The 55602-nt window shown below is 72.2% G+C and carries 53 protein-coding genes (2 of these 53 cut by a window edge); 19 read left to right on the top strand and 34 right to left on the bottom strand.

Translation table 11 applies throughout. The annotated features are described in order from the left end of the window. From ACFY0F_RS09350 to ACFY0F_RS09335, 4 genes are all read right to left on the bottom strand, one after another. On the bottom strand, window positions 1–353 hold the start of the coding sequence (locus ACFY0F_RS09350; protein ID WP_388791129.1) for a hypothetical protein. 1054 nt of this gene lie to the left of the window's left edge; only the first 353 of its 1407 coding nucleotides appear in the window; the start codon lies at window positions 351–353; its stop codon lies beyond the left edge, outside the window. Between the two features lie 117 nt (window positions 354–470). Then, on the bottom strand, window positions 471–917 hold the full coding sequence (locus tag ACFY0F_RS09345; RefSeq protein WP_388791127.1) for a hypothetical protein: 447 nt from the start codon (window positions 915–917) through the stop codon (window positions 471–473). A gap of 34 nt (window positions 918–951) precedes the next feature. Beyond that, window positions 952–1410 (bottom strand): SHOCT domain-containing protein, encoded by a 459-nt coding sequence (locus tag ACFY0F_RS09340; protein ID WP_388791125.1) that lies wholly within the window; start codon window positions 1408–1410, stop codon window positions 952–954. 121 nt (window positions 1411–1531) lie between these two features. Next, window positions 1532–2188: an HdeD family acid-resistance protein gene (locus tag ACFY0F_RS09335; protein WP_388791123.1), complete on the bottom strand. Its 657-nt coding sequence runs from the start codon at window positions 2186–2188 to the stop codon at window positions 1532–1534. 352 nt (window positions 2189–2540) lie between these two features. On the opposite strand from ACFY0F_RS09335, the gene ACFY0F_RS09330 reads away from it, so the two are divergent. Continuing rightward, window positions 2541–3950 (top strand): DUF2252 domain-containing protein, encoded by a 1410-nt coding sequence (locus tag ACFY0F_RS09330; RefSeq protein ID WP_388791121.1) that lies wholly within the window; start codon window positions 2541–2543, stop codon window positions 3948–3950. A gap of 29 nt (window positions 3951–3979) precedes the next feature. On the opposite strand, the gene ACFY0F_RS09325 is transcribed toward ACFY0F_RS09330, so the two are convergent. The 3 genes from ACFY0F_RS09325 to ACFY0F_RS09315 all read right to left on the bottom strand — a co-directional run bounded on the left by ACFY0F_RS09325 (window position 3980) and on the right by ACFY0F_RS09315 (window position 6473). Then, a complete protein-coding gene (locus ACFY0F_RS09325) occupies window positions 3980–4177 on the bottom strand; it encodes a hypothetical protein (protein WP_388791119.1) in 198 nt (65 codons plus the stop codon). Window positions 4178–4307: 130 nt separating this feature from the next. Then, window positions 4308–4826, bottom strand: coding sequence for a hypothetical protein (locus ACFY0F_RS09320; RefSeq protein ID WP_388791117.1), 519 nt, complete (start codon window positions 4824–4826; stop codon window positions 4308–4310). Window positions 4827–4844: 18 nt separating this feature from the next. Further along, window positions 4845–6473: an MFS transporter gene (locus tag ACFY0F_RS09315; RefSeq protein WP_388791115.1), complete on the bottom strand. Its 1629-nt coding sequence runs from the start codon at window positions 6471–6473 to the stop codon at window positions 4845–4847. A 515-nt stretch (window positions 6474–6988) separates the two neighbouring features. On the opposite strand from ACFY0F_RS09315, the gene ACFY0F_RS09310 reads away from it, so the two are divergent. From ACFY0F_RS09310 to ACFY0F_RS09280, 7 genes are all read left to right on the top strand, one after another. Next, complete coding sequence (locus ACFY0F_RS09310; RefSeq protein ID WP_388791113.1) at window positions 6989–7525, top strand: EF-hand domain-containing protein; 537 nt, start codon at window positions 6989–6991, stop codon at window positions 7523–7525. A gap of 41 nt (window positions 7526–7566) precedes the next feature. Next, window positions 7567–8655 (top strand): isocitrate/isopropylmalate family dehydrogenase, encoded by a 1089-nt coding sequence (locus ACFY0F_RS09305; protein ID WP_388791111.1) that lies wholly within the window; start codon window positions 7567–7569, stop codon window positions 8653–8655. Continuing rightward, a complete protein-coding gene (locus ACFY0F_RS09300; RefSeq protein WP_388791109.1) occupies window positions 8652–9275 on the top strand; it encodes a cysteine hydrolase family protein in 624 nt (207 codons plus the stop codon). The genes ACFY0F_RS09305 and ACFY0F_RS09300 overlap by 4 nt, the downstream gene beginning before the upstream one ends. 29 nt (window positions 9276–9304) lie before the next feature. Then, entirely contained in the window at window positions 9305–10168 is an 864-nt protein-coding gene (locus ACFY0F_RS09295; RefSeq protein WP_388791343.1) for an SAM-dependent methyltransferase, read from the top strand. Window positions 10169–10413: 245 nt separating this feature from the next. Next, window positions 10414–11010, top strand: a complete 597-nt coding sequence (locus ACFY0F_RS09290) for a beta-galactosidase trimerization domain-containing protein (RefSeq protein ID WP_388791107.1) — start codon at window positions 10414–10416, stop codon at window positions 11008–11010. Continuing rightward, window positions 10968–11138: a hypothetical protein gene (locus tag ACFY0F_RS09285; RefSeq protein WP_388791105.1), complete on the top strand. Its 171-nt coding sequence runs from the start codon at window positions 10968–10970 to the stop codon at window positions 11136–11138. The genes ACFY0F_RS09290 and ACFY0F_RS09285 overlap by 43 nt, the downstream gene beginning before the upstream one ends. 36 nt (window positions 11139–11174) lie before the next feature. After that, a complete protein-coding gene (locus ACFY0F_RS09280) occupies window positions 11175–12395 on the top strand; it encodes a metallophosphoesterase (RefSeq protein WP_388791103.1) in 1221 nt (406 codons plus the stop codon). 15 nt (window positions 12396–12410) lie between these two features. Here the strand turns inward: ACFY0F_RS09280 and ACFY0F_RS09275 are convergent, their stop codons facing one another. Continuing rightward, window positions 12411–13244: a PIG-L family deacetylase gene (locus ACFY0F_RS09275; protein ID WP_388791101.1), complete on the bottom strand. Its 834-nt coding sequence runs from the start codon at window positions 13242–13244 to the stop codon at window positions 12411–12413. 679 nt (window positions 13245–13923) lie between these two features. Here ACFY0F_RS09275 and ACFY0F_RS09270 point away from each other — a divergent pair. Both ACFY0F_RS09270 and ACFY0F_RS09265 read left to right on the top strand, forming a co-directional pair. Further along, on the top strand, window positions 13924–15096 hold the full coding sequence (locus tag ACFY0F_RS09270; RefSeq protein WP_388791099.1) for a globin domain-containing protein: 1173 nt from the start codon (window positions 13924–13926) through the stop codon (window positions 15094–15096). A gap of 168 nt (window positions 15097–15264) precedes the next feature. After that, the gene (locus ACFY0F_RS09265) at window positions 15265–16416 is read left to right on the top strand and encodes a nitric oxide synthase oxygenase (protein ID WP_388791097.1); all 1152 of its coding nucleotides are present in this window, start codon (window positions 15265–15267) and stop codon (window positions 16414–16416) included. Between the two features lie 42 nt (window positions 16417–16458). Here the strand turns inward: ACFY0F_RS09265 and ACFY0F_RS09260 are convergent, their stop codons facing one another. Further along, window positions 16459–19131, bottom strand: a complete 2673-nt coding sequence (locus tag ACFY0F_RS09260; protein WP_388791095.1) for a LuxR C-terminal-related transcriptional regulator — start codon at window positions 19129–19131, stop codon at window positions 16459–16461. Between the two features lie 122 nt (window positions 19132–19253). Further along, window positions 19254–20243 carry an L-glyceraldehyde 3-phosphate reductase gene (mgrA, locus tag ACFY0F_RS09255; RefSeq protein WP_388791093.1) on the bottom strand — a complete coding sequence of 330 codons (990 nt, stop codon included), beginning with the start codon at window positions 20241–20243 and terminating at the stop codon, window positions 19254–19256. Window positions 20244–20355: 112 nt separating this feature from the next. On the opposite strand from mgrA, the gene ACFY0F_RS09250 reads away from it, so the two are divergent. Together ACFY0F_RS09250 and ACFY0F_RS09245 are read left to right on the top strand one after the other, a co-directional pair. After that, window positions 20356–21270 carry a LysR family transcriptional regulator gene (locus ACFY0F_RS09250; RefSeq protein WP_388791091.1) on the top strand — a complete coding sequence of 305 codons (915 nt, stop codon included), beginning with the start codon at window positions 20356–20358 and terminating at the stop codon, window positions 21268–21270. Window positions 21271–21333: 63 nt separating this feature from the next. Beyond that, window positions 21334–21849 carry a DinB family protein gene (locus ACFY0F_RS09245; RefSeq protein ID WP_388791089.1) on the top strand — a complete coding sequence of 172 codons (516 nt, stop codon included), beginning with the start codon at window positions 21334–21336 and terminating at the stop codon, window positions 21847–21849. Here ACFY0F_RS09245 and ACFY0F_RS09240 read toward each other — a convergent pair. The 6 genes from ACFY0F_RS09240 to ACFY0F_RS09215 form a co-directional block, all read right to left on the bottom strand. Further along, window positions 21831–22901 carry an adenosine deaminase gene (locus tag ACFY0F_RS09240; RefSeq protein WP_388791087.1) on the bottom strand — a complete coding sequence of 357 codons (1071 nt, stop codon included), beginning with the start codon at window positions 22899–22901 and terminating at the stop codon, window positions 21831–21833. The genes ACFY0F_RS09245 and ACFY0F_RS09240 overlap by 19 nt on opposite strands. A gap of 99 nt (window positions 22902–23000) precedes the next feature. Further along, the gene (locus ACFY0F_RS09235; protein WP_388791085.1) at window positions 23001–23393 is read right to left on the bottom strand and encodes a VOC family protein; all 393 of its coding nucleotides are present in this window, start codon (window positions 23391–23393) and stop codon (window positions 23001–23003) included. Between the two features lie 421 nt (window positions 23394–23814). After that, entirely contained in the window at window positions 23815–24735 is a 921-nt protein-coding gene (locus ACFY0F_RS09230) for a M48 family metalloprotease (RefSeq protein ID WP_388791083.1), read from the bottom strand. Further along, entirely contained in the window at window positions 24735–25106 is a 372-nt protein-coding gene (locus ACFY0F_RS09225) for a BlaI/MecI/CopY family transcriptional regulator (RefSeq protein WP_388791081.1), read from the bottom strand. The genes ACFY0F_RS09230 and ACFY0F_RS09225 overlap by 1 nt, the downstream gene beginning before the upstream one ends. A gap of 96 nt (window positions 25107–25202) precedes the next feature. Further along, entirely contained in the window at window positions 25203–26114 is a 912-nt protein-coding gene (locus ACFY0F_RS09220) for an aldo/keto reductase (protein WP_388791079.1), read from the bottom strand. A gap of 149 nt (window positions 26115–26263) precedes the next feature. Beyond that, entirely contained in the window at window positions 26264–26614 is a 351-nt protein-coding gene (locus ACFY0F_RS09215; protein WP_388791341.1) for a YciI family protein, read from the bottom strand. Between the two features lie 114 nt (window positions 26615–26728). Here ACFY0F_RS09215 and ACFY0F_RS09210 point away from each other — a divergent pair, with 114 nt between their 5' ends. Beyond that, window positions 26729–27790 carry an acyl-CoA dehydrogenase family protein gene (locus ACFY0F_RS09210; protein ID WP_388791077.1) on the top strand — a complete coding sequence of 354 codons (1062 nt, stop codon included), beginning with the start codon at window positions 26729–26731 and terminating at the stop codon, window positions 27788–27790. On the opposite strand, the gene ACFY0F_RS09205 is transcribed toward ACFY0F_RS09210, so the two are convergent. The 5 genes from ACFY0F_RS09205 to ACFY0F_RS09185 all read right to left on the bottom strand — a co-directional run bounded on the left by ACFY0F_RS09205 (window position 27769) and on the right by ACFY0F_RS09185 (window position 32045). Then, on the bottom strand, window positions 27769–28911 hold the full coding sequence (locus ACFY0F_RS09205; protein WP_388791075.1) for an LLM class flavin-dependent oxidoreductase: 1143 nt from the start codon (window positions 28909–28911) through the stop codon (window positions 27769–27771). The genes ACFY0F_RS09210 and ACFY0F_RS09205 overlap by 22 nt on opposite strands. Before the next feature lie 49 nt (window positions 28912–28960). After that, the gene (locus ACFY0F_RS09200; RefSeq protein ID WP_388791073.1) at window positions 28961–30145 is read right to left on the bottom strand and encodes an SfnB family sulfur acquisition oxidoreductase; all 1185 of its coding nucleotides are present in this window, start codon (window positions 30143–30145) and stop codon (window positions 28961–28963) included. A gap of 5 nt (window positions 30146–30150) precedes the next feature. Continuing rightward, window positions 30151–30705, bottom strand: coding sequence for an NADPH-dependent FMN reductase (ssuE, locus tag ACFY0F_RS09195; RefSeq protein ID WP_388791071.1), 555 nt, complete (start codon window positions 30703–30705; stop codon window positions 30151–30153). 29 nt (window positions 30706–30734) lie between these two features. Then, on the bottom strand, window positions 30735–31856 hold the full coding sequence (sfnG, locus tag ACFY0F_RS09190) for a dimethylsulfone monooxygenase SfnG (RefSeq protein ID WP_388791069.1): 1122 nt from the start codon (window positions 31854–31856) through the stop codon (window positions 30735–30737). 111 nt (window positions 31857–31967) lie between these two features. Then, window positions 31968–32045 carry a putative leader peptide gene (locus tag ACFY0F_RS09185; RefSeq protein ID WP_351405193.1) on the bottom strand — a complete coding sequence of 26 codons (78 nt, stop codon included), beginning with the start codon at window positions 32043–32045 and terminating at the stop codon, window positions 31968–31970. Between the two features lie 142 nt (window positions 32046–32187). Between ACFY0F_RS09185 and ACFY0F_RS09180 the strand changes: the two genes are divergently transcribed. Further along, window positions 32188–33096, top strand: coding sequence for a LysR family transcriptional regulator (locus ACFY0F_RS09180; RefSeq protein WP_388791067.1), 909 nt, complete (start codon window positions 32188–32190; stop codon window positions 33094–33096). Window positions 33097–33114: 18 nt separating this feature from the next. Here ACFY0F_RS09180 and ACFY0F_RS09175 read toward each other — a convergent pair whose 3' ends face one another. Beyond that, the gene (locus ACFY0F_RS09175) at window positions 33115–33291 is read right to left on the bottom strand and encodes a hypothetical protein (RefSeq protein ID WP_388791065.1); all 177 of its coding nucleotides are present in this window, start codon (window positions 33289–33291) and stop codon (window positions 33115–33117) included. A gap of 202 nt (window positions 33292–33493) precedes the next feature. Here ACFY0F_RS09175 and ACFY0F_RS09170 point away from each other — a divergent pair, with 202 nt between their 5' ends. Together ACFY0F_RS09170 and ACFY0F_RS09165 are read left to right on the top strand one after the other, a co-directional pair. Further along, window positions 33494–35023: an SDR family oxidoreductase gene (locus ACFY0F_RS09170; RefSeq protein WP_388791063.1), complete on the top strand. Its 1530-nt coding sequence runs from the start codon at window positions 33494–33496 to the stop codon at window positions 35021–35023. Between the two features lie 70 nt (window positions 35024–35093). Beyond that, the gene (locus ACFY0F_RS09165) at window positions 35094–36467 is read left to right on the top strand and encodes a cryptochrome/photolyase family protein (RefSeq protein ID WP_388791061.1); all 1374 of its coding nucleotides are present in this window, start codon (window positions 35094–35096) and stop codon (window positions 36465–36467) included. A 34-nt stretch (window positions 36468–36501) separates the two neighbouring features. Here the strand turns inward: ACFY0F_RS09165 and ACFY0F_RS09160 are convergent, their stop codons facing one another. After that, on the bottom strand, window positions 36502–37539 hold the full coding sequence (locus ACFY0F_RS09160; RefSeq protein WP_388791059.1) for a MerR family transcriptional regulator: 1038 nt from the start codon (window positions 37537–37539) through the stop codon (window positions 36502–36504). A 99-nt stretch (window positions 37540–37638) separates the two neighbouring features. Between ACFY0F_RS09160 and ACFY0F_RS09155 the strand changes: the two genes are divergently transcribed. From ACFY0F_RS09155 to ACFY0F_RS09145, 3 genes are all read left to right on the top strand, one after another. Next, entirely contained in the window at window positions 37639–38256 is a 618-nt protein-coding gene (locus tag ACFY0F_RS09155) for a sigma-70 family RNA polymerase sigma factor (RefSeq protein WP_388791057.1), read from the top strand. Window positions 38257–38530: 274 nt separating this feature from the next. Continuing rightward, complete coding sequence (locus ACFY0F_RS09150; RefSeq protein WP_388791055.1) at window positions 38531–38683, top strand: hypothetical protein; 153 nt, start codon at window positions 38531–38533, stop codon at window positions 38681–38683. Between the two features lie 82 nt (window positions 38684–38765). Next, window positions 38766–39707, top strand: a complete 942-nt coding sequence (locus ACFY0F_RS09145; RefSeq protein WP_388791053.1) for a TauD/TfdA family dioxygenase — start codon at window positions 38766–38768, stop codon at window positions 39705–39707. A gap of 103 nt (window positions 39708–39810) precedes the next feature. On the opposite strand, the gene ACFY0F_RS09140 is transcribed toward ACFY0F_RS09145, so the two are convergent. The 11 genes from ACFY0F_RS09140 to ACFY0F_RS09090 form a co-directional block, all read right to left on the bottom strand. Continuing rightward, window positions 39811–40728, bottom strand: coding sequence for a kinase (locus ACFY0F_RS09140; protein ID WP_388791052.1), 918 nt, complete (start codon window positions 40726–40728; stop codon window positions 39811–39813). After that, the gene (locus tag ACFY0F_RS09135; RefSeq protein ID WP_388791050.1) at window positions 40725–43976 is read right to left on the bottom strand and encodes an amino acid adenylation domain-containing protein; all 3252 of its coding nucleotides are present in this window, start codon (window positions 43974–43976) and stop codon (window positions 40725–40727) included. The genes ACFY0F_RS09140 and ACFY0F_RS09135 overlap by 4 nt, the downstream gene beginning before the upstream one ends. Continuing rightward, entirely contained in the window at window positions 43973–45241 is a 1269-nt protein-coding gene (locus tag ACFY0F_RS09130) for an ATP-grasp domain-containing protein (RefSeq protein WP_388791048.1), read from the bottom strand. The genes ACFY0F_RS09135 and ACFY0F_RS09130 overlap by 4 nt, the downstream gene beginning before the upstream one ends. Next, the gene (argH, locus tag ACFY0F_RS09125) at window positions 45238–46716 is read right to left on the bottom strand and encodes an argininosuccinate lyase (protein ID WP_388791046.1); all 1479 of its coding nucleotides are present in this window, start codon (window positions 46714–46716) and stop codon (window positions 45238–45240) included. Before argH ends, ACFY0F_RS09130 begins: the two co-directional genes overlap by 4 nt. After that, window positions 46713–47786 carry a cysteine synthase family protein gene (locus ACFY0F_RS09120; RefSeq protein WP_388791044.1) on the bottom strand — a complete coding sequence of 358 codons (1074 nt, stop codon included), beginning with the start codon at window positions 47784–47786 and terminating at the stop codon, window positions 46713–46715. Before ACFY0F_RS09120 ends, argH begins: the two co-directional genes overlap by 4 nt. A 274-nt stretch (window positions 47787–48060) precedes the next feature. Continuing rightward, the gene (locus ACFY0F_RS09115; RefSeq protein WP_388791042.1) at window positions 48061–48975 is read right to left on the bottom strand and encodes a class I SAM-dependent methyltransferase; all 915 of its coding nucleotides are present in this window, start codon (window positions 48973–48975) and stop codon (window positions 48061–48063) included. A gap of 223 nt (window positions 48976–49198) precedes the next feature. Then, window positions 49199–49969 carry an ABC transporter permease gene (locus tag ACFY0F_RS09110; RefSeq protein WP_388791040.1) on the bottom strand — a complete coding sequence of 257 codons (771 nt, stop codon included), beginning with the start codon at window positions 49967–49969 and terminating at the stop codon, window positions 49199–49201. Beyond that, the gene (locus tag ACFY0F_RS09105; protein WP_388791038.1) at window positions 49969–50976 is read right to left on the bottom strand and encodes an ABC transporter ATP-binding protein; all 1008 of its coding nucleotides are present in this window, start codon (window positions 50974–50976) and stop codon (window positions 49969–49971) included. The genes ACFY0F_RS09110 and ACFY0F_RS09105 overlap by 1 nt, the downstream gene beginning before the upstream one ends. Further along, the gene (locus ACFY0F_RS09100; protein ID WP_388791036.1) at window positions 50973–52016 is read right to left on the bottom strand and encodes a TauD/TfdA family dioxygenase; all 1044 of its coding nucleotides are present in this window, start codon (window positions 52014–52016) and stop codon (window positions 50973–50975) included. Before ACFY0F_RS09100 ends, ACFY0F_RS09105 begins: the two co-directional genes overlap by 4 nt. Window positions 52017–52056: 40 nt before the next feature. Continuing rightward, complete coding sequence (locus ACFY0F_RS09095) at window positions 52057–52275, bottom strand: MbtH family protein (protein ID WP_388791034.1); 219 nt, start codon at window positions 52273–52275, stop codon at window positions 52057–52059. Window positions 52276–52416: 141 nt separating this feature from the next. Further along, window positions 52417–55602: the 3' portion of an amino acid adenylation domain-containing protein gene (locus ACFY0F_RS09090; protein WP_388791032.1), read on the bottom strand. 4008 nt of this gene lie beyond the right edge of the window; the window shows 3186 of its 7194 coding nt (coding positions 4009–7194); its start codon lies off the right edge, out of view — the gene reads right to left on this strand; the stop codon is at window positions 52417–52419.

The raw sequence follows: 55602 nt of genomic DNA, 5'->3' as shown, positions 1-55602 counted from the left end.
GACAGCTGGTCGACCAGGGCCGGCACGTCGATCTGCTGCACCACGACGTCGGTCACTCGGCGGGAGATCCCCTGCTGTACGTCGGGGTCGTGCGCGAGCGGTCCCATGGTCGCGACGAACTGGTCGGTGTCGGTGATCTCGTCCCGTGCCCAGACGGCGGTCACGGCCAGGATCGACAGGATCGACGCCAGCACGATGAGCAGCACCGACCCCGTGCTGCGCAGTGGGTGCCGGCGGCGTTGCGGTGCCGGTCCGGTGGAGGACTCCAGCTGGGCGACCCGTCGGCGGAGTTCGTCCAGTTCGTTCTCGTCCGGTGTACCGGCCCCGCCGACGGCGTCGTCCTGTGGCGGCATGAAGCACTCCCGTCCTCTCGTCCCACCAGCACATCCGGTGGCGGGAACGGCGACCAGCGGAGCTGACCCGACCGGGTGACCCCCGGTCGGGGGGCCGGGTTCCGGACCCGGCCCCCCTCACGCGTCGCGCGGCGCTCCGCCGTACGTGCCGGCAGTGGTGTCCCGCTGCACCACGCACAGCGCCCAGATGATGAACCCGTAGAACGCGATCATCACCACCGACCACACCGGGTAGTACGGCAGGGAGAGGAAGTTGATGATGATGAGCAGCGAGGCGATGGCCACGCCGCCGATGCGCGCCCACAGCGCGGCCTGGAACAGTCCCAGGCTGACGATCACCGCGATCGCCCCCAGGATCAGATGGAACCAGCCCCAGCCGGTGAGGTTGAACTGGAAGACGTAGTTGCGCGTGGCGACGAAGACATCGTCCCGGGCGATCCCCATGATGCCGCGGAAGATGTCGAGCACCCCGGCGATCATCAGCATGACGGCCGCGAACATCGTCAGGCCGCCGGCCCACTGCTGCTTCGCCGTCTGCGTACGTCCGGTGGGTGTCGCGGTCATACCACTACCTCGTTTCGTTGCGGGTTCGGTGTGTTCAGCGATGGGTTGTGGCGGTGCCCGGCTGCTCGCCCGGACCGTGTCCGCTGAGCACCAGTTCCTTCGCCCGGCGGAACTCGTCCTCCGTGATGTCGCCACGGGCCCGGATCTCGGACAGCCTGGCGAGTTCGTCGGCACTGCTGGGACGGCTCCCGCTGCTCGCGGTCTCCCGGATGTAGGCGTCCATCGCCTGCTGCTGCGCCCGCGCCTGCGCCATCTCCCTGCGGCCCATGTCCTTGCCACGGGCGATGAGGTAGACGAACACGCCCAGGAAGGGCAGGCAGACGACGAACAGGCACCAGCCGGCCTTGCCCCAGCCGCTCATCTCGTCGTCACGGAAGATGTCGACGATGACCCGGAACAGCAGGACGAACCACAGCACCCACACGAAGAACCAGAGCATGGTCCAGAAGGCGCTCAGCAGCGGATAGTCGTACGCGAGGTACATCGCGCTCATGTCTTCTCCTCCGTCCCGGGCGTTCGCCCCGGCAGTCGTTCCATGCCGTTCTCAGCGTGCCCACGTCGAGATGGGCGGGGCCTCACCCGGCGCGGGTGAGCGTGCGGGCCTCTCACCGGGGCTACCGCGGCGGGGCGCTCGGGCCCGGCGCGCCCGCCCTGCGCAGCGCCGACCGCCAGGCGAAGGCGACCCCGAACTCGACCAGGGCGAGCAGTACCAGCCACAGGCCGAGGAGCCGGGTCAGCGCACGGGCCGACTCGGCCGGCAGGGCGAGCACCACGATCCCCGCGACGATGGCGAGGACGGCGCCTGCCAGGACGGCACCGCGGTGCGGCAGGTCCTTGGCGGCCAGGGCCGTGTACAGGGTGAGGATTCCGGAGACGAGCCAGACGATCCCGACGATCAGTGAGAGCGCGGTGATGGTCTGCAGCGGATTGCGCAGACACAGCACACCCGCCAGGACGTAGAGGACGGCCACCACCAGTCCCGGGAGCCGTTCGCCGTGTGCCTCCCGGCCGAACACCGCCACGAACCGGAACGCCCCGAGCACCAGCAGGTACAGGCCGATGAGAACCGCCAGGACGTGCAGGGTCTCGTCCGGCCAGACCAGCACCAGGATGCCCGGTACGAAGGTCGCCAGCGCCGAACCGAGGATCCAGGTCCAGGAACCGCCGAGCCTGCCCAGTGCGTCCGCGGGGTCGCCGGGCGCGGGCGGAGCCGCCCCGTCGGGTACGTTCTCCGGTCCGGTACGCGCCGCCGGATCAGGCGATACGGTCATGGCTCCTCCTCGCGCGACCGAGCGGGCGCTTCGGACCGCCGACGGGGCGGTGTGGGGGGACCTCACCGGGCCAGCGTGCCGCGGGCCCCGGGCCCGGCGGATCACCCACGGCGGGTGATCCGTCCCCGTCGGCCGGGGGCTGGAGTGGGATGCGGGGGTGCGCGCGGTGAACGGAACGAAGAAGCGTCGGATGAGCCGGCCGATGGCCGCCCGGTCGTCACCGCTTCCTACGTGCTGCCCTTGGACGGCCACCGCAGCGCCGGTGCACCGGCGCTGCTGGTGTGGCCTGCCGATGGTGCCGCCGGCCGGAAGCCGGTAGCGGCACCACGACCCTGGACCGGGAGGTCGGCACATGACCGCATCGAGCGTTTTCACCACCCGTCTGCCGGCCGTCGAGCGAGCGGCGTACGGCAGGCGGGCCCGTACCCGCGTGCCGCGTTCGGAGCAGGCCCGGTTCGAACCGGGGCCGAAACGGCCCGACCCCATCGAGGTGATCGAGCGGCAGTCGGCCACCCGGGTACCGGAACTGGTGCCGATCCGGTACGGCCGCATGCTCGAGTCGCCGTTCCGCTTCTACCGCGGCGCGGCGGCGATCATGGCGGCGGACCTGGGGGCCGCCCCGAGCACCGGGCTGCAGGTGCAGCTGTGCGGCGACGCCCATCTGCTGAACTTCCGGCTGCTCGCCTCACCGGAGCGGCATCTGGTCTTCGACATCAACGACTTCGACGAGACACTGCCGGGGCCGTTCGAATGGGACGTCAAACGGCTGGCGACCAGTTTCGTGACGGCGGGCCGGGCCAACGGCTTCTCCCGCAGGGAGCAGGACGACGCCGTCCGGGCATGTCTGCTGGCCTACCGGGAGCGGATGCGCGAGTTCGCCGGCATGCGCACCCTCGACATCTGGTACGCCCAGGACGACGCCGACCGTCTGCGCAAGCTGCTGGCCTCGGCGATGGACAGGACCGCCAGGCGCCGCACCGCCCTGGCCACGGCGCGGGCCCGCGCCCGCACCCAGATGCAGGCCTTCGAGAAACTCACCCGGACCACGGCCGAGGGCAGGCGTATCACCCCCGACCCGCCGCTGATCACTCCGCTCGGGGATCTGCGGCCGGATCCGGGCGACGACGCGCAGGAGAAGGAACTGCAGACCCTGCTGGAGGGGTACGCCCGGACCCTGTCGTCCGAGCGCCGGCACCTGCTTCGCCACTACCACCTGGTGGACATCGCGCGGAAGGTCGTGGGCGTCGGCAGTGTCGGCACACGGTGCTGGATCCTCCTGCTGCTCGGCAGGGACGACGACGATCCCCTTCTGCTGCAGGCCAAGGAGGCCCAGGAGTCGGTGCTGGCGGCCCACACCGGCGGCGAGCACTACGACAACCAGGGCCGCCGGGTGGTGACCGGGCAGCGTCTGATCCAGACGACCAGCGACATCTTCCTGGGGTGGACGCACGTCATGGGCCTCGACGGGCGCGGGCGGGACTTCTACGTGCGCCAGCTGCGGGACTGGAAGGGCATCGTGCAGCCCGAGACGATGGACCCGGCGCTGTTCGCCCTCTTCGGTCACTTGTGCGGGGCCTCACTGGCCAGGGCCCACGCCCGCTCCGGTGATCCCATCGCCATCGCCGCCTACCTGGGCCGCAGCGACCGCTTCGACCGTGCGCTGACGGCCTTCGCGCAGAGCTACGCCGACCACAACGAGCGGGACCACGAGGCGCTGCGGGCCGCCGTCCGCACCGGGCGGATCAGCGCCGAGCAGCTCTGAAGGGAACGCCCCTCCCCTTGCCCCCCGTGTCACTCCGGCAGCTGCCGCATCTCCAGCACGCGCAGCCCGAGGGACTGGCAGCGTGCCAGCAACCCGTACAGGTGGGCCTCGTCGAGGACGGGGCCGAACAGGACGGTCTGCCCGGACATGACCACGTGGTCCAGCTCCGGGAAGGCCTTGGCCAGCGTCTCCGACATGTGGCCGTCGACGCGGATCTCGTAGCGCATCGGCTGTTCTCCCACGGGCGACCCACTGACCGGCGGACTGCACCCTTCCCTGCGATCCTCCGCCCTGGCGTCCGGCCCGGCCTCACCCGGCACAGGTGATCCGGCGGTCGGCCGGTGGGAGCCGCTTCCGTCAGTGCGAAACGACGATCTTGAAGGCGACGATCAGCAGGCCGAGCAGCAGATTGACCGAGGCGGTGAGCGTCACGAGGCTCCAGGAGGCGCCGGACCTGCGTGCCGCGGCCGCGGACCAGCCCACCTGCCCGGCCACGGCGACCGACAGCGCCAGCCAGTAGACGCCCGCCACGTCCAGGCCGAGAAGCGGACTGACGGCCACGGCCAGGGCGGGCGGAACGGCGGCCTTGACGATCGGCCACTCGTCCCGGCACACGTGCAGTACGGCCCGGCGGTCCAGACGCCGCTGGGCCAGGCGGGCCCCGAACAGCTCGGCGTGCACGTGCCCGATCCAGAACACCAAGCCGGTGAGCAGCAACAGCAGCACCAGCTCCACGCGCGGGAACGAACCGGCGGCACCGGCACCGATGACCACGGAGGCCGCGAGCATCGATCCGTACACACCACCCGTGTAGTCGGTGTGCGCGCGGCGCTCGACTCTGCTCGCGCGGGTCTTGGTGGGGTCGGTACCGGTCATCGCGGCCTCCGCGGCGGCTCAGCTCGCCGACCCGATGGCCCCGGCCTGGGCACCGGGGTCCGGCTGCGGTGTCCGCTTCGTCCGGCCGGCCGGCAGCTGCGGTGTCACGAGGAAACTGGCCAGCGTGATGCCGCCGGTGGCGAGGATCGCCGCCTTCAGGCCGTCGAGCTGCGCCGAGGCGTACGACTCCGTGAGGGCGTCGACCTCCGACGCCGGCAGGCCGGCCTGCTCGGCCGCGGAGCGCACCTGTTCGGTGGGCACGAAGCTGATCCCGGCCTCCAGGGCGATCCCGGTCTGTCGGCGGGCCTCGGCGGACAGCCGGGGGTCGTCCGCGATCTGCGTGGTGAAGGCGTGTGCCAGCGAGCCGATGAGGATCGACCCGATGAGCGCGGTGCCCAGGGCCGAGCCGAGGTTCTGCGCGGTGAACTGCAGTCCCCCGACCTCACTGCGTTCCGTCTCGCCGGCGCTCGACTGGACGACGTTGCCCAGCTGGGACGCGAGCAGGCCGACGCCCACGCCCAGCACCGCCATGGCCCCGGCGAACTGCGCGTCGTCGATGACCGGGTCGATGGTGGCCAGCAGCCACACGATCGCCACCACCAGGGTCGTCAGCCCCAGCCGGACCACACGGCGCGGCCCCCACAGCCGTCCGAGCGAGGACGCGCCCAGGGAGGTCACGAGCATGGTGACGGACACCGGGAGCAGGCGCAGCCCCGTCTGGAACGCGTCGAAACCCTGGACGACCTGCAGGTACAGCGGGATGGCGAAGAACAGTCCGAGCAGGATGAGGTTCTGGCTCAGCAGTGTCATCAGGCCGGACCGCAGCGCGGGTCTGCCCAGCAGGGACCGGTGCACCAGGGGGTCGCTGCCCTGCTCGTCACGCCGCCGCTCCCAGCGCAGGAAGAGCCCGAGGACGGCCACACCGGCACCGATGACGAACAGGGTGGGGGCGAATCCCAGGACGGTGAAGGGAGGGTTGACCGGGCGCACCCAGCCCCAGCTGCTGCTCTGGAGCACCCCGAGCACCCCCAGCCCCAGTCCGGCCGCCGAGAGCGCGGCGCCCACGCCGTCGAGCCGCGGGTGCGGATCCATCCTGGGGGCCTCCGTGATCACCCGGCGGCAGGCCAGCACGGCCAGGACGACCACCACCTCGCCTGCGAAGACCAGCCGCCAGGTGAGGTACGTCGTCACCCAGCCGCCCAGCAGCGGGCCGACCGCGACGCCGGCGCCGGCGAGCCCGCCGATGACGCCGTAGGCGACGGCCCGGTCCCGCCCCCGGTACGACTCGGCGACGAGGGCGGCCATGGCCGGCAGGACCAGGGCGGCGCCGAGCCCTTCCACGACCGACCAGCCCAGCGCGAGCACCAAGAGGGTGGGCGCCGCGGCCGTCACGGCCGACCCGGTGCCGTACACGGCCATACCCAGGAAGAACACCCTGCGGCGTCCCAGGATGTCGCCGAGCCTGCCGCCGGTGATCATGAAGGCGGCCATGACCAGCGCGTACAGCGTGATGACGGCCTGGATGGCGGTGACCTCGGTGTCGAAGTCCTCGACCAGCTGGCTGATGGACACGTTCATCACCGAGGTGTCCAGCACCATCAGGAACTGGGCCATCCCCAGCACGATCAGAGCTCGCCAGTGCGCCACGGTGCCACCTCGCCGAGTCGGCCCGGAACGCCGTCTGAGCAGGCCGGGCGGGGGCGGGCGCGACCCAACCCCCGCCCCCATCGCACCCGAGGAACCCACCGGGCGCCTCACCCGCGACGGGCGAGATTCGACGCTCCGATCGGCCCTGGGGAGAATCTGGGGAGTTTCGAATCACACACGCCCACCGCCCTACCTCCCGAGCAGACCGTCGATGGCATGGCCCGCAGCGCGGCCCCGGCCTCGTCGTCCCGCACCGTGAACGCCCCGGCCGGCCACTGCTGCCGGGTGCGGAAGCAGACACCGTCCCGCCTGCAGAACGCCCGCGCCGCTCCTGGGCGGCGGCGTTCTCCAGGGTCGTGGGGTTCATGCGCAAAGCAGCGCATTCCCTTCCTTCGTGTACACGTGCCCGGCTTTCTCGGCCAACGCCCCTGTGGGCAGCCGATAGTGGGTTGCACCGCCGGGCCCGGGATCCGGCGGTGTCCGGCGGAACAGCGCTACTGCAGAGGTGACACACCATGCCCACTACCAAGGCGAACGACCGTGTCGAGCTCGTCTTCTCCCTCTTCGACGCCGACGGCAACGGCGTTTTGGAGTCGGAGGACTTCGAGCTGATGGGCGAGCGGGTCATCGCGGCGGTGCCCGAGGCCGGCGACAAGGAGAAGAGCAAGATGCTCGGCGCCTTCCGCCGCTACTGGGAGACACTCGTCCGCGAGCTGGACGCCAACGGCGACGGCCGGATCAGCCCGGAGGAGTTCATGGCGATCGTGCTCGACCCCCAGCGGTTCGACGCCACGGTCGACGAGTTCGCGGACGCCCTGGCCGCCATGGGCGATCCGGACGGCGACGGCTTCGTCGAGCGTTCCCACTTCACCGCCCTGATGACGGCCATCGGCTTCCAACGCCCCAACATCGACGCCCTGTTCGACGCCTTCGAGCCGGTCGAGGGCGACCGCGTCCCCGTGGTCACCTGGGCGGACGGCATCCGGGACTACTACCGCCCGGAGAAGGCCGGCATCCCCGGCGACCACCTCGTCGTGGGCACGGCCCGATGACCCTTACCCGAGTTCCCGGACCGGGAGCCCCCTCACGTGCCGTGAAGCCCGTCGTCGGTCTGGCGGTCGGGCGGGGTACCGGACCCGAGGTCGCGGACGTCTTCGAGCGTGTGCTCGGCGCGCTGACCGCAAGGCACCCGCACGGCGTATCGATCGAGCGCTCCCCCCGCCTCTACCACTCCTACGTCTCGCTCCGCGCCGAACGGGACGTCGCCAGGATCCGTGCGCTGACCGCCGAGGACGCGGACCACTACGAGCGGTTCTGCCGTACCCGGGCCGGGCAAGGCACCGAGGCGATCTTCCGCACGGCGATCAACGCCCAGTCCCTCTACCTCGTCCGGCAGCGGCTTCGCACCGTGAAGGTCGACCTTCTCACCGACGCCGGCCGCTCCCTGCTCCTGGTACGGGATCAGGCCCAGGGCTTCTACACCGGGGACAACCGGCACACGCCCGGCGAGGTCACCCGCACCATGACCTTCAGCCAGGAGATCACCGAGGCCGTGGTCACCTATGCCCTGCGGCGAGCCCGGCACGAGTGGCCGGACGGGCACCTCGACCGCATCGTCATGGCCTACAAGTTCCATCTGTTGGACGGCGCCCTCGACGCCTGGGTGTCCGAACTCGCGGACCGGCTCGGCATACGCATCGATCTGTTCCAGCCGGACACGGTCAACCGTAACCTGATCACCCACGGCCTGCCCGACCGCACGCTGATCGTCGCCGGGAACGAGTGGGCCGACATCATGCACGTCATGCTGCTCGACCGGTTCGGCTCCGACCGGCAGGAGAACCGCTGCACCGAGAACGTGTGCCTCGACCCCGGACTGGCCGGCCTGGTCGAGTACCAGACGGTGCACGGATCCGCCGACGACCTCGCCGGGCAGGACCGGGTCAATCCGGTGGCCACGATCCGCGCGGCCGCGCTCGTCGCGGAACGCCACGCCGGATGCCCCGGAGCAGTACGCGCCGCCGAGCAGGCATTGCGGACTCTGGACGCGCGGGGCGTGCACACCCCGGACATGGGCGGGCGGCACTCCACCACCGCCCTGGTCGACGCCCTGCTCGACTTGCTCGACGTACCCGAAGCCGACGGGACGCCGAAGGACGCCACCCTGGTCGCCGGGTCATGACCGGCGGAGAACCGGATGGGACGGCCCTGGTCGTCATGGACCTGCAGAACGACTTCTGCACCGGCCCGACGGCCCTGGCCCGCTTCGGCAAGGACCCCACCGTCCTGGACACAGCTGTCGCCGGCTGTGTCCGCGCGGTGGCCGGGGCCCGCGAACGCGGTGTGGAGGCGCTCTTCGTACGGTTCGTCGGCGACCCCGAGCACCAAGGGGCCGGCTGGCGGCTACGGGACAAAACCCTCGGCAAGCAGCCCAAGTGCCTGGAGGGCTCATGGGGCGCGGAGTTCCACGCCATCGCCCCGGCCCCGGGCGAGCGGGTCTTCACCAAACGCGCCTGCTTCGACGCCTTCCTGGCCGAAGGCTTCGAGGCGCACCTCGCCGCGCGGGGCGTGGGCCACCTGGTCTTCGCCGGGCTGTACGCGGACGTGTGCGTGGACTCCACCGCCCGCTCCGCGTTCCAGAAGGGTTTCCACGTGACCCTCCTGACGGACTGCACCACCGCGCTGCACCTGCCGTACGACGCCGTGCTGCGGTTCATGCGCGCCGTCTACGGCGCCCGAACCACCACCGCGGACGACCCACAGGCATGGACCGCACCCATGCTGCGAGCCGAGGAGGAGTAGTGCGTAATGCCGCGGAGCTGAACGCCGGTGTGGCCGAGGGCGTGGGCCGCACCGCCCTCCTGGTGGCCGCGGCCCGTGCCATCGAAAGTCATCGCCCCGACGCCCTGGCCCGGGACCCGTTCGCTGAGCACTTCGTGCGCGCGGCACCGGCCTCGGCCGGCTGGCCGGTCCGCCCGGAACAGGTGCCGGCCGATGAGGCCGACCCGCTGTGGGGCCGGCTCGGCCGGTACTTCGGCCTGCGCACCCGCGTCCTGGACGACCACCTGCTCCGCTCGGCACACCGGGGTGTGCGGCAGGTGGTGCTGCTGGGGGCGGGCCTGGACTGCCGGGCGTTCCGGCTCGACTGGCCGCCGGGCTGCGTGGTCCACGAGGTCGACACCGCCGAAATGCTGGCGTTCAAACAGGTGGTGCTCGACCGGATCGGGGCCGCTCCTACAGCCAGGCGCCAGACCCTCGCCGCCGACCTCCGGCTCGACTGGTCCCCCACACTGCTGGCCGCGGGCTTCGACCCCACAGCACCCACCGCATGGCTCGCCGAGGGCCTGATGCTCTATCTCCCAGCGGCGGCCGAGCGCCATCTCATCGCCACGATCAACCGGCTGAGCCCTGCGGGCAGTTCCCTTGCCTACGAGATCAAGGAAATCGCGGAGTCACCGCAGGTGCGAGCCAGCCCCGTCTACACCGCGGCGAGGCAGCGGATCGGCATCGACCTGCTCGCCCTGTTCGACAGCGAGCCACGACCCGACTCGGCGGGCGAACTCGCCCAACAGGGCTGGACGGTGGCCCTCCACACCCCGTACGACTTCACCGCCCTGCACGGCCGCGGTCCCCGCCGGGAGCCGAACGACGCCCTGGCGGCCAACCGCTGGGTCTTCGCCTCGGCCCACCGGTAGCACTGCGCGGAGCAACGGCGGGGACATCGAACGCCGGGGTGGCCAGGTGGAGCACGGCTTCGGAGCAGGCGGACCGGGTGCTGTGAGCTGAGGCTCCTTGTCTCCCGGGACGCTACGACAACGGCGCCCCGACGGGGCACACGCGCGACCCCGTAGGCGTGGCCTGAGCGGCCGGTGGATCAGCTGACCGCGGTCCACTTCTGGTTCTGGGCGCCCGTGCAGGTCACGTCGACGACTGCGACCGGGTGCACCTGGGCGGATATCCCGCACCACTGCGCGAGGTGCTGGGCCTGCGGGTGGAGGAGTTCTGGCCGCTGTCGGAGAAGGAGACCGTCGACGTCCGACACCCGGACGGCACGGTCGGCCGCGCCGACCTGTGGTCCGAGGCCGTCGTACCCGAAGGGGCCGACGTGGTGGCGGAGTTCGGCTCCGGGCACCTCGCAGGGCGGCCGGCCGTCACCCGGCACTCCTTCGGCGAGGGACACGCCTGGTATCTCGCGACGCGCCTCGCGCCCGGGGCCATGCGCGCCCTCATCGACGACGTGTGCCGTACGGCGTCGGTCGCCCCCGTGCTTCCCGGGCTCCCCGAGCACGTCCAGGCGGCCGTGCGCGAGGGCGACGGCGGACGCTTCGTCTTCCTGCTGAACCACGGCCGGGACGAGGTCGATGTCGTACTGCCGGGGCCGATGACCGACGTCCTGCCCCCCCGGTGCGGCCGCCGCCGGTCGCGTCACGCTGCCCGGAGCCGGAGTAGCCGTACTGACCGAACCGTAGACCGCCGGTCGAGCCGCAGGCACCGTTGCAGAAGGAACCCAAGGGACGTCGGCTGCACCCCGCGCTGACATGCTTCGAGGAGGACGCCGCCGGCAAGGACATCGCGGAGTTCGTCGTCGACCGCTGCCTCGCCGCGGGATTCCAGGGCGTCGCCCCCCTGAACACCGAGCTGGCCCGCCCCAGGGCGACCGGATAAGGTGCGCGAGACGGCAGCCTGGTCAGGAGGGGAAGCGTGACCGACACCAGCGACACCCGGCCCGCCGAGGGTGAGGTGCAAGCGCCGCGGCCGAGCCGGCTGCACCGTCTGATGCGCTACCTCCCCCTGATCGCCCCCGTCCTGCTGTGGGCCGTGCCGTGCTGGGTGCTCCTGCACAGCGGCCAGCACTGGCCGCTGACCGTCACGCTGGCCGGCACCGCCCTGTTCGTCCTCGGCCTCATCGGTATGCCGTTCGCGATGACGCGCGGCCACGGCCGGCGCCAGCAGGACCGGGCGGCGATCATCGGTGACACCCTGCTGGGCACCAGCTGGGTTCTGTTCACCTGGTCCGTCCTGCTCGGGGTCCTCCTGCGGCTCGCCCTGACCGTGACCGGTGTCGGCGAGAGCCAGGACCGGGCCCGCATCGTCACCTGGGCCGTCCTCGGCACCACCGCCGTACTGCTCGCCTGGGGGTACGCAGAGGCCCGCCGCGTGCCACGCGTGCGCCGACTGGAGGTGCAACTCCCGCGACTGGGCGCCGGGTTGGACGGCACCCGCGTCGTCCTCATCACCGACACCCACTACGGCCCACTCGATCGCGCCCGCTGGTCGGCGCGGGTGTGCGAGACGGTGAACACCCTGGAAGCCGATCTGGTCTGCCACACCGGTGACATCGCGGACGGCACGGCCGAACGCCGCCGCGCCCAGGCCGCCCCACTCGGTACCGTGCGGGCCACCCGGGCCCGTGTGTACGTCACCGGCAACCACGAGTACTACAGCGAGGCCCAGGGCTGGGTCGACCTGATGGACGAGCTGGGCTGGGAGCCGCTGCGCAACCGCCATCTGCTGCTCGAACGCGGCGGCGACACGCTCGTGGTCGCCGGCGTGGACGACGTCACCGCCGAATCCTCCGGCCTGGCGGGCCACCGTGCTCATCTCGCCGGAGCCCTGGACGGCGCCGACCCCGACCTGCCCGTCCTGCTCCTGGCACACCAGCCCAAGTTCGTCGACCGGGCGGCAGCCGCCGGCATCGACCTGCAACTCTCCGGTCACACCCACGGTGGCCAGATCTGGCCCTTCCACCACCTGGTCCGCATCGACCAGCCCGCCCTCGCCGGCCTCAGCCACCACGGCCCCCGCACCCTCCTCTACACCAGCCGCGGCACCGGCTTCTGGGGCCCGCCGTTCCGCGTCTTCGCCCCCAGCGAGATCACCCTGCTCGTACTCCGCTCCCCGCACCTGCCCGCCTCGCCGTAGGACGGGACGGGCGGATCAGCGCAGGCCTGCGAAGAGGTCGTTCTCGGGCACGGCCGCGCCGGTGGTGTCCTGAACACGTACGAACGTCTCGACGCCCATCAGCTCGGTGAACTTCTGCTGGCCCATCTTGAGGAAGAAGATGTTCTCGCCCTGACTGGCGTGCGCGGCCAGCGCATCGAACTTCTGACCGCCGAACGCGGCGGTGTCCACCCAGGTGGTGATCTCCTCCTCGGGGAGTCCGATCTCGGCCATCGCGGCGGCCTCGGCGGGATCGGGCTCCTGCCAGTCCGCACCCAACTCGCGCATGACCTCCCCGAACCGCTGGAACATCGAGCGGGGCGCCGTCGTCCAGTACACCTTCGGGGTCGGCGCGGTCATCGCCAGCGCCGCCATCGTGATGCGGTTCGCCTGGATGTGGTCGGGGTGGCCGTAGAAGCCGTTCTCGTCGTAGGTCACGACCACATCGGGCTGATAACGGAGCAGGAGTTCCGCGAGTCGGGCCGCACCCTCCTCCACGGGTGTCTGCCAGAAGGATCCGGGGGCGTCGTTGGTCGGCCAGCCCATCATCCCCGAGTCGGCGTAGCCGAGCATCTCCAGGTGACTGACCTTCAGGATCTCGCAACTCGCCTCGAGTTCCTGCCGCCGCATCGACGCGACGGCCGCGGGATCGTGCCCGGGCTCCCCCGGCTTGACGCCTCCCGGCCCGTCACCGCAACTGCCGTCGGTACACGTCACCAGAACCGTGCGGATGCCCTCCGACGCGTAGCGCGCGAGGACACCTCCCGTTCCGGTGGCCTCGTCGTCGGGGTGGGCGTGCACTGCCATGAGCGTCAAGGGCCGGTCATTCATGAAGCAGTCCTCTCAGATGAAAAAGCTTTGGTCCGAGTCTGCGGCGGGCGGACGATCTCCTGGCCTCCCCGTTCCCCGCCCGCACGGCGCCGCCCCCGACCTGTGCAACAGTACTGACCGGATCACCTGTTCCCACCGCCGACCCGGTGCAACGTACGCCCTGGTCGAGCGCCAAGGCCGCTGGGAGGGGCCGCCGAACCGGCCTCCTGGACGGCCCGCGGTCGCGCCCCGCTCCCGACCGGTGACCTCGGGCGGCTTCGGGTGGCTTCGTGCGCGCACGGCGCCGCCGGCCCGACGGCCGCACGATGTCCTTGCGGTCGGCAGATGTGCCCGTTTCTTGTGAACCGTGTGCCGATGTGGTGGCGTTTTACCTGTTTCCTGTGAACCGTGTGCTGGTGTGGTGGCGTGTTGAGCGATGGCTCAAAACCGACCATCGCCTGACCGCAAATCTCCCTTTATGTGCGATTTTGCAAGTTTTATCTGGCATTGGCGGTAAGCGGGTACCACGGGACGGTCAGGACGTGATGACGATTGAATCGGAAGTGAGTGGCGTTCGGTGATGTTCACCCGCGCGTCGCGAGGAGAGAAGAGACGCCGGGCCGCAACGGAGGACGCAGCGCCCACAGCGGCGCCTCCCTCCGCGCTCCCGCCCCCGGCGCCGAGTCCGCTGCCGGACATCGTGCCGCTGACGGCAGAGGAGATCGCGCTGATGCGCGCCACCGTGGCCGCCGTCGGCCCGTACGCCGCGGATATGACGGTGTATTTCTACGCCGTTCTGTTCACCCGCCACCCCGAGGTGCGCGGGCTCTTCCCGGACAACCTGGACACCCAGCGCGACCGGTTGCTGCGTGGGCTGCTGCGGATCGTCGACCTCGTCGACGACCCGGAGAACCTGATCCGGTTCTGCGGCCGGCTCGGTCGCGACCACCGCAAGTTCGGGACGCTGGACGGCCACTACCCCGCGGTGGGCGAGTGCCTGCTCGCGTCCCTGGCCCGCTTCGCCGGCCCGGCGTGGAGCCCGGAGACGACCGCCGCATGGACGCACGGATACGGCATCGTCGCGCAGGTGATGACGCACGCCGCGGCGGAGGACGCCCGCACGGCGCCCGCGGTGTGGGAGGCGGAGATCATCCATCACCTGCACCACGGCCACGGCATCGCGGAAATCACCGTGCGACCCGACGCGCCCTACCCGTACACGGCGGGCCAGTACGCGAGTGTGGAGACCCCCTGGCAGCCCAAGGCGTGGCGCTACTACTCGCCCGCCCACGCGCCGCGACCGGACAACACCGTGACCTTCCACGTGCGTGCGGTGGCCCAGGGTCAGGTCAGCCAGAGCCTGGTATACAGAGCCGGGCCCGGGGACGTGGTGCGGCTCGGACCCACCCAGGGCGACATGACGCTCGACCCGCGCAGCGACCGGGATCTGGTGTGCGTGGCCGGCGGGACCGGCATGGCCCCCATCAAGGCCCTGGTCGAGGACGCGGCCCGCACCGGGACGGGGCGCTACGTCGACGTCTTCGTCGGCGCGCGGACCGCCGAGGAGCTCTACGGCCTGGACGACATGCTCAGGATGTCCCAGCGGCACCACTGGCTCTCTGTGCGCGCCGCGGTGTCGCACGAACGTATCGCGGGGCTGGAGGGCACCCTGCCACGGGTGCTGAACGAGTTCGGGCCGTGGTACCGGCACGAGGCGTTCCTCTCCGGGCCGGTGGACATGGTCACACAGGCCAGCGCCACCCTGGCCCGGCAGGGCATCCCGCAGGAACGGATCCATTTCGACCCCTTCGACGTGCCCGCCCTCGAGGCCGCGTTGCTGCCCCGGCAGTTGCGGGAGCCGCCCGAGGACTGAGCGTCCGGCCCGACCCGGCCGACCGGGCCCCGGCGTGCGGCCACTCGCTTGCCGCGCCCGCCCGCCGGACTCGGCTTCACCCCTTCCGCTCCCGGCCAGGCGGCCGCCGGACCACCGCCGGCGTGCCGGACCCGTGTGAGCACCAGACCCCGAGCAGGAGAGAATCCGGTGCGACTCCCCTTTTCATCCGACCCGGCTCGGCGCCGTCCGTCGGCGCACGAGGCCGTTCTGGCGGCCGCCGAGGTGTTCATCCGCCAGTACGCCACCGAGAACCCGGGCGACGGCGATCCGCGTCGGCGGCTCGCGGAGGTCACCGCGGAGGTGGAGCGCTTCGGTACGTACGTGCACACCCCGGCGGAGTTGGCCTTCGGCGCGCGGGTGGCCTGGCGCAACTCGGCGCGCTGTATAGGCCGTCTCTACTGGAACAACCTGATCGTGCGGGACCTGCGGCACGTCACGCATCCCGACGACATCGCCAGGGAGTGCTTCGAGCATCTGCGGATCGCGACCAACGGAGGCCGTATCCGCCCGGTCATCAGCGTGTTCGCCCCCGATCGCCCCGGCCGTCCCGCCGCGACGCTGCTGGGCGAGCAGCTGGTGCGTTACGCGGACGACCCGCGCAGCTCCCACCGGGTGGCGCTGGCCAGGGACTTGGGCTGGAAGGGTGGCGAAACCCCCTTCGAGGTACTGCCGTTGATGGTGCAGTCCGGCTCCGGCCTGCCCCCGGCGTTCTACGAGGTGCCCGAGGACGCCGTGCTGGAGGTGCCGTTGACACATCCGCGCCATGGCGGGTTCGCCGGCCTCGGCCTGCGCTGGTACGCGGTGCCGGCCGTCAGCGACATGTCGCTGGAGATCGGCGGGGTCACGTACCCGGCCGCGCCCTTCAACGGCTGGTACATGGGCACCGAGATCGGCTCGCGCAACCTCGCCGACACCGACCGCTACAACCAGCTGCCCGCCGTCGCCGAGTTGTTCGGTCTCGACACCCGCGACGAGCGCACCCTGTGGCGGGACCGCGCTCTGGTCGAGCTCAACCTGGCGGTCCTGCACTCCTTCGAGCGGGCGGGGGTGACCATGGCCGACCACCATACGGAGTCTCGGCGATTCCTCGCGCACGTCGAACGCGAGGGGCGGCATGGGCGCCCGGTGCCGACGGACTGGAGCTGGATCGTCCCGCCCCTGTCCGGAGGGGCGACCGCGGTGTTCCACCGCTACTACGCCCCCGAGGACCCCGACCTGCGGCCGGCGTTCGTGCATCGGAACATGACGTGGCCGGTGCGAAGCCCGGCGCCGGTCTGCCCACTGCACTCGGCCAAGTAGCGAGGCATGCGGGACACCGCCCACGACCCGGGCCGGACGCACTCACAGCAGCCGCAGGTCGCGGGCGCGGTGCACCGCGTCGCTGCGCCGGTTCACGGCCAGCTTCCGGTAGGCGCTCTTGAGGTGGGTCTTCACCGTGTTCACCGACACGTGCAGGTCGGCGGCGATCTCCTCGGTGGACATCATGCGGGCCGCCCGCTCCAGCACGTCGCGTTCCCGTCCGCTCAGCTCCTCCACGACGAGCGGCGGTGACTGGGGGGCGGAGCGGGATGCCGGCCCGGCGTCCGGGGGTGGGCCGGGTACGAGCCAGCCCGCGGTCAGCTGCCGCAGCGCCGGCTCGGCCAGGAGAGGGCGGATCCAGGGGCCGGCGTCGCGGAAGGGGCGGCGCAGCCGGTCGCGGCGAGCGTCGAGGAGCGCCTGGGCGAGGAGGCGGCGGGCGGTGGAGGTGTCCCCCGCCCGCAGTGCGGCCTGGGCCCGCACCAGGGCCGCCCGGACGGCCACCGCCGGCCCGGTCCGTCCCTCGCCGTGCAGGTGGGCGAGCAGGTCCAGCGCGCCGCCGGGATCGCCTGCGGCGAGCCGTATCCGCGCGGCCTCCACGGCGTACGCAGGGTGGTCGTCGGGCATCCCCCGGAGCAGCTCGGCGGCGTTCTCGGGCCGCCCTTCGGCCAGGTGGGCGGCGCAGACGAGCAGCGTCTCGTGGCTCCGCGCCCAGGGGGAGGCCACTTCCGCGGACACGGCCGGGCCGGCCGCCTCGAGCGCCGCCCTTGTCCTGCCCCGGGCGAGCAGCAGCCGTGCGGTCACGATGGCCCGTCCCGCCGCGGTCACCGGGTCGTGCACCGCGGCGGGGAGCGCGGCCACCTCGTCGAGAAGGGCCTGGGCGCGGTCCAGTTCGTCGCGGTCGACGGCCACGGCCGCCAGGACCAGCCGTTCGACACCGGAACCGGCCGGCTGGGGCAGGCTGTACCGCTCCGTCTCGGTGACCGCCGCCAGTGCCTTGCGCTCCGCGCGGTCCGGCCAGCCGTTCAGATGGTCGAGCAGGGCCAGGTGCCCCAGCGACTCCTCGCGCGGCAGCACGGTCGCGGCTCCGCCGGCTGAGCCGGCCACCTCCGCGAGGGCGGCACGCGCTTCCTCGAAGTGCCCGGCCCACAGGCGGGTGGCGCCCAGATGGGTCAGCAGCAGGGCGGTGAGTTCGGGGTGCTTTTCCAGGAGGTGGGCGGGGACCTCCTGCAGCAGGTCCTCGGCGGCCGCGGCGGCCTTCTCCGCCCGTCCCGGCGAGCCGGTGAGCCGGGCCGCCAGGGTCTCCAGCAGCGCGCAGGTCAGCCGGCCCTCGGCCTGGCCGGGCGCGTCCTCGGCCAGCCGTTCCTCGGCTCGGCGCAGATGGGCCAGGCCGCGGTCGAGGTCGCTGCGGGACAGCTCGCGGGCCGCCCGTACCAGGTCCGTCGCGGGAGTCGCGGCCTCGGTGCCCATCCGGGCGAACAGTTCGGCGAGGTCGTCGCAGCGCAGGCCGGTCAGCACCTGCCCGATCGCCAGGTCGTCGACGAGCGCGCCGGCGGTGAAGTCCCAGTCCCCCGCGGCGGCGCCGTGCGCGAGGGTCTCGGGCAGGGATCCGGAACCTCGCAGCCAGTGGGCGGCCCGCCGGTGCAGGTCGGGTTCCAGTCCGGGCAGGCGCACCCTCAGGTGGGCCCTGAGTATCTCCCCGAACAGCGGGTGCAGCCGGTACCAGCCGTGCCCGAGGTGCTCGACGAAGGCGTTCTCCCGGTGCAGCCCGGCCAGGATGGACTCGGCGTCGGTCTGTCCGGTGATCGCGTTCGCCAGGTCGGGACAGAAGCGCTCCAGGACACTGACCCGCAGCAGCAGGTCCTGGGTCTGCTGCGGCTGCCGCTTGAGCACCTCGGCCAGCAGGAAGTCGGCGACCGTGCTCCGGTCCGCCTCGAACTCCTTCAGATAGGTCTCCGGGTCGGCGCTCTCCTGTGCGGCGAGGGCGCACAGCCGCAGGCCGGCGGCCCAGCCCCGGGTGCGCTCCACGAGGGCGCGCGCGGAGTCGACGGGCAGGCGCAGTCCGTGCAGCCCCAGCAGAGTGACGGCCTCCTCCGGGGTGAAGGCCAGTTCCGCGTCGCGGATCTCGGTCAGTTCACCGGCCGCCCGGTAGCGGTGCAGCGGCAGCATCGGCTCGGTGCGGGTGACGAGGACCAGGCGCATCGCCCGCCCGGCGTGGCGCAGGACGAATTCCAGCTGCTCGGCGATCTCCGGGGCGGGCACCCGGTCGTACTCGTCGAGGACGACGGTCACGACCCGGTCCTGCCCGCTCAGCCCGGCGGCGAGGGCGGCCAGCAGCCTGCGGTCGACACGCGTCGCCTCGGCCGGGCAGCCGACGTCGTCCGGGACCGGAACGCCGCAGTTCCGCAGGGCGTGCAGCAGATAGGCCCAGAAGATCCCGGGGCGCTGGTCGCCCGCCTCGACGGTGAGCCAGGCGACCGGCTCCGCCAGGCCGGCCGCCCAGTCGGCGACCAGCAGGGTCTTGCCCGCCCCGGCGGCCCCGTTGACCATGGTCAGCGGGGTGCGCAGAGCCTGCTGGAGGTGCTGGACCAGCCGCTCCCGCCGCAGGAACGTGGCGGGCCTGGTCGGCAGCGCGAACCGGGTGTGCAGGATCGGGTCGCCCAGCGGGTCGACGCGCGCGGTGGCCGCCCCCCGCTCGTTCTCGTCGATATCGGCCACTGCGCTCACCGCCGCTGTTCGTCGGGGCTGGGAACAGTGCTCCTTCGATCAGCTTCGCAGCCTTCCCGGACATGCGCGCGGCGACTCGGTCGGACGGCTGGGACGACGGGTTCGCGACCGGCCTACACCTCGACCAGCGCGTCGATCCGGGCCAGCTCCTCCGCGTCGAAGTCCAGGTTGCCGGTCGCGGCCACGCTGTCCGCGAGCTGCTGGGGACTGCTCGCGCCGACCAGGGCCGACGTCACCCGGCCGCCCCGCAGCACCCAGGCCAGGGCGAGCTGTGCCAGGGTCTGGCCGCGGGACTTGGCGATCTCGTCGAGGGCGCGCAGCGTGCCGACCAGTTCCGAGGTCACCGCGTCGGAGTTGAGGAAGGGGCTGTCGCTCGCGGCCCGGGAGCCCTCGGGGATGCCGTCGAGGTAGCGGGCGGTCAGCAGGCCCTGCTCCAGCGGGGAGTAGGCGATGGAGCCGATCCGGAGTTCGTCGAGGACGTCGAGGAGGCCTTCCTCGGGGCGCCGGTCGAGCATGGAGTAGCGCGGCTGGTGGATGAGGAGCGGGGTGCCCAGTTCGCCGAGGATCCGGGCGGCCTCGCGGGTCTGCTCCGGGGAGTAGTTGGAGACGCCGACGTAGAGTGCCTTGCCCTGCTGGACCGCCGAGTGCAGCGCGCCCATCGTCTCCTCCAGCGGAGTGTCCGGGTCCGGGCGGTGCGAGTAGAAGATGTCGACGTACTCCAGGCCCATCCGCTTCAGGCTCTGGTCCAGGGAGGACAGCAGGTACTTGCGCGAGCCCCATTCGCCGTACGGGCCGGGCCACATCAGGTAGCCCGCCTTGGTGGAGACGACCAGCTCGTCCCGGTGGCGCGCGAAGTCGGCGCGGAGGGCGTCACCGAGCGCGGACTCGGCGGCGCCGGGCGGCGGGCCGTAGTTGTTGGCCAGGTCGAAGTGGGTGACACCGAGGTCGAAGGCACGGCGCAGGATGGCACGCTGGGTCTCGACGGGCCGGTCGGGACCGAAGTTGTGCCACAGGCCGAGCGACAGCGCCGGGAGCTTCAGGCCGCTGCGTCCGGTGCGCCGGTAGGGCATGTCGGCGTAGCGGTCGGGGTGTGCGGTGTACAACGCGACTCCAGAGGGGTTGGCACACGGTCTACCGGTGCCCACTCTTCCCCGGGCCGCGTACAGCGGTCCAACAGAAGAATCCGATGGTATTCAGCGGATAGGCTTCTCAATCATGGAACTGCGCCACCTCCAGCACTTCGTCGCCGTCGCCGAGGATCAGCACTTCACCCGGGCGGCGGAGCGGCTCATGGTGTCCCAGTCGGGGTTGTCCGCGTCGATCCGGGCGCTGGAGCGGGAGCTCAGGGCCCCGTTGTTCGTGCGGACCACCCGCCGGGTCACCCTGACCGAGGCGGGGCGCGCGCTGCTCGCCGAGGCGGAACGGATCCTGGCACAGGTGCGGGCGGCGCACGAGGCGGTCGCCGCGGTGCAGGGCGTGCTGCGCGGGACGCTGGCGCTGGGTACCGAGCAGTGCATCGCCGGGGTGCACGTGGCGGGGCTGCTGGCCGCGTTCCGGCGTCGTCATCCGGATGTGGAGATCCGGCTGCGGCAGGCGGGCTCGGGCGCCCTGGCGGAGGAGGTCGCGGCGGGGCGGCTGGACCTCGCGTTCGCCTACCGGACACAGGAGGACTCCGACCAGCTGCGGTCGGTGTCGCTGACCAGCGAACCGATGACGGTGCTGTGCCATCCCAGCCATCGTCTCGCCACGGCGGGCGCGGCGCTGGTCCCGGGCGACATCGGCGGCGAGGTCTTCGTCGACTTCCACCCCGACTGGGGCCCGCGGCGCGCCACGGACGCGGCCTTCGCCGCCGCGGGCGTGCGGCGCACGGTCGCCCTGGAGGTCAACGACGTGCACAGCCTGCTGGACCTGGTGGACGAGAATCTCGGGGTCGCCGTGGTGCCCCGGCACTTCCGGCACAAGCGACCGGCGCTCACGGCGCTGCCCCTGAAGGGGACGGGCGAGGCGGAGTACGAGACCGTCGCCCTCCTGCCGCCGCACACGGGCACCAGCCCGGCCGCCCGGGCGCTGGTCGGCCTGCTCGAAACCGGGGACCCGGCAACGCCCGAGGCCGGGGCCCGCCCCCGCTGACTCCGTCACGGCAGCTGCCGGATACCGGGCGCACGACGGAGCGCGATGCGCCATGGTGGAGGCATGCATGCAAGGGACATCCTCATCGACGGCTACGGCCGCATCCAAGAAGAAGTCCATGCCGTCCTCGACGGGCTAGGACCGGACGATCTGCACGCCCGCCCGGCCCCGGACAACAACTCCGTCGCCTGGCTGGTGTGGCATCTCACCCGGGTCCAGGACGACCACGTCGCCGACGCCTTCGAGCTGGACCAGGTGTGGCTGTCACAGGGCTGGGAGAAACGCTTCGGGCTCGAGCTGCCGCGCCAGGACACGGGGTACGGGCACAGTCCCGCCAAGGTCGCCAAGGTGCGGGTCGAATCGGCCGACCTGCTCACCAGGTACTACGACGCCGTGCACGAGCAGACCCTCGGGGTGCTGCGCGACCTGCCCGCCAAGGACCTCGAACGCATCGTCGACGATCGCTGGGATCCCCCGGTCAGCCTGGGCGTGCGTCTGGTGAGCGTCCTGTCCGACGATCTGCAGCACGTCGGACAGGCCGCCTATCTGCGGGGGCTGCTTCAGAGCGCGGCCGCGTAGCCGGGCAGGACCACGTCCTCGATGAGGGCCCTGCGCTCGTCGAACGGGATGAACGCGCTCTTGAGGGCGTTCACCGTGACCGTGCGCAGGTCCTCCACCGTCCAGCCCGCCTCCTCGACCAGCAGGGACATCTCCCGGGTCATCGTCGTACCGGAGACCAGCCGGTTGTCGGTGTTGAGGGTGACCCGGAAGCCCATGTCCTTCAGGGCGGTGATCGGGTGCCCGGCTATCGAGCCGGCGGCGCCGGTCTGGAGGTTGGAGGTGGGGCACATCTCCAGGGCGATGCGGCGGTCGCGCACCCAGCCGGCCAGCCGCCCGAGCTTGCCGTCGACGATGTCCTCGGTGATGCGCACGCCGTGGCCGATCCGCTGGGCGCCGCACACCTGCACGGCCTGGTGGATGCTGGGCAGGCCGTGCGCCTCGCCGGCGTGGATGGTGAACGGCACGTTCTCCCGGCGCAGGTACTCGAAGGCGGCCAGGTGGTCGGCGGGCGGGAAGCCGTCCTCGGCGCCGGCGATGTCGAAGCCGACGACACCGGCGTCGCGGTAGGCGACGGCCAGGTCGGCGGCCTCGCGGACGCGGTCGAACATCCGCATGCCGCACAGCAGGGTGCCGACCCGGACCGGGGTGCCGGCGGCGGCCGCCTTGGCCATGCCGGCCGCGAGCCCCTCCTGCACGGCCTCCACGACCTCGCTCAGCGCCAGCCCGCCCTTGGTGTTCAGCTCGGGGGCGTAGCGCACCTCGGCGTAGACGACGCCGTCGGCGGCGAGGTCCAGGACGTACTCCTCGGCGACGCGCAGCAGGCCCTCGCGGTTCTGCATGACGGCGAGGGTGTGCTCGAAGGTGGCGATGTAGCGGACCAGGTCGCCGGAATTGGCGGCCTCGAAGTACCAGGCGGCCAGTTCGTCGGGGTCGGTGGTGGGCAGGGTGTGGCCGACCGCGGCCGCGAGTTCGACGACGGTGGCGGGGCGCAGACCGCCGTCGAGGTGGTCGTGCAGGACGGCCTTGGGCAGGCGGCGGATCACTTCGGTGTCTACGCGCGTAGCAGTCATGGCGGGTCTTTCCTTGAGCGGGCGGTTCGCGGCGGCGGTGGGGTCGTGCGCGGGAGGAGCGTGCGGGCGGGCGCGTTCGGCGGTGGCGGCGAAGGGCGCTCAGCCGGCGGGCTGAAGCAGGTCCCAGCGGTTGCCGTACAGGTCCTGGAAGACGGCGACCGTGCCGTACGGCTCGTGGCGCGGTTCCTCCAGGAAGGTCACGCCGGCGGCGGCCATCCGGGCGTGGTCGCGGGCGAAGTCGTCGGTGTGCAGGAAGAACCCGACCCGCCCGCCGGTCTGGTCGCCGACCCGGGCCTGCTGGGCCTCCCCCTTGGCCCGGGCGAGCAGCAGCCCGGTGCCCGCCCCTCCCGGGCCGGGCTCCACGACGACCCAGCGGGAGCCGTCGGGGCGTGGGGCGTCCTCGGCGAGCCGGAACCCGAGGGCGTCGGTGTAGAAGCGGATCGCCTCGTCGTAGTCGTCCACGACGAGGGTGACAAGGGCGACGCGTCTCATCGGGGCCTTTCACCGAGGGGCTGGAGGGGGTGGTTGACGGGTGAGGTTATACGTAAAACTCCTCGGGCGCCAGTCCGAATGAAGGCAACCTGACCTACAGCCGCCTGATCCGCACGACTGGGTCCAGGGCCTGTCCGGCGGATCAGGTCGCAGGACACGGGCGCGGTGCCTCATCGGCGCTGGTGAGCGGGGCGAATGGGGGTGCCCCCGCGCGAGCTCATTCGAGCGTGGGGGAGCGTCCGGCCGCAAGGCGGAGGAGGGCGTCGACGCGATGGGGGTCCCCCCGCGCGAGCTCGTTCGAGCATGGGGGAGTCGGCAACCGACGACAACGCCGGTGGGGGCACCGCCCGCTCGAGCGAAGCCGAGAGTGGGGGAGGGCGTGCCAAGCCCCGCGTCTGCGGCATGATCCGCCGGACAGGCCCTAGCCGCGCTCCTCCCCCTGGGCGACCTCCACCCGGTGGTGGAAGTCGATCACCCCGGTGGCGGAGGCCGCGAAGGACAGGGTGGCGCATGCGACGAGTACGAGGGCGATCCAAGGGGTGGCGCGGCGCGGCGCGGCCAGGAGGGCCTGTACGCGCTGGGGGACGGGCCCGGTCGCCATACCGGGGGCGAGGTCCGGGCGGGCACCGCGGGCGGCGTGGCCCACCAGGGCGGCGCGGGCGATGGCGCGGGCGGTCAGACGCCGGTCGCCGACGGCGCCTGCCGCTGCCTCGTCCGCGGCGCGCTCGGCCGCGAGCCGGATGGTCTCGCGGACCGGACGCAGCGCGGGGTGGAGTTGCGCGGCGAGTTCGGCGGCGGCGAGGAAGTAGTGGTGGCCGCCCTGGTTGTGGGCCCGTTCGTGGGCGAAGAGGACCTCCCTCTCGGCGGCGTCAAGACTGCGCAGCATCCCGGTGGTGACGACGATCCGGTGGCGTCGCCCGGGCAGCGCGTACGCGTCGGGGTGCGGCGAGTCCACCACGCACAGGTCGCCCACGGCGGGGCCGCGCCCGGCCGCCGAGCGGGCCGCACGCAGGGCGCGGGCCTGACGCAGCACCGAGCGGACGAGGGCCCAGGCACACACGGCCAGCGCGCCGACGGAGGTGGCGGCCGCCGGGACCACGAAGATGTCGGAGGCGGTGCGCAGCGGGTGGACGAGTTCACCGAGCGCGGCGAAGACGGACAGCTTCAGCAGCCCGGTGAGCACGAAGGCGCCGAGCGCGGCGAGCGAGCAGCCCGCGCACACGACCGCCGAGACGGTGATCGCCCAGAGCGCGGCCTCGGGCACGAGCCGGTCGACGGCCCGACGGGCCAGCGCCGGCAGGGCGAACGGCAGCACCAGCGGCAGAAGCAGCAGGACGGTCATCACTTTGCGGGGGGTTCCAGCAGGTCCCGCAGGATCCGCTCGTCGTCGGGGTTGAGCTGGGCGACGAAGCGGGCGAGCACGGTCTCGCGGTCGCTGTCCCGGTCGAGTTCGGTGTGCATCCGCCGGGCGGTGAGGCCTTGGGCGTCCTGGACCGGGAAGTAGGCGTACCCCCGCCCCTGCCGCCGCCGGTCGACGACACCCTTGTCGTGCAGGCGGGACAGGATCGTGGTCACCGTGGTGCGCGCCAGGCCGGCGCCCAGGCTGAGCTGCACCTGACCGGGTGTCTGGGGCGCACCGGCGGCCCAGAGCGCGGCCATGACGCTCGCTTCCAGCTCGCCGGCCGGGCGGCGCTCATCCTTCGCGTCGCTCATGGGAACGTTCCTCACCCCGTCCTCGTCCACCCCCGGTGGACCGTCTGCTCGTCGCGGTCGGCCGGATGCCGTCCCACGGCTGTACCCGCATCCCCATTATGGAAGGGACCGCCCGGTGTGCACCGCGTTCAGCCGCTCCAGTTCGCCGTCGGTGAGCCGCAGGGCTCCCGAGGCCACGTTCTCGGCCAGGTGGCCGGGGTTGCCGGTGCCCGGAATGGCGAGCACGTGACGGCCCTGGTGGAGGGTCCACGCGATGCGGATCTGCACGGGGGTCGCCCCGTGATCGCGGGCCACGGCGAGCACCTCGTCCCGCTCGTCCCCGGTCGGGCCGTGCGCTCCGCCCTCGCCGGCCACGGCGAAGAACGGTACGAACGCGATGCCCCGTTCCCCGCAGATCCGCAGAAGCTCGTCGGTACGGGGGTCGGGACTGTCGAGCCCGTACCGGTTCTGCACGCACACCACCGGCGCGATCTCGAGCGCCTGAGCGAGATGGCGCGGCTCGACGTCGGACACACCCAGGTGCCGGATCAGTCCGGCCTCGCGAAGCTCGGCCAGGGCCCCGAAGTGCTCGGCGATCGACTCCTGCCGCATCCGGCGGAGGTTGACCACGTCGAGGTGGTCGCGTCCGAGCTGGCGCAGGTTCTCCTCGACGTGCCCGCGCAGCTGGTCCGGCCGGGCGGCGGTGCCCCATGCTCCGGAGTAGTCGCGGAAGGGGCCGACCTTGGTGACGATGACCAGGTCGTCGGGGTACGGAGCCAGCGCGGTGTTGATGAGTTCGTTGGCGGAACGAGTCGAGGAGAAGTAGAAGGCGGCCGTGTCGATGTGGTTGACGCCCAGTTCGACCGCCCTGCGCAGCACGGCGAGGGAGCGTTCCCGGTCGCTCGGCGTGCCGTGGTGGAAGGGCCCGCTGCCCGTCAGCCGCATGGCGCCGAAACCGATGCGGTGGACGGGGAGATCGCCGAGCTGCCAGGTGCCGGACGCATCCGCGGTGATCGGTGAAGTGGTCATCGACGGAGTCTCGCACGCCCGCGCGCACAGCCGGGCGGGGGTCTCACGGCCACTGGCGTCGGCGCCGTTCGAGGTGGGCCCGCTCGGCCGGGCTCCGCGCGGAGGACGGCCTCGACATCGGGGGTTTCCGGCATCAGTACCGGTCCACGTCAGTGCTGGTCCACGAAGGGGCGCACCTCGATGGGGAGGGTGGTGGCCAGGGCCGCCTTGCGGCCCCACTCCAGGGCCGCGTCCAGGTCGGGGGCCTGGATCAGGCACAGGCCGCCCAGGTACTCCTTGCCCTCGGCGTACGGTCCGTCGGTGACGAGGACGTCGCCGTCCTTGGGCCGCAGCACGGTGGCCGTCTCCGGGCCGTGCAGCCCGCCGGCGAAGACCCAGGCCCCGGCCTCGCGCAGCTCGTCGTTGAAGGCCCCCACGTCGCGCATGATCCCGGCGAGCGCGGCGGGCTCGGGCGGCTGTCCGCCGGTCGGCGTGACCACGCTGAGCAGATAGTGCTTCATGACGTCCTCCTTGGCGTCCTGGGGGTGCTCCCGGTAGGGGTTGTCCTGCTTCCCACACGAACGGCACACCCCCGGATCGTCACCTCTGCCGGCGGAACCGGGAGAATTCTCCGTATGACCATCGCAGCACACCCCCTCGTCGACCGCGCCCGCCGGCTCGCGGACGAGCTGCTCGCGCCGAACGCGGAGCGCGTCGACCAGGGGGAGGTTCCCGTGGGTCACATCGACGCGGTCAAGCGGTCGGGGCTGCTCGGGGTGAGCGCGCCGACGGCGTACGGCGGCTCGGCGGCGCCCGCCCCGGTGGCGCGGGAGACGGCCGAGATCCTGGCGGGGGCCTGCTGCTCCACGTGGTTCGTGCAGACGCAGCACCACACGCCGGTGCAGGTCCTGGCCAAGAGCGAGGCGCCGGTGCGGGAGCGTCTGCTGGGTCCGCTGGCGCGCGGCGAGCTCATGTCAGGGGTGGCGTACGCGCATCTGCGGTCCCATCCGCGCACTCCGGTGCGGGTCACCCGCGGCCGGGGCGGACGGCGGTTCGACGGCACCGTCCCCTGGTACACCGGCTGGGGTCTGAACGACGTGCTGCTGCTGGCCGGGACCACCGACTCCGGCGAGGTGGTCTTCGCCTTCACCGAGGCCCGTGACCAGCCCGGACTGCGCGCGTCGCGGCCCATGCGTCTGGCGGCCCTCACCGCGGCCCGCACGGTGTCGCTGGAGCTGGACGGACTGTGGCTGCCCGAGGAGGCGGTGGCCCTCCGGATGCCGTACGAGAGCTGGGCGGCGACCGACCGCGACAGGACGGTCAACGCCTCCCCCGCGGTGTTCGGTGTCGCGGAGGCGGCCCTCGCCCTGCTGGACGAGGAGACGGCCGCTCCGATCCGCGCCCGGCTGGCCGAGGTCCGCCGCCGGGCCTACACCCTGGCCGACGAGCCGCCGGCATCCGAAGAGCACCTGACGGAACGGCTGGCGCTGCGGACACAGTCGTACGACGTCATGCGAACGGCGACCACCGCGGCGGTGGTGGCCGGTGGCGGCCGGGCGCTGTCCCTGGACAGCAAGGCCCAACGCCTCGCCAGGGAGGGGATGTTCCTCCTGGTGCAAGGGCAGACGGCCCGGTCGCGCGGGGCTCACCTCGATGCCCTGACGGGGCGTGGGCCTCAGCTCGCGAACGGCACCTGAGCGGCGGGGGCGGTGTCCCGTTCGAAGGGATGCCGCCACACCCCGCGTACGGCGAGCCTGGGCAGCACCCCCTCGCCGAACCAGTAGGCCTCCTCCAGATGCGGATACCCGGACAGGACGAACTCCTCGATGCCGAGGGCGGCGTACTCCTCGATCCGGTCGGCGACCTCGTCGTGGCTGCCCACCAGGGCCGTCCCCGCGCCCCCGCGCACCAGCCCGATCCCGGCCCACAGGTTGGGGTGGATCTCCAGCCCGTCCCGGCCGCCGCCGTGCAGCGCGAGCATCCGCTGCTGGCCCTCCGACTCGCTGCGGGCCAGCCCGGCCTGCACGGCACCGACCGTCTCGGGGTCGAAGCCGTCCAGCAGCCGGTTTGCCTCGGCCCAGGCCTGTTCCGCGGTGTCCCGGGTGATGACGTGCAGCCGGATCCCGAACCGCAGCGTCCGGCCCTCCTTCGCGGCCAGTCCCCTGATCCAGGCGATCTTCTCGGCGACCTGGGCGGGCGGCTCCCCCCAGGTGAGGTACACGTCCACGTGCCGGGCCGCGACCTCACCCGCGATCGGCGAGGACCCGCCGAAGTAGACCTCGGGCACCGGGTCCGGCACCCGGGCCAGCCTCGCGTCCTCGACCTGCAGGTGCTCGCCGTGCAGATCGACGGTCTTGCCCTCCCACAACTCCCTCACGATCTGCAGGAATTCACCGGTACGGCGGTAACGGGAGTCCTTGTCCAGGAAGTCGCCATAGGCACGTTGCTCGTGGCTCTCACCGCCGGTGACCACGTTGAGCAGCAGCCGCCCGCCCGTCTGCCGCTGGAAGGTGGAGGCCATCTGCGCGGCCAGCGTGGGTGAGACGAAGCCGGGCCGGAAGGCGACCAGGAACTTCAACCGCTCGGTGTTCTGACTGACCATCGCGGTGGTCAGCCAGGCGTCCTCGCACCAGGCACCGGTCGGGGTGAGCGCGCCGACGAAGCCGAGGTCCTCGGCGGCCCGGGCGATCTGGCTCAGATAGGCGACCGTCGGCGGCCGGTCCCGCCCGGAGGCGGTGGCCGGGGTGCCGTGGCCACCGCCGACGACGTGGCGGCTGTCGCCGTTGGTGGGCAGGAACCAGTGGAAGGTGAGGGACACGGGGGGGTCTCCGATCGGGGGGTGTCCGTGGCTCGGCTGTCCGGCGGGGTCAGAGGAGTCCGTGGCGGGGTGGGCGGGTGCCGTTCAGCACGTAGCGGCCGATGTGCTGGATCTTCCAGCGGGTCGGGTCGTGCAGGGTGTGGGTGCGGGCGTCCCGCCAGTGCCGGTGCAGGTTGAGGGAGTCGAGCGCCGACCGGGTGCCGGACACCTCGAACAGGGCGCCCGCCACCTCGACCGCGGCCTGTGCCGCCGCCACCTTGACCGCGGCGACCGCGATGGAGGCCTCGGCCGCCGAGTCGTCGGTGAGGCCGGCGCGCGCGGTGTCCACGGTGCGGGCGGCCTCGTGCAGCAGCGCCCGGGCGGCGCGCACCTGGAGGGCGAGTTCACCGAAGCGCTGGATGAGCAGAGGGTCCTCGGCGGCTGTCTCGAAGCCGCTCTCGAACCAGGGCCGGCTTTTGGTCCGGACGAACGTGACGGCCTCCTCCAGCGCTCCCTGGGCGATCCCCGTGTCGATGGCGGCGTGCAGCAACTGCGCCACCGCACCGTGGAGTTGCGGCCCCCGGAAGGTGAGGTGGTGAGGGAGGACGTGGTCGGCGGGCACGGGGACGGCGTCCAGGCGGACGGTGCCGCTGGCCGTGGTGCGCTGCCCCATGCCGTCCCAGTCGTCGACGACCGACACGCCGGGGGCGTCCCGGGGCACGTATGCCACATGCAGGTCGTCGTCCTCGGCGCGGGCCAGGACCGGGATCCAGTCGGCGAAGAGGGCGCCGGTGGAGTAGTGCTTGACGCCGGTCAGCAGGTAGGAGCCGTCGGGCCGGGGTTCCAGGCGGGTGCGGATGTCCTGGACGTGCCTGGTGCCCGCTTCCGACTGGGCGTTGCCGAAGCGGCGGCCCGAGAGCAGTTCCCCGAAGAAGAACTTCCGCTGGTGTTCGGTCCCCTGGCGGCGGATGACGTTGACGTAGGCGAAGTGGCTCTGCGGGATCTGGGCGAGGCTGCCGTCGGCGGTACCGAGCAGCCGGAGGATCTCCGCCAGGGTGGCCGTGGAGACGTCCGCGCCGCCGTGCTCGGCGGGCACGGTGACAGCGAGCAGCCCGGATGCCGACATGCGATCCAACTCCGCGCGGGGCAACCTGCGTTCGGCGTCCCGTACCGAGGCGCCGGCGCGAAACTCCTCGGCCAGGGCGGCCGCTACGGCAAGGGCCTCCGTGTCGTCGGCGATGACGTGCGCGGTCACGGCGCTCAGCTCGCCGCGGCGAGCAGCGGGGTGCGGCCCAGCGCGGCCGAGAACTGGTCGAGCACCTGGCCGAGGGCTTCACCGGCGGCCGGGCTGACGATCAGGGCGCCGTCCTCGTGCACCGTGAGGTCCTTGTCGAGGGTGAACCAGCCCTGGACGATGTGCGCGGCTCCCATGGAGCTCAGGACCGGACGCAGCGCGTAGTCGATGGCGAGCACGTGGGCGATGCTGCCCCCGGTGGCGAGCGGCAGCACCGTCTTGCCGGTGAGCGCGTACTGCGGCAGCAGGTCGAGCAGCGCCTTGAGGACGCCGGAGTACGAGGCCTTGTAGACGGGGGTGCCGACCACGACGCCGTCGGCGCGGGCGAACAGTCCGGTCGCCTCGACGATCGCCGGGTGCCTGAAGTCCGCGCCCAGCAGGGCTTCGGCGGGGATGGTGCGGACGTCGAGCGGTATCACCTGGTGGCCCTGGGCGATCAGGCGCTGGTCCAGGTGACGCAGCAGACGGTTGGTGCGGGAGGAGGCGGATGGGCTGCCGGAGACGGACAGAACGGTGGCCATGAGGTCCTCTTTCGAGCAGGAGCGGATGGTCAGGCGTGCGCGGGGACGGACGCGCCCCCGGTCTCGGGCAGTCGCTCCTCGAGCTCGCGCACGAGGGGCAGCACCCGCTTGCCGAAGTACTCGACCTCCTCGTGGTAGTGCAGGAAGCCCAGGAGGAAGAGGTCTACGCCGAGCTTCTTGTAGGCGACGATGCGTTCCGCAATCTGTTCAGGGGTGCCGATGAGGCCCGTGCGGAAGCCGTCGTTGTACTGGACGAGGTCCGCGAAATCCGAGTCCTGCCACATTCCCTTGCCGTCGCCGGTGGACTGCCCGGCCTGCTTCACCGCCGCGCCGAAGCCCTCGACGGCCTCGGTGTCGGCCTGCGCCACGATCTCGCGGAGAGTCTCGCGCGCCTCGGCCTCGGTGTCGCGGGCGATGAGGAAGCCGTTGAGACCGAACTTCGGTGGCGTGCGCCCCGCTTCGGCCGCCGCCTTGCGGACGTCCGCGATCTGTTCGGTGACCCCGTCGAAGTCCTTGCCGTTGGAGAAGTACCAGTCGGAGACGCGGCCGGCCATCTGCCGGGCGGCGGTGGAGTTTCCGCCCTGGAAGATCTCCGGGTGCGGGCGCTCGGGGGTGCTGAGGGGCTTGGGCTTGAGGGAGAAGTCACGCAACCGGTAGAAGTCTCCGGCGAGTTCGGCGTGGTCCTCGGTCCAGATCCTGCGCAGGGCGGTGATGAACTCCTCGGAGCGGCGGTACCGTTCGTCGTGTTCCAGCCAGGGCTCGCCGAGCGCGGTGAACTCGCCCTTGAACCAGCCGGAGACGACGTTGACCGCGAAGCGGCCGTGCGACAGGTGGTCGGCGGTGGCGCCGAGCTTGGCGAGGACGCCCGGGTGCCACAGGCCGGGGTGGACGGCCGCGATGACCTTCAGGCGCTGGGTGGCGAGCAGCAGGGCGAGGCTGAAGCTGGTCGACTCGTGCTGGTACTCGGCCCCGTAGCTCGCCATGTAGCGGACCTGGCTGAGGGCGTAGTCGAAGCCGTTGTTCTCGGCGAGGACGGCGAGTTCCCGGTTGTAGTCGTACCCCCAGTCGGTGCGCTGCTCGATCCTGCTCGTGACCAGTCCCCCGCTGACGTTGGGGACCCAGTACGCGAATTTCACGGGTGCTGCGGACATGCGGAACTCCTGTTGCGGAATGCTTTCGGGCACGCCGAATTCAAGAGGGTGCGCGGGCACGGTGAATTCAGGCGCGGGAAAGGAAAGGACGCGGCGTGTCTCGGAGGGGGGTCAGGCCGCGGCGCGACAGGAGGCGCTGGAGACGCGTGCGAGGTCGACGTGGCGTCGCCGCGTGAGGTCCAGTCGCATCTTCATGCCGTCGATCGTGTCAGCGCCCGTCAGGGCAGTCAAGGAGAACCCGACCGGTCTCGTATCCCGGACCATTGAATTTCACGAAGGTGTGACAGGGAAACCCTTGAACACACCTCGGAAACGGCCGCATTCTGCGGTCGTGCGGATAGAACAGCTGGAATACATCGCGGCGGTCACCCGGCTCGGCTCCCTGCGCCGGGCCGCCGAGGAACTGCGGCTGTCGCAGCCCGCGTTGAGCGAGACCGTGCGCAACCTCGAGCGGGAGCTGGGGGTCGATCTGCTGGAGCGCAAACGGTCGGGCGCGACGATGAGCGCGGGTGGCCGGGAGCTGCTGCCGCACATCGTGGGTGTCCTGGAGGCGGTGGACCGGCTGCGGTCGGCCGCAGGGGAACAGCACCGGGTCAGCCGCATGGTGCGGGTCGGCACCGTCAACGCGGCCACCGTGCCGCTGCTCATCCCGGTGGTCCGGGACTTCCGGGCCGCGCATCCCGTCACCCAGGTGGAGGTGGTCGGCGCGCAGCAGGCGGAGATCCACCGGGCGCTGACCGAGGGCGGTTTCGACCTCGGGCTGGTCAACCACCTGGACGGGGACGACATCCCGGCGGGTTTCGAGTCGGCCGAGCTGCTGCGCGGGCGTCCGGTGGTGTGCATGCGCCCGGACAGCCCGCTGGCGTCCCTACGGGTGGTCTCGGTGGAGGACCTGCTCGGCGTGCCGTTGATCGCCATGCGCGCCGGGTATGTGATGCACCGTTACGTGCACCGGCTGCTGGGCGGGCGCGCCCCGTCCTTCTCGTACTCGACCGACGGCGCCGAGATGGGCAAGCTGATGGTCGCCGAGGGGCTGGGGGCGACGGTGCTGCCCGACTTCAGTGTGGTCGGGGATCCACTGGAGCGGTGCGGGGCGCTCACCCACCGGCCGCTTACCGACGACACCACGCGGGTGGTGCTGATGCTCCAGCGCCGCCGGGCGGAGTCCGTGCCGCGGGCGGCACGTGATCTGTACGAGGCCTTCGTGCGCCGGGCGGGTGACCTCACGGCCCGCCGGTAGGACGCCGTGGGGTCCGGGTCAGGACCTTCCGTCGTCGTCCCCTCGCTCGACCACCACGAGGAACGCGTCCGACTTCAGGTCCATCACCACGGTGGCGGGTTCGCCCTCGGCGCGGCGCGCCGCCGCGAACTCCTCCGCCGGCCATGACCCGCGCGGGGCCCCCGCAGGGAACCGCTCCAACACCTTCGCGCCCATAGCGGCAGGTCACCTCCAGTATCGACAGGGTTACGGGATATTCACCGTGCGTACTGCTCCGCCTTCCCCGGATCGACGGGGGCATGTCCCTGATCGGGGCGGATGTCCTTGAGGACGCATCCGAACGTCCCGCTTTTGTGGAAGGGATGTGCAGGGGGCGACACACGCGCCGACACGCGCCGACGGGAAGGACGGACGGCCGATGAGCGACGACGACACCGGCGCCGGGCCGCGCTGCCTGGTGACGGGTGCCACGGGGTACATCGGCGGGCGGCTGGTGCCCGAGCTGCTGGCCGCCGGCCACCGGGTGCGCTGCCTGGCCCGCTCCCCCGGCCGGCTGCGCGACCAGCCGTGGACGGGCGCGGTGGAGGTGGTACGGGCCGACGTCACCGACGCCGGTTCGGTCGCGGCGGCGATGCGGGGCGTCGACGTGGCCTACTACCTGGTGCACGCGCTGGGCACGGGCAAGGGCTTCGAGGAGGACGACCGCCGCGCGGCACGGATCTTCGCGGCGGCGGCCCGCTCGGCCGGTGTGCGCCGCATCGTGTATCTCGGCGGCCTCACCCCGGCAGGCGTTCCGGAGCACGAACTGTCGCCGCACCTGCGGTCACGGGCGGAGGTGGGCCGCATCCTGCTGGAGTCGGGGGTGCCGACGACCGTCCTGCGCGCGGCGGTGATCATCGGCTCCGGGTCCGCCTCCTTCGAGATGCTCCGCCACCTCACCGAGCGGCTGCCCGTGATGGTCACCCCGCGGTGGGTGCGCACCCGTATCCAGCCCGTCGCCGTACGGGACGTGCTGCGTGTCCTCGTCGGGAGCGCGCGGATGCCCAGGGAGGTCAACCGGGCCTTCGACATCGGCGGCCCGGACATCCTCACGTACCGGGAGATGATGACGCGGTACGCGGAGGTGGCGGGCCTCGCGCGCCGGTTCATCCTGCCCGTGCCGGTGCTCACCCCCGGCCTGTCCAGTCACTGGGTGGGTCTGGTGACCCCGGTGCCCGCGTCCCTCGCCCGGCCGCTCACCGAGTCGCTGCGGCACGAGGTGGTCTGCGGGGAGCAGGACATCACCCGGTACGTGCCCACCCCTCCCGGACACCCGATCGGCTTCGACGAGGCGGTGCGGCTGGCCCTTCGGCGCGTGCGCGAGGCCGATGTCGCGACCCGCTGGTCCTCCGCCTCGGTGCCCGGCGCGCCGAGCGATCCGCTGCCCACCGACCCCGACTGGGCGGGTGGCAGCCTGTACGCCGACCGTCGTGAGGCACGCGTGGACGCCCCCGTGGACGCGCTGTGGCGGGTGATCGAGGGTGTCGGTGGTGACAACGGCTGGTACTCCTTCCCGCTCGCCTGGGCCCTGCGCGGATGGCTGGACCGGCTGGCCGGCGGGGTGGGCCTGCGCCGGGGCCGCCGGGACGCGCAGCGGCTGCGTGCGGGCGACTCGCTGGACTTCTGGCGGGTGGAGGAGATCGAGCCGGGGCGCCTGCTGCGGCTGCGGGCCGAGATGCGGCTGCCGGGGCTGGCATGGCTGGAGATGTACGCCGAGCCGGACGGCACCGGCCGCAGCCGCTACCGGCAGCGGGCCCTGTTCCATCCGCGCGGGCTGCTCGGCCAGGCCTACTGGTGGGGCGTGTCGCCCTTCCACGCCGTCGTGTTCGGCGGTATGGCCCGCAACATCGCGCGGGCCGCGGAGCGGGGTCCGCTCACCCGGACGGAGGAGGGGGCGCCCGTCGGCTGACGCCCGCATCCGCCGGGCCCCGCGGGCCGGAAGCACTGTTCGTCATCCCTGTCCCAACCGGAGCCGCGCCATGAACGTCTCGGTCGTCCTGTTCACCGCCGACCTGCGCCTGCACGACCACCCGCCCCTGGTGGCCGCCCTGGACGGTTCGCGTCAGGTGGTCCCCCTCTTCGTGCGCGACCGGGGTGTGGAGGGGGCCGGTTTCGCCGCGCCCAACCGGCTGGCGTTCCTCGCCGACTGTCTGCGGGACCTGGACGCGGGGCTGCGCGGGCGCGGTGGCCGGCTCGTCGTCCGGTCCGGTGACGTCGTCGACGAGGTCTGCAAGGTGGTGGCCGAGGCGGACGCCGACGAGGTGCACATGGCGGCCGACGTGAGCGCGTACGCGCACCGCCGGGAGGAGCGGCTGCGGCGTGCCCTGGAGGCGGACGGGCGCCGGTTGCACGTGCACGACACGGTGACGACGGTACTGGTGCCAGGAGCGCTGACCCCGGCCTCCTCCGACCACTTCGCGGTGTTCACCCCGTACTTCCGGCAGTGGTCGCGGCAGAGAGCGCGGGACACTCTGGGGGCGCCCCGTGTGGTGCGCGTACCGGACGGCATCGGGTCCGAGGAGCTGCCGTCCAGGGCCGGGCTGTCGGGGGTGTCGCAGGGGCTGGCCGCCGGGGGTGAGGCGGAGGGGCGGGCCCGGCTGGCCGCCTGGCTGCGCGGCGGTGTCACCGCGTACGAGGACCGCCGTGACGACCTGGCCGGCGACGCGACCTCCCGTCTCTCGCCCCACCTCCATTTCGGCACCCTGTCCCCGGTCGAACTGGTCCACCGGGCGCGCGAGGCGGGCGGCCCGGGTGCCGAGGCCTTCGTACGGCAGCTCGCCTGGCGCGACTTCCACCGCCAGCTCCTGTCCGCACGCCCGGCGGCCGCCCGCGCCGACTACCGGACGAAGCACGACCGCTGGCGGTCCGAGCGCACGGCCGGGGACGACATCGAGGCCTGGCGGGAGGGCCGCACCGGCTACCCGATCGTGGACGCGGCCATGCGCCAGCTGCGCCACGAGGGCTGGATGCACAACCGCGGCCGTCTGCTGACCGCGAGTTTCCTGGCCAAGACGCTGTACGTGGACTGGCGGGTGGGCGCGCGGCACTTCCTGCGGTTCCTGGTCGACGGCGACCTCGCCAACAACCAGCTCAACTGGCAGTGGGTGGCGGGGACCGGCACCGACACCCGTCCGAACCGCGTGCTCAATCCGGTCACCCAGGCCAGGCGGTACGACCCCGACGGCGCGTACGTGCGGCGGTGGGTGCCCGAACTGGCGCCGCTGGAGGGGCCGTCGGTGCACGAGCCGTGGAAGCTGCGGGGCCTGGACCGGGCCGCCGTCGACTATCCGGACCCGATCGTCGAACTGTCCGAGGGGCTGGCCCGCTTCCGGCGGGCAAGGGAGCGCGAGTGAGGTCGGCCGGGGGTTCGGGGCATGCCGCGGCCGGTCACGGTGGCGCGCCGGGCCCGGCCGCTCCGTAGCCGCCGGCCAGCAGGTCGAGGGCTTCCCGGAGCCCCGCCGGACGCGGCATGCCCCGCGTCCGGCGACCGGCCCAGCCGGGGCCGCCCAGCACCACCAGCGGGCTGCGGCGCGCCCCCTTCACCCCCCATTCCGTGGCGGCGACGTCCCGGGCCAGCGGCGGGCTCGCCGTGGCGCGGGACTGGGCCCACAGGACCACGGCGGCCGGCCCCAGCCGCCGTACCGCGGCCGCCAGCGCGGAGGCGGGCACGGCGGCGCCGAACATCCTTGTGGGCAGCCCCAGTTCAGTCAGTGCGGCGTTGAGCGCCTCCAGTGGCAGGGTGTGCTCCTCGCCGGGGACGCAGGCCAGCAGCACCGGCCCGGCGACGGGGTCGCCGTCGGCCGGGGCGGGTGGCCGGGTGTGGCGGCGTAGGGTGGTGGAGACGTGCCAGGACAGCAGGTGCTCCACCTCGATGTAGCTGTCCTCCGACGACGCCCACTTGCGTCCCACGGCGTGCAGGGTCGGCACCATCACCTCCTGCCAGGCGTCGGCGAGTCCGTGCCCGGCGACGGCCGAGGCGAGCCGGGCCTCGACGGCCGCGGCGTCGAGACGCACGGCGGCGCGGGCCAGCCCCCGGCACTCCTGGCGCACATCGCCCAGCGGCAGCGCGCCGGCGGCCCGTGAACGCCCCGTGGCGGGAGCGGGTCCCGGGTCAGGGGGCGGCACGGGGGCCGTGCGGTCCCCCGTGCCGGCCGCCTCCTTCGCCGCGCGGGCCGCCTCGGCGGGCGGGACACCTGCCGAGGTCAGCCGGCACATCGCCTCCAGGAGTGCCACGTCCCGAGGCGTCCAGCGGCGGTGCCGGCCCTGCGCGTGCACGGCCGGACCGATGCCGTACCGGCGGTCCCAGGAGCGGAGGGTGGTCGGCGACACGCCGAGCCTGCGGGCCAGCGCGCCGGTGGTCACGGCGGCACCGGCGGCGGGCGGGGCCGGTTCGCCCTCCGGCGGGCGCCGCGCGGAATCTCTCATGGTGCGACTGTACGACGCACAACCGATGCGACTTGTGAGCCCTCGCCGGTGACTCCCACGCTGGCCGGTGGATACAGCTCTCAGGTGAGGTGGGAAGCCGTGGAGACGACCGTGTACGGCGACGGGAACCGCCGCCCCGAACCGATCACCGACGAGGAACTGGCGCGGCGCCTGGCCACGGACGACGACGCCTGCCTGGCCGCTGTCTACCAGCGCTGGTCGGCACTGGTGTACTCGCTGGCCCGGCGCTCGCTGGGCGATGCCGGGGAGGCGGAGGACGTCACCCAGCAGGTGTTCCTCGGCGTGTGGCGCGGACGCCGCCGCTACCGGCCCGAGCGGGGGCCGCTCGGCGGCTGGATCGTCGGCATCACCCGGCGCAGGATCGCCGACGCCCTGACCGCGCGGGCACGGCGCGGTGAACTGGTGACGGCCGCGGGGACGCGCCAGATGCTCGCCGGCACCGGCACCGGGGACGGCCGGCCGGAAGCGGCACTCGACCGGGTCCTCGTACGGCGGGAACTGGCCAGGCTCCCCGCGCCCCAGCGGCGGGTACTGGGGCTCGCGTTCTACGAGGACCTGACGCAGACGCAGATCGCGGCGCGGACGGGACTGCCGCTCGGCACCGTGAAGAGCCATGCGCGGCGCGGGCTGCACCGGCTGCGGGACCTGCTGCGCGAGCCCACATATGAAGAAGAAATAAGAGCAGAACTGGTTTGAGCGGCGCTTACCGCATACCACGCCGGCGCGGCCAGGCCTGCAACCCATGAGCTGGTGGTGCGCCGGCGCCGTACCACCGCACCGGAGCGAAGAGTCGCTGGTCAGACCGACCTGACCCTCATTACCGCTGCCACCGCCGAACCCTCCGGAGTCGGATGCGGCGGGTCCTGCCGGCAGCGCCGGCCCGGCGACCGCGGCGCTCAGTGAGAGCGCCTCGGTTCGAGCGCACCGAGCACGGCTGGTCCCTCGGAGGGCTGCCTGCGCCGTCGCCCGATTGGCTATCCTGATCACCGTGGGCGTGGTGCTCTTCGACGCCGCCCCGGACCGGCCCCAACTCCTCGCGCTCCTCAACCCGTTCAGCCGGGACCCGCCGCCGTGGCATCGGCGTGGCCGATCTCTCCGGGCCACCACCACGGCCAGCCGGTGAAAGCCCTGTCCGGTGCCCTTGGCGTCCTCCCGGTTCCCGCGGACGGCCAGGACCGGACTCGTGATCTGAAAGGCAGATACTCATGACCGACCACCGCCCCCGCCCCCTCACGCTCCTGGACGCCTCGTCGGCGCCGCCGCGCGCCGCAGACTGGATCGGCGAACACCGCGACGAGTTACGAGCCATGGTGGACGAGCACGGCGCCGTCCTCGTCCGCGGCCTGCTCCTGGACACCCGCGAGACGGCTGTCTCAGCGATCCGCGCGGTCGTCGGCGACGGCATGACCGAACGCGAGGGGTTCACCCCGCGGGACACCTACGGGCCCGGTGTGTACTCGTCCTCGCACTGGCCGGCCGACCAGCCGATGTGCATGCACCATGAGCTCAGTTACGCCGACGAGGCACCGCGGACGATGGCCTTCGCCTGTCTGACACCGCCGGCGAGCGCCGGGGTCACGGCGGTCGCGGACAGCCGTGCGGTGCTGCGCGACCTGCCGACCGACCTCGTGGAGCGCTTCGAGCGCCATGGCTGGAGACTGACCCGGCACTACAACCCGTACGTCGGCACCTCCTGGCAGGACGCGTTCGGTACCGACGACCGCGCCGAAGTCGAGCGCTACTGCGCCCAGCACGGCATCGAACCGACCTGGGGGACGGACGGCGGGCTGCGCACGGTCCAGATCCGCCCGGCCGTGATCCCGCACCCCACCACCGGTGAGCGGTGCTGGTTCAACCAGATCGCGTTCCTCAGCGAATGGACCATGGCCCCTGAGGTACGCGCGTTCCTCGTCGGCGAGTTCGGACCCGAGGGGTTACCGTTCAACACCTCCTGCGGTGACGGAACGCCCCTCGACCGGGCCATGGTCGACCTGATCAACAAGGTGTACGAGGCCCACACCATCCGCGAGCCGTGGCGGCGCGGCGACCTCATGGTCGTCGACAACGTCCGTATGGCGCACAGCCGCGAGCCCTACCGGGGCGAGCGGGAGATCCTCGTGGGCATGGGCGAGCCTTTCCGCCCCTGATCCCGCCCTTCGCAGCGATCCGCCCCGCTGGATGAGGTCCAGCGGGGCGGATCGACCAACGGCGTCCAGGGCGCGGGTGGAGCTCTCGGGGCGCCGAGCGGTCTCAGTGGAAGCTCAGTGTGCGGTACACCGTCACGTTTCCGACCAACTGCTGGCACGCCTGGGCGGCCACGGCCAGCTGGCTGGCGCAGTGGGGCGCCTCGGTGTTCAACAGGATCCCGAGTGTGGTGCCGCTGTGCCCGACCACCACTCCGAGGCCACCCACCTGCTGGCAGATGTCGATCAGCGCTTCCAGCGACCACTTGTGGCGCAGTACCTGGTTCATCCGCGCGCTCGCGGTCGCCACCCGGCCGACCTCGGCCAGGTCCTGCCGGGCCACCGCGCGCGTGACGCGCTCCAGCAGCCGGGCGTACTCCCGTTTGTCCGCCGTGGTGAACGGCTTGGGAAGGCTGTTGAAGTCGACCGTGTCCACCGCACCGCCCTCGTCGACGCTGACGACAGCCATCGACGGCAGCGAGCCGAGCCGTGCCCGCAGCCGGACGCTGCGGTGGTGGAAGGCAACGACCGCGGGGTAGAGCACGCCGTCGGTGGGTTCGATCCTGGCGAGGTAGGACTCGATGCGCCGGGGCGGCATCGGCTCGTCCAAGGCGTTGGCCACCGCCCGAGCGGTGGCCACCAGGTCGGCCGACGAGCTGGCCAGTCCCTTGCCCTCCGGGATGGTGCTGTCGATCCTCAGCACCCCGCCCCAGCACCGCTGGGCATCCTCCATGATCATCGAAGTGAGCCGCAGCGCTTTCCTCTTGTGCGCCGGCCATACCTGCAGCGCTTCGGCGCCCGGGAGGAGCTCGAACCTGGCCATGGCCCAGCGGGCGACCGGCAGCGTGACCAGGAAGTCCCCGTCCTCCTCGGGCAGCACGCCCTGCAACAGCTCTCCGAAGGTGCCGAAGGCCGCACTGACCCCGGTGGCGGTCACGCGGCGGTAGCCCGCAGGGGGCGTCAGTGCCGGCCGGATCGTCGTCACCTGATGGATTCCTCCTGGTCCCGCCGCTCGGGGGCCGCGCAGGCCGCCCGCACCAGCAGGGCGGTCTGGGCCGGCCGGGTGCTCACGAAGTAGTGTCCGCCCTCGTCGAGTTCGTGCAAGGTGAGGCGGTCGGACACGGCTTTCCACTCCTCGTCTCCCTGGCCTCCCTGCCCGGACCGCGCGGTGGACGGGTCGTCGTGGGCGACGACGATGTCGAGGGGAGCGTCGACGCGGTGGGCGTCCGCGTCCTCGCGGACCGCGATCAGGTGGCCGTTGGCGGTCAGGACGTCGTGCCGGTAGGCCCGTCCGACCACGTCGGCCCGCTCCGGCTTGAGGCCGTCCAGTTCGACGTACGCGTTCTCGGCTCGCAACCGGGACAGCAGAGCCTGGTTGTCCGCGGCCCTCACCTCGGCCATCTCCACGCGCAGCGCCTCGGTGTCCTGAAGCAGCAGCGCACCGATGAACACCCGTTCAACGGGCCTCCCTTCGGCCTCCAGTAAGCGGACGGTCTCCAGCGCGGCGGCGGCGCCCGCGCAGTGTCCCCACACCAGTACCGGCGTGCCCACCTGCCGGAGGATCTCGTCCCGTACCCGGCGGGCGACGTCGTCGACATCGGCAAGCGGCTCGTCCGCGCCGGCGAAGTCGTGGCCGGGCAGTTCGACGCCCAGCACCGCGATGCCGTCTTGCGCGAGTTCTGCTGCCAGAGAGCGGAAGTTGACGGCATTGCCGCCCGCGTAGGGGAAGCACACCAGGGTGTGGTGCGGGTCGCGCACCTCGGACAGCGGCTGCAGGAGACCGCTGTGAGTGCCGCCGCCCTGCCCGTCGAGGGCCTGGGCGAGATCACTGAGCACGGGGTTGGCCACCAGGTCCCTCAGCGACAGCGCACGGTCCAAGTGGACCAGCAGTCGTACGGCGGCCAGTGAGGTCCCGCCCAGCTCGAAGAAGTTGTCGGCACGGCCGATGCGCTCCAGCGGTACGCCCAGCACCTCGGCCCACAGCATCGCCAGCCGCCGTTCCGCGGGCGTGCCGGGCGCGGCGTAGGGGGCGTCGGCGTGGCCGAGTGTGCCGGCCAGCCGGACCAGCGCCTTCTTGTCGACCTTGCCGTTCTCGGTGAGCGGCAACCGTTCCAGCCGGTGGATGTAGGCGGGCACCATGTAGTCGGGGAGCAGCCCGGCGAGGAAGTCCCGCACGCGCTCGGCCGTCACATCGTCGTCGCCGCTGAAGAACGCGACGAGGTTGCGCGGTTGTCCGGTTCCGCCGTCGATGACGGCCGCCGCCTCGCGCACCCCGGCCATGGTCAGCAGCTTGTTCTCGATCTCGCCGATCTCGATGCGGAATCCACGGATCTTGACCTGTTCGTCGCGGCGCCCGAGGAACTCGATGCGTCCCTCGGGCAGCCAGCGGCCGAAGTCGCCGGTGCGGTACATGCGGGTGTCCGGCCGGAACGGGTCGGGCAGGAAGACCTGCCGGGTGCGCTCCTCGTCGTTGATGTACCCGCGGCCCACGCACACCCCGGAGAAGGCGATCTCCCCGGGCGAGCCGAGCGGGGCGAGAGCCAGGTTCTGGTCCAGCACGTAGGTGTTGACATTGCGCAGAGACCTGCCGACGGTCACGAAGTCCCGGTCGGGCACCCGGTCGAGGACCTCGTGCATGGTGTCGTCGGACACCTCGGTGGCTCCGTAGGCGTTGACCAGCTTGATGTCCGGGTGCGCCGTGAACCATCGCTGCACCAGCTCGTACTTGAGCGCCTCGCCGGTGACCGACAGGGTGCGCAGCACGCCGAGGTCGCGGGGGTGCTGCTCCAGGTGGGTGAGCAGCACCTCCAGGTACGAGGGCACGATCTGCGCGACGGTGACCTGCCCCTTGACGAGTTCGTCGACGAATGCGGCCACGTCGAGCTGCACTTCGGTGTCGACGATGCGTACGCTGCCGCCGACCAGGAGGGGCGCCGCGAACTGCCACAGGGAGATGTCGAAGCACTGCGAGGCGGTCTGCGTCACCACCTCCGCCGCGCCGCCGGTCATCTGCATGTCGTCTGTCTTGATGTACAGGTGGTTGAGCATGCCGGCGTGCTCGCACAGCGCCCCCTTGGGGGCACCGGTGGATCCGGATGTGAAGTAGATGTACGCGGCCTGTCCGGGTTCGACCGGAACCCGGGGCGGTGTGGCATCGGCGCCCGAAGCCTGGATCAGCGGCACCGACAGGGTGGCCGGCGGGTTCGCCAGTCGGGCGGAGGCGTCCCGTACCAGTTGCTCGCTGCCCTCTTCGGTGAGCGCGAACGCGCAGGCGCTGCGTTCGAGTTGGGTCGCCACTCGGTCGGCGGGAAAGTCCGGGCGTACCGGGAGGTAGACACAGCCGGCCTTGAACACACCGAGGGCCGCGGCGATCCAGTCGAGGGTGCGGTCCATGACGACGGCCACCACGTTCTCGCGCCGCGCTCCGGCGTCCAGGAGCGCGCGTGCCACCCGGTTGGCACGCTCGTCCAGCTCGCGGTAACTCCAGCGTGTGTCGCGGTGTACGGCCGCGACGGCGTCGGGCACCTCGCGCGCCCTCTCCTCGAAGAGTTCGACGAAGGTGCTCTTGTCGGGTTCCTCGCGCGGCCCGGCGAGGCCGTACAGCTGGGTCTCCACCTCCTGCGGGGACAGCAGACTCCGCGTGTGGTGGTACCGCCCCGGGTCCGCCGCGAGCAGTTCGAGGGCCGCTACGTGATATCCCGCGAGCCGCCGCGCGTACTCCCCGTCGAACTCGGCCCGGTCGTGCAGGACGCACAGTCCGATTCCGTCGTCGCCGGGCCGGAAGACCACGCGCAGGACGACCTCCTCGGAGAGTTCCCCGCCTCCGTCATGGAGCGCGCCGTCCGGCTCCTCGATCGCGGACAGGTCGAGGACCACCTCCGGTCGCGCGTCCGCGTGGTGGACGGCGTTCAGCGCGTCGGCGGCGCGGGCGGTCAACTCGGTCCACGTGCCGTCGGTGACGGTCATGCGCAGCGGCATCGTGCCCCGGCCTGCCGCCCCGGTCCGACCGATGAGCAGGTCCTGCTCGGCGGACACGGTGGCGAGGACGCGGGCGTGGGCGGCGAGCAGCACCGCCGGCAGTCCCCCGGCGGTCTCGGCGGCGATCCGGTGCAGCTCGTCCGTCATTGCGGTGGACAGCCGTGTCCGGTACTCCCCCGTACCGTGCCCGGCGACCCCCGGCTGGGTCCACCGCGGGATCGTCGTGAACGTGTGCTGTTGGTGGTGCTCGCTCATCTGCCCCTGACTCCTTGTTCCGGTACGGCCGGCGCTGCCGGCTGCTCCAACTCGATCCTGACCAGCCGGGCGGCGCTCTCCGCCCGCCGGCCCGCTTCCCCGGTGTCCGCACCGGTGGCGACGACGCAGCCCAAGCGGTCCTGGAACGACTGCGTGATCCGCACCTGCCGACCGACGGCCGTCGTGGCCTGGGCCACCACGACGCCCGGGGCCACGCTCGCTGCCGCCGTCCCCTCGACGCGGACGACGCGTCCCTCGCCCGCCGCCATGACGAAGCGGACGGCGGCGTGACCGGCCCCGCGCCCTGGGGGCGGCGGGTCCTGCCCCGCGGCGCGCGCGATCACGGCGTCCACGAGGTCGGTGCCGGTCGCCGAGCGCACCGCGACCGGGATCATGCCGCCGGCCAGCCGGGGATTGACCTCGATGACCACCGGTCCCGCCGGTGACCAGCGCAGTTCGGTGTGCGCCGCACCCCAGCCGAGGCCGAGCGCGGCCAACGCCCGCAGTGCTGTTCCGCCCAGGGCGGCGGCGGTACCGGGTGGCACAGGCGCGGGCACGTCGTGGCCCGTCTCCACGAAGTACGGCGTGGCGCCCGTGTGTTTGGCGACGACGGCGACGACGGTGTCGTCGAACGTCTCCACCGAGAACTCGGGGCCGTCCACCGCCTTTTCGACAAGGATCCGGCCCGGTACCGGGTTGCCCCGCTCGTCCGTGGTCCGCTGCAGCAGCGTGCGGGCCCATTCCCCGGTCTCGGCGGGGGTACGGCACAGCCGCACCCCCACGGAGCCCGAACCGCTGACCGGTTTCAGTACCACCGGGTGGCCGATCGTCCCGGCGGCGCCGACCGCCTCCTTCGGGGTGGAGACGGGTGCGAACGCGGGCACCGGCACCCCGGCCGCGGCCAGCACGGCACGCTGCGTGTCCTTGGCGCGGCAGCGCGCGACGGCGTCCGCGTCGGCCGCGGGCAGACCGAGTTTGGCGGCGACGCGGGCGGCGGTCACCACGAAGTACTCGGAGCTGGAGGCGACTCCGACCGGTCCGGCGCCATCGGCGAGCGCGGAGCAGGCGTCGAGCACGGCCGTCTCGTCGCCGGTGTCGAGGACCACCGTGTCGATGCCGAGATCAGCCACATACGGATACCGGTCGGGGTCATGGGTGAGCAGCACCGGCCGCAGACCCCGCGCACGAGCCGCGACGCAGAACTCGCGTCCGGTGCCCGTGGTGTTGCTCTCCAGGAAGGCCAGCCACGGCCGTGCCGAGCTCATCGCGCGTCTCCTGTGCCCGTACTCCGTCCGGCCACGACCTCTTCGACAGCGGTGTCGAGGACGGCCTCCGCCCGGGCGAGCCGCGTTCGGTGGCTCTGCAGCCACGCTCCGTGCCCGGAGAGGGTTCCGCACAGGATCCGCAGCGTGGTGCCGCAGGTTCCGGGGCCGCCACCGCGGGTGTGGGAGGCGACCACCTCCGCGAGCGAGGACACTTCGGTGCTGACGTCGGCGGACGCACCGTCCGGCAGGGTGATCTGCGTCAGTTCGCGCTCGCCCGCCTCCACCGCCTCGCGCACGGCGGCGCCCACCGCGTGGTGCGCGGTGCGGAACGGCACACCCTGTACGACGAGCCGGTTGGCGATGACCGTCGCGGTCACGAATCCCTCCCGGGCCCGCTCCCGCATCCGCTCCGGCTGCGGACGTGCCCCGGAGACGAGGACCTGGGAGAGGAGCACGGAGTCGCGAACGGTGGCCAGCGCGGCCCACGCCCCGGCCACCGCCTCGGTGCCGACCTCGATGGAGTTGGTGAACGGCGTCGACTTGATCGCCGCCGCCGACGCCGTCCAGGCGCCTACGGCAGTCGCGGCCTTGGCCTTGACGTGTTCCAGCAGGAAGGCGTTGCGCTTCTGGGGCATGGCGGAGCTGCCGCCCACCAGCCGCTCGGGGAATCGGACGAAATCGAACTCCTGTGTGCTCCACAGCTGGAGGTCGGTGGCGAGCCTGCTGAGGGTGAGCCCCGCCCCGGCCGCCGCGGCCAGGGCACGCAGCAGCGTGTCGCGGGAGGCCACCGCGTCCATCGCGTGCAGCGGCGGTTCGGCGAAGCCGAGCAGGGCGGCGGTACGGGCCGTGTCGATGGGCAGATCGGTGCCGGACACCGCGCCGGCGCCCAGCGGGCAACGGTCCAGTTCGTCCACGGTGTGGCGCAGCGCGGTGATGTCCCGGTCCAGCGCGGTGGCGATCCCGGCCAGGTAATAGCCGTAGCTGACCGGCATGGCGGGCTGGTAGTGGGTGTAGACCGGCATCACCGCGTCCTGGTGGGCGCGGGCCCGGGAGAGCAGCACGGCCTGCAACCGCAGTATCTCCCCGATCAGGTCCAGCAGTTCCGCGCGCAGGCGCATGGCGGTGATGGTGGCCTTGATGTCGTTGCGGGAGCGGCCGGTGTGCAGCTTGCCGCCCGCCTCGGCGCCGAGCACGGCCACCAGGTGGCCCTCGTACATCAGGTAGAGGCCGCGCGGTGCCTCCTTGCCGTGCAGCTCGGAGAAGCCGTCGGCGCGGAGCCGGGTGATCTCCCGCAGCAGCGCGGCGGCGGCGTACGCGGGCAGGAGTCCGCACTCGGTCAGCATGACCACGTGCGCCAGGTCCACGGTGGAGGTGTGACCCAGTTCGCGGCGGACGTCGTCGGGCCCCGGCTCGCCGTAGACGACGCGGCGGGTGCGTGGTCCGAGGGTGTGGGCGAGCCGGCCGGTGCCGGTCATGACGCCACCCGTTCGGACAGCGGGTCCGCGGTCCTCGGTACGGTGCCGGGCACGTCCTCGTAGCGGCGCCGTCCCCAGGCGATGCGGGTCCAGCTGTCGCCCACGTCGGCCGGGGAGTCCACCACGGCCGGTTCGGCGGGCAGGTCGGTGAGCAGGTGACCGTGGTCGGCGAGCCAGGCGTCGTCGTACACGGTCGCCTGGTAGCGGTAGCCCTCGTCCGGGAGCATCACCACACAGAGCGCGTCCGGGTGCCGTGCGGCCCACCACTGGGCGACGAGATAGGCCGCGCCGCTGGTCGGCCCCTGGAAGAGAGCGTGGGTGGCGTGCAGCTTGCGCGTGTACCCGTACACCTCGGCGGGCGAGCACCAGTGGACCTCGTCGAAGGCCGCGTGGTCCAGGTTGGCGGGCCACAGGCTGTTGCCCAGACCACGCAGCGCGCGCGGGCCGTCCTGCTGGCCGAAGAGCACGCTGCGATGCGTGTCCACACCGATGGCGAGCGTGTGCGGGGTGAACTCGCGCAGTGCGCCCGCGGTACCGCACATCGAGCCGCCCGAGCCCACGGGCCCGACCAGGCAGTCCACCGGGCCCAGGGCGTGGGCGATCATCTCCGCCACTGTGCCGTAGGAGCGGGGGTTGTCGGGGTTGCTGTACTGCTCCGGGCAGAACGTCAGGGGGAGTTCGGACCGGATCTCGGCGAGCCGCCGCAGCCGTGCCTCCTGGAATCCGCCGACCGGCGCGGGCTCGGGGCACATCTCGACGACCGCGCCCAGGTCGGTGAGCCGGCGATGCAGGTTCGCGTCGATGGCCGGGTCGCTGACCAGCACGAGCCGGCGTCCCATCAGGGCGGCCTCCATGGCCAGCGCGAGGCCGAAGGTCCCCGACGTGGTCTCGACGATCACGGTGTCGTCGTCCAGGTCGCCGCGCCGGACGGCGCGGTCGAGTATGTAGTGGGCGGGCAGCAGTTTCATCAGCGTGAAGACCGCGCCGTACAGGTTGGGACCGAGCCTGATGAGGCGGGGCATCATCTGCGCCTCGGTGACCGACTGGTACATCAGCATGGAAACCGCCATGGAAGTCTCTGGACGGGGGAGGACGGGGAGTCAGGCGCACCGTGCCCGGGAGCGGGCCCACCGGGACCGGTGTCCGGCGCCACGGCCGGTGCGGGCGGGGAGCCGGTGTGCCCGCCGCCGGCGCCGGGCCCGCACCGTTGGGCCGGCCCCGCGCCCCTGTGACGGCTCGGGGAATGCGGCGTGTTCGCGGGCCGACTGGTGATCCGCGGATTCGCCGGCGCGGCCCGTGGGTGCGCGAGCCGACGGTTCAAGCCGGTCCGTCGACCGGGGAGCCTCATGACCGGGCCGCCGGCTTGCGCCCTGAGACCACGAGTGCCTCCCGGGGCATTGTCACCGTCCAAGCGGACTCGCTCTCGTCGAACGAGGCGTGGACCTCGCGGTATCCGTCAGCGCCGTCCTCGTAACGGAATATGTCGCAGACGAGTTCGAACGTGCGGCGACAAGCGCCCTGCATGCCGAGTTCGTCGTAGAGCTTCTCCAGGCCGTACATGTCGGCCATGTACCGCCCCAGTTCCAGTTCCGCCTGCTCCTTCGTGGCGCCGGAAACCACGAAGGAGTCGTCCATCAGGACGGGGGCGACGTCCTCGAATCCCGCCGACCTCAGACAGGACACGGCCTCGTCGCGCTCGAAGTGGGGGTAGTCGTGGCCGGTCGCCGCGTACACGTCGACCACTTTCCTGAACCACACGTCCACCGGTGAATCGGGGAGGAAATCGTGGAGGACGAAGATCCCACCGGGCTGCAGGACACGGAACGCTTCCTCGGCCACGGTGCCCCGCTCTGCCACGGGAATATGGTGGCTGCCGTAGGCGAGCAGCACGCCGCCGACCGATTCGTCACGGAAGAGCAGTGCTTCGGCCCGCTGCCGCAGTGCCGGAATCCCGCTCGCCCAGGCCTGTTCCACCATGAAGGGCGAAGCGTCGCAGGTGGCTATCACGGCGTCGTCCCGCCCGGTCAGCGCCGCCACGCGGCTCACCAGTCCATCGCCGCCCAGCAGGTCGACCAGGACACGGGAGGCGGTGCGGTTGTTTCCGGTGACGATGTCGAGGAGCTGGTTGATTCCCCGGGCGCGGGTCCGGGTCGAGCGTTGCGCGACGACGTAGCTCTCGCCCCGGCCGCCGTTGTCCGTGTGGCCGAAGTCGTCCGTCGGGCCGAAGAGCTCGAAGGCCCGGATCCGCTGATCCTCCACTCGATCCGGATCGAGGCAGGAATGAATGTCCGGGTGCCTTTCGGCCAACGCCTGGACCTGAGCACCAATATCCGTCCCGAGCACTGAGTCCTCCATATGTCATCGAACTGTCGGGTGTCGACGCGTTCACGTTCCGGTGCCGGCGTCGCGCGCACCACCAAGGGCCCGGGGAGTACGGCGAGCGGCACTGCTGTCATGGATGTGGGGCGAGATCAACAGCCGCTCAGCCCCAGTAGACCTTGCTCTCCCCCGCTCGGAACCGGGCCGTGGTCAGGAGCGCGAACAAGGCGGTGAAGCCGAGCAGAGCCCCGACCGGGAGGGCCACGTCGGCCAGGCCGCCCTGCTCCAGTACGACCGCGTGCAACCCGCGCACGCCCCAGTACGTCGGGAAGGCGGGGGCGACGGCGTCCACCCAGTCCGGCAGGGCGGACAGCGGGACAAGGGCTCCGCCGAGTGCCGCGAACGCGAGCCCGCAGACGCTGCTGATCGAGTTGAGCTGCTGGGACGTTCGGGAGACGGCGGTCATCAGGGCACCGAAGGTGCACAGGCACAGTGAGGTACCGAACAGAACCATGACCATGGCCGGCCAGGAGCCGGAGACCTGGAAGCCGAGCAGGGGTATCGCGGCGACGAACAGCCCGAGCATCTGGACGAGCGACATGATCACCCAGGGAGCCACCTTGCCCACGACGATGTCCAGTGTCGACGCGGGGCTGGCCCGGAGCCGGTCCCAGGTGCCCCAGCCGTAGTCGCGGAAGAACGCGAAGCCGGAGCGGCCCGCGCCGAGCGCGGCGAAGGCCACCGCCATCCCCGGGACGGCGAGTTCGGCCCCGCCGGTGCCGCTGGAGCTGGTGGCCGGCACGGCATGCGTGAAGAGACCCTGCGTCAGTGCCGCGAGTACGATCGGCATCGCGATCCCGAACAGGGCCGAACCCGGCATGGTGCCGATCACCCGGAGTTCTTGGCGCATGATCATCGCGCCCGCGCGGCCCATCACTGCAGCTCACCACCGGAGGCGTAGCGGCGCCCGGTCAGGGCGAGGTACACCGTCTCCAGACTGGCCTGCACGATCTCCACGCCGCGCAGCCGCCGGGCGTCCTCGCCCAGGGCGGGGATCGTCGCGGCGATCGTGGCGGCCGGGTCCGGTGTGGCGATGCGCAGCAGGTCCCCATGGCATGTGGCGAAGCCCTCTCGGCCCGGCTCGGCCACCACGAGCGGCGCCGGCCCGGCGAACCGGAACTCCACCGCGGGGGTGGAGTGCCCGGCCACCAGTTCCCGTACCGAACCGCGTGCGATCACGGTGCCGGATTCGAGCAGGACCACCGACGCCCCGAGCATCTCCACCTCCTGGAGATAGTGGGTGGAGTAGATGATCGCCGAGCCGTCCACCGCCAGTTCGCGGACGACGTCGAGCAGGTAGGTACGGGTCTCGATGTCCGCGCCCGCGGTCGCCTCGTCGAGCAGCAGCAGCCGCGGCCGGTGCAGCAACGCCATCGCGGTGTGCACGCGTCGTTTCTGGCCGCCCGAGAGCTGGCCCACCGGCCGGTTCAACAGGGGTTCGATGCGCAGCGCCCGCGCCACCTCGCCGATGCGCGTACCGAGCTCCCTGCCGCGCATGCCGGCCAACTCGCCGAAGAACCGCAGGTTGTGGCGTGCGCTCAGCACGGGATACACGGCCAGGTCCTGGGGCGCCAGACCTGTCATCCGCCGCGCCGCCCCGGGCTGCGCGAACGCGTCGACGCCGGCGATCGTGACCGAACCGGAGTCCGCCCGGCGCAGCCCTGCCACGATCGACACGAAGGTCGACTTGCCCGCGCCGTTCGGCCCGAGCAGGGACACGATCTCCCCGGAGCGGACCTCCAGGTCGACGCCACGCAGGACGGCGAACTCGCCGTAGGACTTGCGCAGTTGCCTCACTTCGAGCACCGGCCGGGCGGCCTCTTGCGGTGCCCGGGACCCGGCGCCGGCCCCCGCCGCGGCGACAAGAGGGCCGGGCTTCACGGTCGTCCTCCCGGTGGCAGGGGCTCGCACACGTGGGACCCGGCCGCCCTGAGGCCGCGGGACAGGCGCAGGTCCAAGACCCCGAAGCAACGCCGCAACCACCGGTCCTGCCCGTCGTAGCGGGGCTGGAAATCGGTGCGGCCGTGCACGGCGGCCCGGTTGTCGACGACGATCAGGTCGCCGGCGTCGAGCACCGTGCCCACCATCACCGCGATCATGGCGTGCCGCAGTTCGTCGAGCGCCCGCGCCGCGCCCTCACCGTCCGCTTCCATGGCGTGGAAGTCGGCGATCAGTTCGGGCTCGGCGTCCGGCCCGGACAGGACGGGCAGCGGCATCGAGACGGCGTCGGTTCCGGTGCCGCCGAAGGAGCTGCTGTGGCGGATCCGGAACAGCGGCCGGCGCAGTGTCGAGACGCATTCGGCGGACAGCCGGGGCAGCGCCCGCGTGATCGCGCCGGACGTGGTGAGTGCGCGGCGCTCGTGATCGGCGCGCAGGCACAGCAGTGTGACGAAGTCCGGCTTGAAGGGATGGAAACCATCCTCGGTGTGCAGTTCGAGCATCACACTGCCGCTGTTCTCCTGCCGCCTCTCGGCGCCCTTGACCGGCACGATGTCCTGGACGAGGCGGCCGGACTTCTCGTCCGCGTAGGCGATGACGTCGCCGAGCCAGGACACCATGGCGAGCTGGGCGACGGTCGCCAGCGGCAACCGCGACCAGTCCGGGGCGACACCGTCGGCGGGCGTCGGGGGCAGGTCGTCGTCGATCGGTACGTTCCGCACGATCAGGGTGCCGTGGGCGTTGCCTGCTTTTCTGAAGTGGCTGAGCGCCCGGGCCAGCCGCGTCGGGAGCCAGCGCGCCGCCAACTCGATGTCCGCCAGCAGGTCGGGGCCGTCGAGCAACGCCGGGTTCGCCAGGCCCGGGTGCGGCAGCCCGTCGGCCACCTCGGCGGCGACCTTCCGGAACTGCTCCGTCTCCTGCGCCGTCAGCTTCAGCGTCACCTCCTCGACGCCGCCGATGGCGAACTCCTGGTACGTCGGCAAACCGGTCCTCCTCACGATCTGATGCGTATTCACCGACGTGTCAGGAACCGGCTCCGTCCATGGCCTCAGCCAGGCTCTTCGGGCGCATGTCGGTCCAGTGCTCCTCGACGAAGGCGAGGCAGGCCTCCCTCGTGTCCTCCTCGTGGGCGACCTCCCATCCGGCCGGGACGTCCACGAAGGACGGCCAGAGCGAGTGCTGGCCCTCGTCGTTGACCAGCACCAGGTACGTGCTCTCGGGGTTCTCAAAGGGGTTGGTCATGGCTGTGCTTCCTTCTTCCTTCTGGTTTCTCCGACCGGATCACCCGGCTGGTCCCGGTGCCGGACGAACCTCCGGCACCGGCGGCTTTCGCTTCCTGTGATCTGTGGCCCGTGGTCTCTTCGGCCTTCGCCGGTGCTCCGGCTACCGGGTGTGCCCGTCCGGCGGCGCCGCGTCGCTCAGCCTCTCGGCCAGCACGCGGCCGATCCGGGCCAGCGGCTCCGGCCGGCACATCTCGCGGTGGGTGCAGTCCACGGCGTGCCGCTCCACGCGCCCGGTGACGGCGGGCTCCCAGACGGCTGCCGTGGGCAGCCCCGGCGGGCGTTCGTCCGTAGCCGTGAAGTGCAGGATGTCCCCGTCGAACCGGCCGGGCACGTGCGCCGCCGCGAGCTTGACGTTGTTGGTGAAGACCTCGGTGATGGCCACGACGCGGCGCTCCTCGATGTCCGCCAGGTGCCCGCCGCCGCTCCGCAGGATCTCCATGACATCGGCGATCCGCAGTGGTTCGCCGTCCTCGCCGTCCTCGGCGTGGCCCGCGAAGTCGAGCAGGGTGGCGAGGACTTCCCGCTCGTCCGCGGACGGAACCGGGGTGCCGGGGTCGCGGGGATAGGAGTCGAGCAGGGCGAGCAGGGAAACCTCCTCGTCCTCGGACTGGAGGCGGACCGCGACGGCGTGGGCCGCGAGGCCACCGAACGACCAGCCCATCAGCCGGTAGGGGCCGGTGGGCTGCACCGACCGGATCTGCGCCACGTAGTCGGTGACCAGGTCGTCCATCGTCTCCGGGTACGCGCCGGGCCGCGCGATGCCGCGGGACTGCAGCCCGTACACCGGAAGGTCCGGCCCCAGCAGCCGCAGCAGCCCGGTGTAGCACCAGCTCAGGCCGCCGGCGGGATGTACGCAGAACAGCGGCGGGCGTCCGCCGGAGGTCCGCAGCGGGAGGAGCACGTCGAAGGCGTCGCCCGAGACGCCGAGGTGCAGCCGGTCCATGAGGCGGCTCACCGTGGGCGCGGCGAACAGGTCCCGGACCGACAGGTCGAGGCCCATCGTGTCCCGGATCCGGCTCACCAGCCGGATCGCTGCCAGCGAGTCCCCACCGAGTTCGAAGAAGTCGTCGTCGATTCCGGCTCCGGCCACGCCGAGGAGTTCGGCGAACAGACCGCGGAGGATCTCCTCCTCGGGTGTGCGAGCCGGCCGCTTGGGCGTCACGAAGCGCGGGCCGGGCTCCGGCAGGGCACGCCGGTCCAGTTTGCCGCTGGTCGTCAGGGGCAGGGCGGCCACCACGACGACGTGGGCCGGCACCATGAAGTCCGGCAGCGCCGCCGCGGCGTGTGCCCGCAGGTCGGTCTCCCGTGGCTCGGCGCCCGGTGCCGCGACCACGTACGCCACCAGCCGCCGCTGTCCCGGCTGGTCCTCGCGCACCACCGCCGCGGCCCGGGCGACCGTCTCGTGCCGGGTCAGTACCGCATCGACCTCGCCGAGCTCGATGCGGAACCCCCGTAGCTTCACCTGGTCGTCCGCGCGGCCGACGAACCGCAGCACACCGTCCGCGGTCCACAGCGCGAGGTCACCGGTCCGGTACATCCGCTCACCCGGGGCGCCGAACGGGCAGGCGACGAACCGCTCCGCCGTGAGGCCGCGCCGGTTCAGGTAGCCGCGGGCGAGCTGGACCCCGGCCAGGTAGACCTCCCCGACCGTGCCCGGAGGCACCGGGCCGAGTCCCGCGTCGAGCACGTAGGCGCGCACGTTGGTGACGGGCCGGCCGATCGGCACCGGGCGGCCGTCCCCGAGCGATGCGGTGGCCGGCTCACGCTCGCAGGTCCAGGAGGTCGCGTGGACGGCGGTCTCCGTCGGTCCGTACAGATGGTGCAGGGTCACGTCCAGCACGGTCAGGGCACGGTCCCGCAGGTCCGCGGGGAGTGACTCGCCGCCGGTCAGGACCCGGCGCAGGCTGGTACAGCCGGCCGCGGCGGGTTCGTCGAGGAAGGCCCGCAGCATCGACGGCACGAAATGCACGGTCGTCACCGCGTGCTCTCGGATCGTCGAGGCCAAGTAGACCGGGTCGCGGTGCCCCTCTGGGTCGGCGACCACGATCCGGGCGCCGGTGGTCAGGGGCCAGAAGAACTCCCACACGGACGCGTCGAACGCCGTCGGCGCCTTGTACAGCACGATGTCGGAGGGCTCCAGCGCGTACTCGGCCTGTATGCCGAGCAGCCGGTTGACGACGGCGGCGTGCGGGACGACCACTCCCTTGGGCGTGCCGGTGGAGCCGGAGGTGTAGAGCACGTACGCGGGGTGCGACGGCGTCAGCCGCGTGGCGCGGGTGGTGTCGCCCGGGTCCGTGCCCGGCCGGTCGCCGGGGTTGCGTACCTGGGCCGGGTCGTCGAGGACGCAGACCGGCCGGGCGTCGTCGAGCACGGCGCGGATCCGCTCGGCGGGATGGTTCGCGTCGATGGGCAGATAGGCCGCGCCGGACTTGAGCACGGCCAGCAGCGCCACGGCCAGTTCGGCCGAGCGCGGCAGGGCGACGGCCACCACTCGCTCCGGTCCGGCGCCGCGCTCGATCAGGGCGTGGGCGAGCCGGTTCGCCCACGCGTTCAGCTCGGCGTAGGACAGGGTGACGCCGGATGCGGCCAGGGCCGGCGCGTCCGGTGTGCGGGCCGCCTGCGCCTCGAACAGCTCCGTCAGTGTCAGCGGGGACAGGGGCCGTGCGGTGTCGTTCCACGCCGTCAGGACCCGCTCACGCTCCGCGGGCGCGAGGGTGTCGAGTCGCCAGATCCGCTCGTCCGGGTCGGCGGTCGCGGCGTCGAGCAGCCGCTCGAACCTGGCCACCAGGTCCTGCACCGTCTGCCGGTCGAACAGGTCCGTGCTGTATTCGACGCCGCCCTCAAGACCGCCGGGCAGACCGTCCGCGGTGTGCCGCTCGGCGAGCCGGAACAGCAGGTCGAACTTGGCCGACTGTGACTCCACCGCCTCGGCCCGGTAGCGCAGGCCGTCCAGGTCCACGGCGAGGTCTTCGGCGTGCTGGAGGGTCAGCATCACCTGGAAGAGAGGGTGCCGGGCCGCCGAACGGGCCGGCTTGAGCACCTCGACCAGATGCTCGAAGGGTACGTCCTGGTTCGTGTGTGCGGCCAGGCCGACCTCGCGGACGCGGCCGAGCAGGTCCGCGAAGCTCGGGTTCCCACCGGTGTCGGTGCGCAGCACCAGGGTGTTGACGAAGCATCCGACGAGGTCGTCCAGCGCGTCCTCGGTACGCCCCGCGATCGGCGTGCCGATCGGGATGTCGGTGCCCGCGCCCTCCCGGGTGAGCAACGCGGCCAGCGCCGCCTGGAC

The organism is Streptomyces sp. NPDC001544 (assembly GCF_042894285.1).
GTDB lineage: Bacteria > Actinomycetota > Actinomycetes > Streptomycetales > Streptomycetaceae > Streptomyces.
This window is presented reverse-complemented; position numbering and strand designations above follow the sequence as displayed.

What these genes read in the sequence shown, in the direction of transcription:
- ACFY0F_RS09185 (WP_351405193.1), bottom strand. Translation starts at nt 32,045, where the DNA reads ATGCGACTGGACCTCACGCGGCGACGCCACGTCGACCTCGCACGCGTC.
- ACFY0F_RS09225 (WP_388791081.1), bottom strand. Translation starts at nt 25,106, where the DNA reads ATGAGCGACGCGAAGGATGAGCGCCGCCCGGCCGGCGAGCTGGAAGCG.
- ACFY0F_RS09175 (WP_388791065.1), bottom strand. Translation starts at nt 33,291, where the DNA reads ATGGGCGCGAAGGTGTTGGAGCGGTTCCCTGCGGGGGCCCCGCGCGGG.
- ACFY0F_RS09130 (WP_388791048.1), bottom strand. Translation starts at nt 45,241, where the DNA reads ATGAGCTCGGCACGGCCGTGGCTGGCCTTCCTGGAGAGCAACACCACG.
- ACFY0F_RS09220 (WP_388791079.1), bottom strand. Translation starts at nt 26,114, where the DNA reads ATGACCACTTCACCGATCACCGCGGATGCGTCCGGCACCTGGCAGCTC.
- ACFY0F_RS09170 (WP_388791063.1), top strand. Translation starts at nt 33,494, where the DNA reads ATGAGCGACGACGACACCGGCGCCGGGCCGCGCTGCCTGGTGACGGGT.
- ACFY0F_RS09275 (WP_388791101.1), bottom strand. Translation starts at nt 13,244, where the DNA reads ATGAATGACCGGCCCTTGACGCTCATGGCAGTGCACGCCCACCCCGAC.
- ACFY0F_RS09330 (WP_388791121.1), top strand. Translation starts at nt 2,541, where the DNA reads ATGACCGCATCGAGCGTTTTCACCACCCGTCTGCCGGCCGTCGAGCGA.
- ACFY0F_RS09340 (WP_388791125.1), bottom strand. Translation starts at nt 1,410, where the DNA reads ATGAGCGCGATGTACCTCGCGTACGACTATCCGCTGCTGAGCGCCTTC.
- ACFY0F_RS09165 (WP_388791061.1), top strand. Translation starts at nt 35,094, where the DNA reads ATGAACGTCTCGGTCGTCCTGTTCACCGCCGACCTGCGCCTGCACGAC.
- argH (WP_388791046.1), bottom strand. Translation starts at nt 46,716, where the DNA reads ATGACCGGCACCGGCCGGCTCGCCCACACCCTCGGACCACGCACCCGC.
- ACFY0F_RS09325 (WP_388791119.1), bottom strand. Translation starts at nt 4,177, where the DNA reads ATGCGCTACGAGATCCGCGTCGACGGCCACATGTCGGAGACGCTGGCC.
- ACFY0F_RS09310 (WP_388791113.1), top strand. Translation starts at nt 6,989, where the DNA reads ATGCCCACTACCAAGGCGAACGACCGTGTCGAGCTCGTCTTCTCCCTC.
- ACFY0F_RS09120 (WP_388791044.1), bottom strand. Translation starts at nt 47,786, where the DNA reads ATGGCGGTTTCCATGCTGATGTACCAGTCGGTCACCGAGGCGCAGATG.
- ACFY0F_RS09235 (WP_388791085.1), bottom strand. Translation starts at nt 23,393, where the DNA reads ATGAGACGCGTCGCCCTTGTCACCCTCGTCGTGGACGACTACGACGAG.
- ACFY0F_RS09320 (WP_388791117.1), bottom strand. Translation starts at nt 4,826, where the DNA reads ATGACCGGTACCGACCCCACCAAGACCCGCGCGAGCAGAGTCGAGCGC.
- ACFY0F_RS09240 (WP_388791087.1), bottom strand. Translation starts at nt 22,901, where the DNA reads ATGACTGCTACGCGCGTAGACACCGAAGTGATCCGCCGCCTGCCCAAG.
- ACFY0F_RS09245 (WP_388791089.1), top strand. Translation starts at nt 21,334, where the DNA reads ATGCATGCAAGGGACATCCTCATCGACGGCTACGGCCGCATCCAAGAA.
- ACFY0F_RS09215 (WP_388791341.1), bottom strand. Translation starts at nt 26,614, where the DNA reads ATGAAGCACTATCTGCTCAGCGTGGTCACGCCGACCGGCGGACAGCCG.
- ACFY0F_RS09335 (WP_388791123.1), bottom strand. Translation starts at nt 2,188, where the DNA reads ATGACCGTATCGCCTGATCCGGCGGCGCGTACCGGACCGGAGAACGTA.
- ACFY0F_RS09345 (WP_388791127.1), bottom strand. Translation starts at nt 917, where the DNA reads ATGACCGCGACACCCACCGGACGTACGCAGACGGCGAAGCAGCAGTGG.
- ACFY0F_RS09300 (WP_388791109.1), top strand. Translation starts at nt 8,652, where the DNA reads ATGACCGGCGGAGAACCGGATGGGACGGCCCTGGTCGTCATGGACCTG.
- ACFY0F_RS09145 (WP_388791053.1), top strand. Translation starts at nt 38,766, where the DNA reads ATGACCGACCACCGCCCCCGCCCCCTCACGCTCCTGGACGCCTCGTCG.
- ACFY0F_RS09095 (WP_388791034.1), bottom strand. Translation starts at nt 52,275, where the DNA reads ATGACCAACCCCTTTGAGAACCCCGAGAGCACGTACCTGGTGCTGGTC.
- sfnG (WP_388791069.1), bottom strand. Translation starts at nt 31,856, where the DNA reads ATGTCCGCAGCACCCGTGAAATTCGCGTACTGGGTCCCCAACGTCAGC.
- ssuE (WP_388791071.1), bottom strand. Translation starts at nt 30,705, where the DNA reads ATGGCCACCGTTCTGTCCGTCTCCGGCAGCCCATCCGCCTCCTCCCGC.
- ACFY0F_RS09135 (WP_388791050.1), bottom strand. Translation starts at nt 43,976, where the DNA reads ATGAGCGAGCACCACCAACAGCACACGTTCACGACGATCCCGCGGTGG.
- ACFY0F_RS09110 (WP_388791040.1), bottom strand. Translation starts at nt 49,969, where the DNA reads ATGGGCCGCGCGGGCGCGATGATCATGCGCCAAGAACTCCGGGTGATC.
- ACFY0F_RS09160 (WP_388791059.1), bottom strand. Translation starts at nt 37,539, where the DNA reads ATGAGAGATTCCGCGCGGCGCCCGCCGGAGGGCGAACCGGCCCCGCCC.
- ACFY0F_RS09210 (WP_388791077.1), top strand. Translation starts at nt 26,729, where the DNA reads ATGACCATCGCAGCACACCCCCTCGTCGACCGCGCCCGCCGGCTCGCG.
- ACFY0F_RS09250 (WP_388791091.1), top strand. Translation starts at nt 20,356, where the DNA reads ATGGAACTGCGCCACCTCCAGCACTTCGTCGCCGTCGCCGAGGATCAG.
- ACFY0F_RS09230 (WP_388791083.1), bottom strand. Translation starts at nt 24,735, where the DNA reads ATGACCGTCCTGCTGCTTCTGCCGCTGGTGCTGCCGTTCGCCCTGCCG.